The organism is Janthinobacterium sp. GL_088 (assembly GCF_057837845.1).
This window is the reverse complement of the sequence record NZ_CM174453.1, coordinates 5,877,561-5,933,948: the sequence shown is the minus strand read 5'-3', so window position 1 is coordinate 5,933,948 and position 56,388 is coordinate 5,877,561. Positions and strand designations below refer to the sequence as shown.

The 56,388-nt window shown below is 63.8% G+C and carries 50 protein-coding genes and 1 pseudogene (2 of these 51 running past the window's edge); 26 read left to right on the top strand and 25 right to left on the bottom strand.

Going from position 1 to position 56,388, the window contains the following annotated elements; all coding sequences use genetic code 11:
* The 6 genes from AC3IQ7_RS26495 to AC3IQ7_RS26470 all read left to right on the top strand — a co-directional run.
* Positions 1–163 carry the end of a DUF3141 domain-containing protein gene (locus AC3IQ7_RS26495; RefSeq protein WP_489207753.1) on the top strand. The gene continues 2,090 nt to the left of window position 1, outside the view, so 163 of the gene's 2,253 nt are visible here — the last part of the coding sequence; its start codon lies beyond the left edge, outside the window; it ends in the stop codon at positions 161–163.
* A gap of 9 nt (positions 164–172) precedes the next feature.
* Positions 173–1,588 (top strand): bifunctional enoyl-CoA hydratase/phosphate acetyltransferase, encoded by a 1,416-nt coding sequence (locus AC3IQ7_RS26490; protein WP_489207752.1) that lies wholly within the window; start codon positions 173–175, stop codon positions 1,586–1,588.
* On the top strand, positions 1,585–2,802 hold the full coding sequence (locus AC3IQ7_RS26485) for an acetate/propionate family kinase (protein ID WP_322426096.1): 1,218 nt from the start codon (positions 1,585–1,587) through the stop codon (positions 2,800–2,802). The genes AC3IQ7_RS26490 and AC3IQ7_RS26485 overlap by 4 nt, the downstream gene beginning before the upstream one ends.
* A gap of 215 nt (positions 2,803–3,017) precedes the next feature.
* Complete coding sequence (locus tag AC3IQ7_RS26480) at positions 3,018–3,491, top strand: hypothetical protein (protein WP_099376485.1); 474 nt, start codon at positions 3,018–3,020, stop codon at positions 3,489–3,491.
* A gap of 164 nt (positions 3,492–3,655) precedes the next feature.
* Positions 3,656–5,968: a DUF8189 domain-containing protein gene (locus AC3IQ7_RS26475; RefSeq protein WP_489207751.1), complete on the top strand. Its 2,313-nt coding sequence runs from the start codon at positions 3,656–3,658 to the stop codon at positions 5,966–5,968.
* Positions 5,969–5,993: 25 nt separating this feature from the next.
* On the top strand, positions 5,994–6,347 hold the full coding sequence (locus AC3IQ7_RS26470) for a hypothetical protein (RefSeq protein WP_158301078.1): 354 nt from the start codon (positions 5,994–5,996) through the stop codon (positions 6,345–6,347).
* Here the strand turns inward: AC3IQ7_RS26470 and AC3IQ7_RS26465 are convergent.
* The 5 genes from AC3IQ7_RS26465 to AC3IQ7_RS26445 form a co-directional block, all read right to left on the bottom strand.
* Positions 6,338–6,526, bottom strand: a complete 189-nt coding sequence (locus tag AC3IQ7_RS26465) for a helix-turn-helix domain-containing protein (RefSeq protein WP_099376487.1) — start codon at positions 6,524–6,526, stop codon at positions 6,338–6,340. The genes AC3IQ7_RS26470 and AC3IQ7_RS26465 overlap by 10 nt on opposite strands.
* A 189-nt stretch (positions 6,527–6,715) precedes the next feature.
* Positions 6,716–9,070, bottom strand: a complete 2,355-nt coding sequence (gene parC, locus AC3IQ7_RS26460) for a DNA topoisomerase IV subunit A (protein WP_489207750.1) — start codon at positions 9,068–9,070, stop codon at positions 6,716–6,718.
* Positions 9,071–9,118: 48 nt separating this feature from the next.
* Positions 9,119–10,924, bottom strand: coding sequence for a J domain-containing protein (locus tag AC3IQ7_RS26455; RefSeq protein WP_158301079.1), 1,806 nt, complete (start codon positions 10,922–10,924; stop codon positions 9,119–9,121).
* A gap of 12 nt (positions 10,925–10,936) precedes the next feature.
* Positions 10,937–12,646 (bottom strand): molecular chaperone HscC, encoded by a 1,710-nt coding sequence (locus AC3IQ7_RS26450; RefSeq protein ID WP_099376490.1) that lies wholly within the window; start codon positions 12,644–12,646, stop codon positions 10,937–10,939.
* The gene (locus AC3IQ7_RS26445) at positions 12,646–14,643 is read right to left on the bottom strand and encodes a DNA topoisomerase IV subunit B (RefSeq protein WP_099376491.1); all 1,998 of its coding nucleotides are present in this window, start codon (positions 14,641–14,643) and stop codon (positions 12,646–12,648) included. Before AC3IQ7_RS26445 ends, AC3IQ7_RS26450 begins: the two co-directional genes overlap by 1 nt.
* A 463-nt stretch (positions 14,644–15,106) precedes the next feature.
* Here AC3IQ7_RS26445 and kdpF point away from each other — a divergent pair, with 463 nt between their 5' ends.
* The 7 genes from kdpF to AC3IQ7_RS26410 all read left to right on the top strand — a co-directional run bounded on the left by kdpF (position 15,107) and on the right by AC3IQ7_RS26410 (position 24,066).
* Positions 15,107–15,196, top strand: a complete 90-nt coding sequence (gene kdpF, locus AC3IQ7_RS26440; protein WP_034746483.1) for a K(+)-transporting ATPase subunit F — start codon at positions 15,107–15,109, stop codon at positions 15,194–15,196.
* Positions 15,196–17,001 carry a potassium-transporting ATPase subunit KdpA gene (gene kdpA, locus AC3IQ7_RS26435; protein WP_099376492.1) on the top strand — a complete coding sequence of 602 codons (1,806 nt, stop codon included), beginning with the start codon at positions 15,196–15,198 and terminating at the stop codon, positions 16,999–17,001. Before kdpF ends, kdpA begins: the two co-directional genes overlap by 1 nt.
* A gap of 9 nt (positions 17,002–17,010) precedes the next feature.
* A complete protein-coding gene (gene kdpB, locus AC3IQ7_RS26430; protein ID WP_099376493.1) occupies positions 17,011–19,089 on the top strand; it encodes a potassium-transporting ATPase subunit KdpB in 2,079 nt (692 codons plus the stop codon).
* Positions 19,090–19,099: 10 nt separating this feature from the next.
* Positions 19,100–19,675: a potassium-transporting ATPase subunit KdpC gene (gene kdpC / locus AC3IQ7_RS26425; protein ID WP_489207749.1), complete on the top strand. Its 576-nt coding sequence runs from the start codon at positions 19,100–19,102 to the stop codon at positions 19,673–19,675.
* Between the two features lie 58 nt (positions 19,676–19,733).
* Entirely contained in the window at positions 19,734–22,475 is a 2,742-nt protein-coding gene (locus tag AC3IQ7_RS26420; RefSeq protein ID WP_489207748.1) for a DUF4118 domain-containing protein, read from the top strand.
* The gene (gene kdpE, locus AC3IQ7_RS26415) at positions 22,472–23,170 is read left to right on the top strand and encodes a two-component system response regulator KdpE (protein WP_034746496.1); all 699 of its coding nucleotides are present in this window, start codon (positions 22,472–22,474) and stop codon (positions 23,168–23,170) included. The genes AC3IQ7_RS26420 and kdpE overlap by 4 nt, the downstream gene beginning before the upstream one ends.
* Before the next feature lie 146 nt (positions 23,171–23,316).
* A complete protein-coding gene (locus tag AC3IQ7_RS26410; protein ID WP_099376698.1) occupies positions 23,317–24,066 on the top strand; it encodes a TorF family putative porin in 750 nt (249 codons plus the stop codon).
* Positions 24,067–24,123: 57 nt separating this feature from the next.
* On the opposite strand, the gene AC3IQ7_RS26405 is transcribed toward AC3IQ7_RS26410, so the two are convergent.
* The 3 genes from AC3IQ7_RS26405 to AC3IQ7_RS26395 are packed head-to-tail and all read right to left on the bottom strand — an operon-like array spanning position 24,124 to position 25,986.
* The gene (locus AC3IQ7_RS26405; RefSeq protein WP_489207747.1) at positions 24,124–24,633 is read right to left on the bottom strand and encodes a P-loop NTPase family protein; all 510 of its coding nucleotides are present in this window, start codon (positions 24,631–24,633) and stop codon (positions 24,124–24,126) included.
* Between the two features lie 10 nt (positions 24,634–24,643).
* Complete coding sequence (gene dapA, locus AC3IQ7_RS26400) at positions 24,644–25,681, bottom strand: 4-hydroxy-tetrahydrodipicolinate synthase (RefSeq protein WP_489207746.1); 1,038 nt, start codon at positions 25,679–25,681, stop codon at positions 24,644–24,646.
* Positions 25,678–25,986 (bottom strand): hypothetical protein, encoded by a 309-nt coding sequence (locus AC3IQ7_RS26395; RefSeq protein WP_233515995.1) that lies wholly within the window; start codon positions 25,984–25,986, stop codon positions 25,678–25,680. Before AC3IQ7_RS26395 ends, dapA begins: the two co-directional genes overlap by 4 nt.
* A gap of 219 nt (positions 25,987–26,205) precedes the next feature.
* Between AC3IQ7_RS26395 and AC3IQ7_RS26390 the strand changes: the two genes are divergently transcribed.
* Together AC3IQ7_RS26390 and AC3IQ7_RS26385 are read left to right on the top strand one after the other, a co-directional pair.
* Positions 26,206–27,207 carry a gamma-glutamyl-gamma-aminobutyrate hydrolase family protein gene (locus AC3IQ7_RS26390; protein ID WP_099376498.1) on the top strand — a complete coding sequence of 334 codons (1,002 nt, stop codon included), beginning with the start codon at positions 26,206–26,208 and terminating at the stop codon, positions 27,205–27,207.
* Positions 27,204–28,283, top strand: a complete 1,080-nt coding sequence (locus AC3IQ7_RS26385) for an alginate lyase family protein (RefSeq protein ID WP_489207745.1) — start codon at positions 27,204–27,206, stop codon at positions 28,281–28,283. Before AC3IQ7_RS26390 ends, AC3IQ7_RS26385 begins: the two co-directional genes overlap by 4 nt.
* Before the next feature lie 13 nt (positions 28,284–28,296).
* Here AC3IQ7_RS26385 and AC3IQ7_RS26380 read toward each other — a convergent pair whose 3' ends face one another.
* The 8 genes and pseudogenes from AC3IQ7_RS26380 to AC3IQ7_RS26345 form a co-directional block, all read right to left on the bottom strand.
* On the bottom strand, positions 28,297–30,765 hold the full coding sequence (locus AC3IQ7_RS26380; RefSeq protein WP_489207744.1) for a TonB-dependent siderophore receptor: 2,469 nt from the start codon (positions 30,763–30,765) through the stop codon (positions 28,297–28,299).
* Between the two features lie 95 nt (positions 30,766–30,860).
* Complete coding sequence (locus AC3IQ7_RS26375) at positions 30,861–31,505, bottom strand: FecR domain-containing protein (RefSeq protein ID WP_233516014.1); 645 nt, start codon at positions 31,503–31,505, stop codon at positions 30,861–30,863.
* Positions 31,506–31,694: 189 nt separating this feature from the next.
* A pseudogene (locus tag AC3IQ7_RS26370) lies at positions 31,695–32,177 on the bottom strand (sigma-70 family RNA polymerase sigma factor); the annotation flags it as partial.
* 258 nt (positions 32,178–32,435) lie between these two features.
* Positions 32,436–33,566 carry a YbdK family carboxylate-amine ligase gene (locus AC3IQ7_RS26365; protein WP_099376502.1) on the bottom strand — a complete coding sequence of 377 codons (1,131 nt, stop codon included), beginning with the start codon at positions 33,564–33,566 and terminating at the stop codon, positions 32,436–32,438.
* Complete coding sequence (locus AC3IQ7_RS26360; RefSeq protein ID WP_034780723.1) at positions 33,567–34,754, bottom strand: cation:proton antiporter; 1,188 nt, start codon at positions 34,752–34,754, stop codon at positions 33,567–33,569.
* Between the two features lie 312 nt (positions 34,755–35,066).
* On the bottom strand, positions 35,067–36,236 hold the full coding sequence (locus tag AC3IQ7_RS26355) for a vWA domain-containing protein (protein WP_099376503.1): 1,170 nt from the start codon (positions 36,234–36,236) through the stop codon (positions 35,067–35,069).
* Positions 36,230–36,868: a GNAT family N-acetyltransferase gene (locus tag AC3IQ7_RS26350; RefSeq protein ID WP_489207743.1), complete on the bottom strand. Its 639-nt coding sequence runs from the start codon at positions 36,866–36,868 to the stop codon at positions 36,230–36,232. The genes AC3IQ7_RS26355 and AC3IQ7_RS26350 overlap by 7 nt, the downstream gene beginning before the upstream one ends.
* A 9-nt stretch (positions 36,869–36,877) precedes the next feature.
* Complete coding sequence (locus AC3IQ7_RS26345; RefSeq protein ID WP_099376505.1) at positions 36,878–37,747, bottom strand: AAA family ATPase; 870 nt, start codon at positions 37,745–37,747, stop codon at positions 36,878–36,880.
* Positions 37,748–37,980: 233 nt separating this feature from the next.
* Here AC3IQ7_RS26345 and AC3IQ7_RS26340 point away from each other — a divergent pair, with 233 nt between their 5' ends.
* Both AC3IQ7_RS26340 and AC3IQ7_RS26335 read left to right on the top strand, forming a co-directional pair.
* Positions 37,981–38,310 carry a c-type cytochrome gene (locus AC3IQ7_RS26340; RefSeq protein ID WP_489210530.1) on the top strand — a complete coding sequence of 110 codons (330 nt, stop codon included), beginning with the start codon at positions 37,981–37,983 and terminating at the stop codon, positions 38,308–38,310.
* Positions 38,311–38,321: 11 nt separating this feature from the next.
* Entirely contained in the window at positions 38,322–38,663 is a 342-nt protein-coding gene (locus AC3IQ7_RS26335) for a c-type cytochrome (RefSeq protein ID WP_489207742.1), read from the top strand.
* Positions 38,664–38,676: 13 nt separating this feature from the next.
* Here the strand turns inward: AC3IQ7_RS26335 and norR are convergent, their stop codons facing one another.
* Complete coding sequence (gene norR, locus AC3IQ7_RS26330; RefSeq protein ID WP_489207741.1) at positions 38,677–40,233, bottom strand: nitric oxide reductase transcriptional regulator NorR; 1,557 nt, start codon at positions 40,231–40,233, stop codon at positions 38,677–38,679.
* Between the two features lie 150 nt (positions 40,234–40,383).
* On the opposite strand from norR, the gene nirK reads away from it, so the two are divergent.
* The 3 genes from nirK to AC3IQ7_RS26315 are packed head-to-tail and all read left to right on the top strand — an operon-like array spanning position 40,384 to position 44,846.
* Positions 40,384–41,850: a copper-containing nitrite reductase gene (gene nirK / locus AC3IQ7_RS26325; protein WP_489207740.1), complete on the top strand. Its 1,467-nt coding sequence runs from the start codon at positions 40,384–40,386 to the stop codon at positions 41,848–41,850.
* 30 nt (positions 41,851–41,880) lie between these two features.
* Positions 41,881–42,558 (top strand): iron-sulfur cluster repair protein YtfE, encoded by a 678-nt coding sequence (gene ytfE / locus AC3IQ7_RS26320; RefSeq protein WP_489207739.1) that lies wholly within the window; start codon positions 41,881–41,883, stop codon positions 42,556–42,558.
* A gap of 14 nt (positions 42,559–42,572) precedes the next feature.
* A complete protein-coding gene (locus AC3IQ7_RS26315; RefSeq protein ID WP_489207738.1) occupies positions 42,573–44,846 on the top strand; it encodes a nitric-oxide reductase large subunit in 2,274 nt (757 codons plus the stop codon).
* 48 nt (positions 44,847–44,894) lie between these two features.
* Here AC3IQ7_RS26315 and AC3IQ7_RS26310 read toward each other — a convergent pair whose 3' ends face one another.
* The 5 genes from AC3IQ7_RS26310 to AC3IQ7_RS26290 form a co-directional block, all read right to left on the bottom strand.
* Positions 44,895–45,278, bottom strand: a complete 384-nt coding sequence (locus tag AC3IQ7_RS26310; protein ID WP_099376510.1) for a DoxX-like family protein — start codon at positions 45,276–45,278, stop codon at positions 44,895–44,897.
* Positions 45,275–45,745, bottom strand: a complete 471-nt coding sequence (locus tag AC3IQ7_RS26305) for a DUF2269 family protein (RefSeq protein ID WP_489207737.1) — start codon at positions 45,743–45,745, stop codon at positions 45,275–45,277. Before AC3IQ7_RS26305 ends, AC3IQ7_RS26310 begins: the two co-directional genes overlap by 4 nt.
* A complete protein-coding gene (locus AC3IQ7_RS26300) occupies positions 45,742–46,860 on the bottom strand; it encodes a saccharopine dehydrogenase family protein (protein ID WP_489207735.1) in 1,119 nt (372 codons plus the stop codon). The genes AC3IQ7_RS26305 and AC3IQ7_RS26300 overlap by 4 nt, the downstream gene beginning before the upstream one ends.
* 46 nt (positions 46,861–46,906) lie before the next feature.
* A complete protein-coding gene (locus AC3IQ7_RS26295) occupies positions 46,907–47,377 on the bottom strand; it encodes a DUF1841 family protein (RefSeq protein WP_442778289.1) in 471 nt (156 codons plus the stop codon).
* A 178-nt stretch (positions 47,378–47,555) separates the two neighbouring features.
* Positions 47,556–47,732, bottom strand: a complete 177-nt coding sequence (locus AC3IQ7_RS26290; RefSeq protein ID WP_158301081.1) for a hypothetical protein — start codon at positions 47,730–47,732, stop codon at positions 47,556–47,558.
* Positions 47,733–47,767: 35 nt separating this feature from the next.
* On the opposite strand from AC3IQ7_RS26290, the gene mqo reads away from it, so the two are divergent.
* Entirely contained in the window at positions 47,768–49,366 is a 1,599-nt protein-coding gene (mqo, locus tag AC3IQ7_RS26285; protein ID WP_489207734.1) for a malate dehydrogenase (quinone), read from the top strand.
* A 102-nt stretch (positions 49,367–49,468) separates the two neighbouring features.
* Here mqo and AC3IQ7_RS26280 read toward each other — a convergent pair whose 3' ends face one another.
* Positions 49,469–50,101, bottom strand: coding sequence for an RNA pyrophosphohydrolase (locus AC3IQ7_RS26280; protein ID WP_034780273.1), 633 nt, complete (start codon positions 50,099–50,101; stop codon positions 49,469–49,471).
* A 204-nt stretch (positions 50,102–50,305) separates the two neighbouring features.
* On the opposite strand from AC3IQ7_RS26280, the gene AC3IQ7_RS26275 reads away from it, so the two are divergent.
* Together AC3IQ7_RS26275 and AC3IQ7_RS26270 are read left to right on the top strand one after the other, a co-directional pair.
* On the top strand, positions 50,306–52,045 hold the full coding sequence (locus tag AC3IQ7_RS26275; protein WP_489207733.1) for a proline--tRNA ligase: 1,740 nt from the start codon (positions 50,306–50,308) through the stop codon (positions 52,043–52,045).
* A complete protein-coding gene (locus tag AC3IQ7_RS26270) occupies positions 52,042–52,668 on the top strand; it encodes a lytic transglycosylase domain-containing protein (RefSeq protein WP_099376515.1) in 627 nt (208 codons plus the stop codon). The genes AC3IQ7_RS26275 and AC3IQ7_RS26270 overlap by 4 nt, the downstream gene beginning before the upstream one ends.
* Before the next feature lie 79 nt (positions 52,669–52,747).
* On the opposite strand, the gene AC3IQ7_RS26265 is transcribed toward AC3IQ7_RS26270, so the two are convergent.
* Complete coding sequence (locus AC3IQ7_RS26265; protein ID WP_071653383.1) at positions 52,748–53,143, bottom strand: SWIB/MDM2 domain-containing protein; 396 nt, start codon at positions 53,141–53,143, stop codon at positions 52,748–52,750.
* 77 nt (positions 53,144–53,220) lie between these two features.
* Here AC3IQ7_RS26265 and AC3IQ7_RS26260 point away from each other — a divergent pair, with 77 nt between their 5' ends.
* On the top strand, positions 53,221–53,418 hold the full coding sequence (locus tag AC3IQ7_RS26260; protein ID WP_489207732.1) for a hypothetical protein: 198 nt from the start codon (positions 53,221–53,223) through the stop codon (positions 53,416–53,418).
* A 161-nt stretch (positions 53,419–53,579) separates the two neighbouring features.
* On the opposite strand, the gene ffh is transcribed toward AC3IQ7_RS26260, so the two are convergent.
* Complete coding sequence (gene ffh / locus AC3IQ7_RS26255; protein WP_034780269.1) at positions 53,580–54,947, bottom strand: signal recognition particle protein; 1,368 nt, start codon at positions 54,945–54,947, stop codon at positions 53,580–53,582.
* 239 nt (positions 54,948–55,186) lie between these two features.
* Between ffh and AC3IQ7_RS26250 the strand changes: the two genes are divergently transcribed.
* Together AC3IQ7_RS26250 and AC3IQ7_RS26245 are read left to right on the top strand one after the other, a co-directional pair.
* Positions 55,187–55,696, top strand: a complete 510-nt coding sequence (locus tag AC3IQ7_RS26250) for a sigma-70 family RNA polymerase sigma factor (protein ID WP_099376517.1) — start codon at positions 55,187–55,189, stop codon at positions 55,694–55,696.
* Positions 55,693–56,388, top strand: partial view of a FecR domain-containing protein gene (locus tag AC3IQ7_RS26245; RefSeq protein WP_489207731.1) — the 5' portion only. 297 nt of this gene lie beyond the right edge of the window; 696 of the gene's 993 nt are visible here — the first part of the coding sequence; its start codon is at positions 55,693–55,695; the stop codon falls past the right edge of the window. The genes AC3IQ7_RS26250 and AC3IQ7_RS26245 overlap by 4 nt, the downstream gene beginning before the upstream one ends.

The window sequence follows — 56,388 nt, the reverse complement described above, 5'->3', positions numbered from 1 at the left end:
GCAAGTGCTGCAAGTGCCCGAGGCGCCGACGCCGGACGAGGAAGCGAGCCTGCAGCAGATGCTGGACGTCTTTGACCGGGCGGTCAAGGAGCAGCAATCGGTTGTGCGCGCATCCAGGACTGAACCGAAAGCCAAACCGGCCAAACACATTACCCCTGCCTAGAAGACCACGATGACTACTACCCAAGACGATGATCTGAATATCGTACGCAACCGCACCTTCGACCAGATCGCCATCGGCGACACCGCCAGCATCACGCGCACCCTGAGCATGGACGACATCGCCCTGTTCGCGGTGATGTCGGGCGACGACAACCCGCAGCACCTCGATACGGAATTTGCCGCCGCCACCCGTTACGAGGGCGTGATCGCGCACGGCATGTGGGGCGCGGCCCTCATTTCCGCCGTGCTGGGCACGCGCCTGCCCGGCGCAGGCACCGTCTACACGGGCCAGACCCTGCGCTTTTTGCAGCCAGTGCGCGTGGGCGATACCCTGGCCATCAGCGTCACCGTGACGGCGCTCGAGCCGCGCAGCCGCCACGTGACCCTGGTTTGCCGCTGCGTCAACCAGCACGGCGCCGTGGTGCTCGATGGCGAGGCGCAGGTGATCGCGCCCGCCGAGCAGATCGAACGCAAGCGCGCCACCCTCCCCGAAGTACGCCTGCATAACGGCGACGGCACGCGGCGCCTGCTGGAACACGCGCGCACCCTGGGTCCGATCAGGGTGGCCGTGATCCACCCCTGCGATGAACTGAGCCTGTCGGGCGCGCTCGACGCGCATGCGGCCGGCCTGATCACGCCCGTGCTGGTGGCGCCGCGCGCGCGCCTGGAAGCCGTGGCGCTGGAAGCGGGCCTGAGCCTGGAAGGCATCGCCATCGAGGACGTCGAGCATAGCCATGCCGCCGCCGCGCGCGGCGCCGAACTGGCGGGCAAGGGTGAAGTGGAAGCCTTGATGAAGGGCAGCCTGCACACGGATGAATTGATGTCGGCCGTGCTGGCCGCCAGCGCCGGCCTGCGCACCAAGCGCCGCATCAGCCACTGCTTCCTGATGCAGACGCCGGCGTATCCGCGCCCCTTCATCATCACGGATGCGGCCATCAATATCGCGCCCAACCTGGCCATGAAGGCCGACATCGTGCGCAACGCCATCGACCTGGCGCACGTGATCGGCGTGGCCTGCCCGCGCGTGGCCATCCTGGCCGCCGTGGAAACGGTGAACGCCGACATGCCGGCCACGCTGGACGCGGCCGCCCTGTGCAAGATGGCCGACCGCGGCCAGATCACGGGGGCGATTCTCGACGGCCCGCTGGCTTTTGACAATGCCGTGTCGATCGCCGCCGCTACCGTCAAGGGCATCGTCTCGGAAGTGGCGGGCCGCGCCGACATCTTGCTCGTGCCCGATCTGGAAAGCGGCAACATGCTGGCCAAGCAGCTCGAATACATGGGCGACGCGGACAGCGCCGGCATCGTGCTGGGCGCGAAAATCCCCGTCATCCTCACCAGCCGCGCGGACTCGCGCGCCAGCCGCATCGCCTCGTGCGCCATCGCCGTGATGCTGGCCAACCATTACCGGAGCACGCCGCCATGAACGCAGCAGTCCAACATGCCGATGGCACCCTGATCCTGGTGCTCAATTGCGGCTCGTCGAGCATCAAGTTCGCCCTGTTTGAGCAGGCGGGCGGCGTGCTGCCGCAGCAGGCGCAATGGAGCGGCAAGGTCGAAGGCATCGGCCGCGAAAACGCCACCTACCGCGCCGGCGGCCTGCCGGCAATCGCCTTGCAGCTCGATCCGGCGCAACCCCATCATGCGGCGCTCGAATACATCCGCGCGCAAGTGGTGGCGCAGCTGGCCGGGCGTCCGCTGCGCGCCGTGGCGCACCGCGTGGTCCATGGCGGCAGCAAGTATTTCGCCCCCGTACGCATCGATTTCAAGGTGCTGGCCGACCTGAAAAGTTATGTGCCGCTCGCGCCCCTGCACCAGCCGTTCGCGCTGGAAGCGATCGAGGTGCTGCTCGAATCGCGGCCCGACATCGCCCAGGTGGCGTGCTTCGACACGGCCTTCCACCACACGGTGCCGCAGGTCGAGCAGATGCTGGCCCTGCCTTACGATGCGTGGGAGCGGGGCTTGCGCCGCTACGGCTTCCACGGCCTGTCGTATGAATACCAGTCGCTGGTGCTGGAGCAGCGTTTTGGCGCGGTCGCGCGCGGCAAGGTCATCGTGGCTCACCTGGGTAGCGGCGCCAGCCTGTGCGCCATGGAGAATTTGCACAGCGTGGCCACCACCATGGGCTTTTCCGCGCTCGATGGCCTGATGATGGGCACGCGCTGCGGTTCGCTCGATCCGGGCGCCGTCATCTACCTGATGGAAATCGAAAAGCTGTCGCTGGAAAAAGTGGCGCATGTGCTGTACCACGAGTCGGGCTTACTGGGCGTGTCGGGCGTGTCGGCCGACCCACCCGTCTTGCTGGCGCAGCAGGACCGGCAGGACGCCACGGGTGAGCGCATCCGCGCCGCGCTGGCTTTATATATCCGCCGCATTGTGCGCGAGATCGGCGCCCTGACGGCCGTGCTGGGTGGACTGGACATGCTGGTGTTTACGGCCGGTATCGGCGAGCACAGCGCTGAGCTGCGCCAGCGCATCTGCGCCGAGCTGGGATTCATCGGCCCCGCGCTCGACGGGGAGGCGAATGCGCGCAATGCCAGCCGTATTTCCAGCGACAGCAGCCGTATCGTGGTGGGCGTGGAGCCGGCCAACGAGGAGTGGGTGGCTGCCCGCCATGCGGCGCTGGCCGTGGGTGCATGAGGTCCTGACGCTTACGGCAGCGCTCGATGGGAAGTTTGCCGAAATGCATATATTTCCCGTTGAGTGCGCTAACGCACTGTGTGGTTTGCCCGTTATCTTTACTATGAAGTCATGCCATTGCGCTACATCAAGAAACAGCGCGATGCCTGGCAAATTTTGAACATTTTGCCCGCCTTTAGTAAGAATAAAATTAAACCATATTGAAAGGTCTCATCATGAACAAATTACTCGCCGCCCTGATCGCTACCCTGTTTGCCACCGCTGCCATCGCGCAAACGCCAGTTACCCCAGCCGTTGCCAGCGCCCAGGCGTCTGCGCAGCATGACATCAACAAGGCTGCCAACAAGGAAGCCAAAGTCGATGCCAAGGCTGACGCCAATGTCGCCAAGGCTGAAATGAAGGCTGACGAAAAGAAAGCCGATGCCCAGCACAAGGCGAATAAAACCAAGGCCAAGGCCCACGACAAAGTGGTCGATGCCGATCCGGAAGACAAGATGAAGGCACAAGCCAAGGCTGACAAGGCTGCCGCCAAGGCCGATGCGAAAGCGGGCAAAACCGCCGTGAAAGCGGACGCCAAGGTCGCCAAGGAAAAAGTGGAAGCGAACGCCGATAAAGCCATCGCCGCCACCAAGACGGAAGAAGCCAAGGCCAAGGCCGACGCTGAAGTCAAGGCCGCCGCCGCCAAGTAATTCCCTGTTTGCGGGCCACGGCCTGCAAGCCCAAAAGACAGCTTCGGCTGTCTTTTTTTTCGTCCAGCACTTTTCCCTGGCGACGCTTGCCAGTCTTGATCTGGCGCAAATGCTCCTCTTTTCGCCGTGCCATAGTGAACTGGCAAACAGACGAAGGAGACATCATGAGCACCGCTAAAACGAAAAAAACACCGGCCACCGGTTCGGCGGAAGGCGCGCCAGCCATGTCCGCCACGCAGTCCATGCCGGTCGAGGGCGACATGCAGGCTGGCGCCGATGCGGCGGGCGGCGACGCGATGCCGGGACTGCGCCTGGGCGTGTCATATGCCGACCAGGCGGCGCTCACCCAGGGCGTGGCCGCCGCGGATACCGGCGCCATGCCGGGTGGTGGCGGCATGCAGCAGACGCCGCAAGGCATGGCGGGCGCCAGTTGCATGCAGATCGGTGGTGGCGGCATGGGCGGCGATGGTAGCGGAGGCAATGGCGGTGATGGGGGGCAGGGCGGCGGCACGCCGCGGACGCGCACCTGCGCCACGATGGACGTGCATCGGCGCCTGCTGACCGAAGACCCATCGTATGCGAACGTGCGCGTCGATATCGAAAACCTGGCCGGGTTGTACGAGGGCGATGCCAGCAGTGCCGGCCGTGCCGGCGTGACGCACATCCGGGTGGTCGTGCACATGGTGTGGAATACGGCTGCGCAGAATATTTCGGATGCGCAGATCGCCAGCCAGATCGATGTGCTGAACCGTGACTTCCGCCGCGTCAACCCGGACGTCAACAGCACGCCGGCGCCGTTCCTGCCGCTGACGGCCGATGCGCGCGTGGAGTTCGCGCTGGCCACGACCGATCCGCATGGCGCGGCCACCAGCGGCGTCGAGCGACGCCAGACGACGGTGACGTCCTTTGGTGCGGACGATGCCGTCAAGTCGCAGGCGACGGGCGGCATGGATGCCTGGCCGGCCGACAGCTACCTGAATATCTGGGTCTGCCAGCTCGGTGGCGGCTTGTTGGGTTATGCGCAGTTTCCCGGCGGCCCGGCCGCGACCGACGGCGTGGTGATCCTGCAATCGGCCTTTGGCACGACAGGCACGGCGGCGCCGCCGTTTCACCTGGGGCGCACGGCCACGCATGAAATTGGCCACTGGCTGAATCTGAACCATATCTGGGGCGACGACGGCACCGGGTGCTCGGGCACGGACAACGTGGCCGACACGCCGAACCAGGGCGGGCCGAACACGGGCCAGCCCTCGTTTCCCCAGGTGTCGTGCAATAACGGGCCGAATGGCGACATGTTCATGAACTACATGGATTACGTCGACGATCCCGCCATGTTCATGTTCACGGCCGGCCAGGTGGCGCGCATGCAGGCTTGCCTCGATGGCCCGCGCGCCAGCATCGGCACGGGAGGCACGGGCGCAGGCGCCACGCCGCGCCAGAGCTCCTCTCCCGTCGTGGCCTGGGGCGCGAACCGCCTCGACGTCTTCGTGGTGGGCACGGATCGCGCGCTGTACCACAAGGCATGGAATGGCACGGCCTGGGCGCCATCCGTCACCGGCTACGAGGGGCAGGGCGGCATCTGTACCAGCGCGCCACAAGTCGTGTCGTGGGCGCCGAACCGGCTCGACGTATTCGTCACGGGCACCGACAGCGGCTTGTTCCACAAATGGTGGAACGGCACGGCCTGGGGACCGTCCCTGACCGGTTACGAAGCCATGGGCGGCTTGTGCGTGGGCGACCCGCGCGCTGTGGCCTGGGGACCGAACCGCCTCGACGTGTTTGTCGTCGGCACGGACCGCGGCCTGTATCACAAGTGGTGGAACGGGGCCGCCTGGGGGCCGTCGCTGACGGGGTATGAAGCCATGGGCGGTATTTGCCTGGGCCAGCCGGAAGCCGTGGCGTGGGGACCGAACCGCCTCGATGTCTTCGTCGTCGGCACGGACCGGGCCCTGTACCACAAGTGGTGGAACGGCACGGCCTGGGGACCGTCGCTGACGGGCTACGAGCGTTTGGGCGGCATCTGCACCTCGTCTCCGAAAGCCGTGGCGTGGGGACCGAACCGGCTCGACGTCTTCGTCACGGGCACCGATGGCGCGCTGTACCACAAGTGGTGGGATGGCACGAAATGGGGGCCGTCCATCGACGGCTTCGAGCGTCTGGGCGGCGTTTGCGTGGGCGAGGTGGAAGCCGTGTCGTGGGGACCGAACCGGCTCGACCTGTTCGTCATTGGCACGGACAGCGCCCTGTACCATAAGGCGTGGAATGGATCTGCCTGGTCGCCCTCCGTGACGGGCTTTGAAAACCTGGGCGGTATCTGCACCTCGCGTCCGCGCGCCACGGCCTGGGCGCCGAACCGCCTCGACGTGTTTGTCACAGGCACGAATGGCGCCCTGTTCCACAAGGCGTGGAACGGCACGGCCTGGTCACCGTCCGTGACTGGCTATGAAAACCTGGGCGGCGTGGTATCGTGTTTCTGACGTCAATGGTTCAACGGGAGGCGGCATGCACGGCATGACAACGGCACTGCCCAGCGGCAGCTGGACGCACTCGTTCGAGGAGGATGCGGACGGTATCGAGGTGTACCGGCCCACGGCCACGTTCACCTTCCCGCCCAGCCGCAAGGGGCGCAAGGTGCTGGAGTTCGGCGCGCCCGCCGGCGCCACGGCGCAAGGGGAGGCGACCTTGACGTCCATGGCGCCCGGCCCCGACGACCGTCCCCGTGCCGGCCCCGTCACCCGGCTGCGGCCCCTGGGCATGGGCCGCTATGCGCTCGGTGATGGCGCAGGAGCGCAGGACGTGATCGATATCGTCGAAGCGACGCCCGACGTGCTGCGCCTGTCGCGGCATCAAGGGTGACCGCGCAGTTTGTATGCGAGCGCCGTGCGGTTGCCCACGCCCAGTTTCTGGTAAATCGCATGCAGCTGATTGCGTACGGTGGCCGGCGACTTGCCCAGTTCCCTGGCGATGCTTTTATACGGCAAGCCTTCGGCCGCCATGGCCGCCACCAGCCGCTCGGCCGGGGTCAGGCGCTGCATGGCAGCCTGCCTGAAACCTTGTTTGTCATCGTTGCTCTCCTGTCTGTGGGCGGCACGCCGGTGGCATGCCTGCAGGGATAACGAAAACGCGGCGCGTATCTGCAAAACTATCTGTAAAACTATTTTGTCCGCTGCGACAGGCGAAAAAAAAGACAGGCGAACCTGTCTTTTCGTGTGGCGCGATGCCGGTCAGCCAATGGCCGCCATCGACACCGGTTTCAGCTTGGCCGCCAGCGCCTTGCCCTTTTTCGCGCGCTTGCCGAAGTGCTCGGCCAGGGCCGTGGCGCCCAGCGACGCATCCTGCGGTTTCGAGGCCCGGCCGATGCCCGAGACCACCACGCCGCGCTGGGTGATCGGCTGCACGGCCAGCAGCTTGTCTTTCGCATCGAGGTCGATCAGCTTGACGCCGGTGCCGCCCTTGGACAGGGTTTTCATTTCATCGAGACCGAACACCAGCAGGCGCGCGCCTTCCGTCAGGCAGGCCAGGGCGCTGGTCGCCTCGGGGATGACTTTCGGCGCCAAAGGCACGTCGCCATCGTCCAGGGTGATGAAGGCCTTGCCGCCTTTCAGACGGCTCGTCATGTCGCCCGCCTTGGCGATGAAGCCGTAGCCTGCGCTCGACGCCAGCAGCAAATTGGTGGCGCCATTGCCCGCAAAGTAATGCAGGATGCGTACGGCGTTGCCGGGCGTACCGCCGCTCAGGTCGCACAAGGTCGTGATCGGCACGCCGTCGCCGCGCGCGTTGGGCAGCGCGGAGACGGGAACCGAGTAAATCTTGCCGTTGTTGCCAAAGCCCAGCAGGGTGTCGACCGTGCGGCACTCGAAGGCGCCATGCAGGGAGTCGCCCGCCTTGAACGTGAACTGCGCCGCATCGTGGCCGATGCCGGTACGTGCGCGCACCCAGCCTTTTTCCGAAATGATGACGGTGACCGGTTCATCGACCACCTTCTGTTCCGCCACGGCTTTTTGCGCTTCTTCGATCAGGGTGCGTCGCGCGTCGCCGAACTGCTTGGCATCCGCTTCGATTTCGCGGATGACGGCGCGCTTCATCGAGCCCGGGTTGTCGAGCAGGTCTTGCAAGGACTTTTCTTCCTTGCGCAGTTCGGCCAGCTCTTGCTGGATCTTGATCGTTTCCAGGCGCGCCAGCTGACGCAAGCGGATTTCCAGGATGTCGTCGGCCTGGCGTTCGGACAGTTTGAACGCTTCGATCAGGGCCGCTTTCGGCTCATCCGAATTGCGGATGATCTGGATCACCTTGTCGATATTGAGCAGGATCGCTTCGCGCCCTTCCAGGATATGGATGCGGTCCTTGACCTTGCCCAGTTTGTAGCCGGTGCGGCGCGTGACGGTCTCGAAGCGGAAGTCGATCCACTCGCGCAGGATGTCGCCTAGCCCTTTTTGGCGCGGACGGCCATCGCCGCCGATCATCACCAGGTTGATCGAGGTCGATGATTCCAGCGATGTATGCGCCAGCAGCATCAGCATGAATTCCGTCTGGTCCTGGTTCTTCGACTTCGGTTCGAATACGAGACGCACGGGTGCTGCACGGCCCGATTCGTCACGGATGGTGTCGAGCGAATTGAGGATCAGCGCCTTCAGGGCCACCTGGTCCGGCGACAGCGCCTTCTTGCCCAGCTTGATCTTCGGATTCGTCAGTTCCTCGATTTCTTCCAGCACTTTTTGCGATGAGGTGCCCGGCGGCAGTTCCGTCACGACGGCTTGCCACTGGCCGCGCGCCAGTTCCTCGATCTTCCAGCGTGCGCGTACCTTCATGCTGCCACGACCGCTCGCATACATGTCCTGGATTTGCGACGATGGGGTGATGATCTGGCCGCCGCCGGGGAAGTCGGGGCCGGGAATGATGGCCATCAGCTCCGCGTGCGTCATCTTCGGATCGCGGATCATGGCGACAGCCGCTTTCGCCACTTCCGCCAGGTTGTGCGACGGGATTTCCGTTGCCAGGCCCACGGCGATGCCGGAGGCGCCATTGAGCAGCACCATCGGCAGGCGCGCCGGCAGCAGCTTCGGTTCTTCCGTCGAACCGTCGTAGTTGGGCTGGAAGTCCACCGTGCCCATGCCGATTTCGTCCATCAGCAGCTTGGCGATCGGGGTTAGGCGCGCTTCCGTGTAACGCATGGCCGCCGCGCCATCGCCGTCGCGCGAGCCGAAGTTGCCCTGGCCATCGATCAGCGGGTAGCGCAGCGAGAAATCCTGCGCCATGCGCACCAGCGCGTCGTACACGGACTGGTCGCCGTGCGGATGCAATTTACCGAGCACGTCGCCGACCACGGCCGCCGATTTGCGGGGCTTCGCCGTGGAGTTGAGTCCCAGCTCGTTCATCGCATACAGGATGCGGCGCTGCACGGGTTTCTGGCCGTCGCACACGTCGGGCAGGGCGCGGCCCTTGACGACGGAGATGGCGTAATCGAGATAGGCGCGCTCGGCAAAGGTGGACAGGGTCAGCGCTTCGCCGTCGAATACCGGTTCATCCGGCTCGATCGGCTCAGGCTGGGCATCGTCAAATAAATTGGTTTGTGTGGACATGGCGCTTGTTTCGGTGTTAAGTGGTTGCGGTTGAATTCGTGGGGCTGATTATGACAGCCGTGATTTGGAAAAGGACTTGCCGTATGTCAGATACATATAGCGCAGGGTGAAATACAGCACAGCCAGGGCCAGCTCGACGCTGTGATGCATCATCGGCATGGCGCGGATGGCCGGGGCGTGGCCGGCCAGCACGACGCTGGCAAGGGACGGCACCAGCACCACCGGCCAGATCGTCTTCCATTTGAAATCGGTGGGGGAAAACAGCAAGCCGGCGCACGACCAGGCATACAGCGCGGCGCCGATGAGGGCGGCCGGCAGCTGCTGCACATACAGTAGCGACAGCAAGCCCGCGCAGCCGATCAGCCATGCCGCGCGCAGGCGGGGCAAGAGCGCCTCGGGGAAGCCGCCATCTCCATACAGGCCGGTGGCGCAGCGCAGAGCCAGCGCCGCCAGGCAAAATATCAATGGCATGGCCTCGCCGATGGCCAGCGCCGACGGGCCTTTGCCGCTCATGAACATGGCGGCGAACAGCGACAGGCCCAGACACAGGAGCAGCAGCATGCCATGCAGCAGCTGGCGGTTCATCGCATACGCGAGCAGGGCCGACGCGCACAAGCCGGCGGCGGTGACGAGGCGCATGGTCTCGCTGCGCTCGGGCAGGAACAGCAGCAGTGCCAGCACGAGGTAGGGTGCGATCCAGCCCAGTTGCCGCAAGCCGGGCCGCTGCCACAGAATGGGCAGGCGGTCCTGCAGCGCTTCTTGCAGCGATTCCAGGCGCGCGAACAGCGGCATTGGCCAGCGCAAGGCATGCATGGCCAGCAGGGAAAAGGCGAGGGCCTGAAAGCCCAGCAGGCTGGCATAGGCCGCTGTGTCGCCGAGCTTGAAGCCGGCAGCATCGAGCACGCCCGCGAGCATGAAGTGCAGCACGAAACCGAGGCCGCCCGAGGCCAGCGCCGTTTGCTTGAAGTAGCGCTTGGCATGGACGGCCTGTTCCCATCGTTCGAACAGGTCCGTATCGAGCTTCCAGGCCAGCATCTCGCCGTGCTGCCAGCGTATCGCGTGCAGCAGCTCGCGCAACTGCAGCGTGAATTTTTGGTCGAACAGCTGGCGCGCATAGGCCGATGGCGGTTGCTGCGACATGATGCAGTCCAGGCCCGGGTAGCTGTCGCGGTTGTCGCTGAAATGGGCGAACGAACGGTCGGCCCGGTAGCGCTGCACGGCAGTGCGCACCAGGTCCCCATGGCTGCGCGCCAGGTAGGAAAAATCACGGTCCCAGCCCAGCTGCTCGAACAGGGCCTGGCGCAGCACCAGGTCATACCCGGCGCTGGCACAGTAGCGCAGCGCGCACAAGTCGAATTCCTCGCGCACATCGAGGTTGAGCATGGCGTCGTCCTGCAGTATGCGGGCCAGCACGTCGCCGGCATCCGCGTGCCGCGTCAGCGCCAGGCAGCCTTGCCACAGGTTGGCCGCTTCCTGCGCCGGATCGATGGCGACCACGCCCCATAGTTCCGGTGGCGGTGCGGGTTCCCGGGCAATGATGCCCCACAGTTCCGCAGGCGGTTCCTGCGGTTCCTGCGCCTCCCGCGCGGGTTCGTCAATGACGCCCCACAGCTCGGCCGTTTCCATGGGCGGCGTTTCTACCGCTGCCGCTTGCGGTTCCGGAAATTCGGCGGCAAACAGGTGCGCATGGCGCAGCGCGTATTCATACGCTTCGCGCAGCTCCTGGAAGGCGGCCGGATCGTCTTCTGGACGCGTCACCTTCAGGCGCTTCGCGTACGCGCGCTTGAGGGCGCGCTCGTCGCCCGTCGGCTCCGTGCCCAGGATTGCCCACAGGCTGCGCTGTCCGTTGTCCATGCCGCCGTCCATCTACAGGAAGCTCTCGCTCTCGACCTGGCGCAGCACGTCATCCAATGCCTGGCGCGCCTTGCGGATGGTATTCGGGTCCTGCGTTTCCAGCGCGGCCTGGAAATTGGCCGTGTGCGCGGCCAGGTACTGGCGCACGTCGCCCAGCGACTGTTCGTACAGCCGGTCGGCGCGGGTGACCAGGGTACGATTTTCCATCTGCTCGCGCGGATGGATCTTCAGGTCGGCCAGTTCCGCAAAGCGCTGCTCGATCTGTTCCGGCGTCATCACGCCCGCGTTGTCGCTGATAATCATCTTGTGGCGTTCCTGCGTGGCCAGCACCGTCACTTCCGCTTCCAGCACGCCGCTGACGTCGTAGGTGAAGCGCACGTCGATGCCGATCTCGCCCGCCTTTTTCGCGGGGATCGGGAAGCTGATCTTGCCGAGGAAGACATTGTCGGCCACCAGGCGCGACTCGCCCTGGAAGATCGCCACGTTGATTTCCTTCTGGTTGTCGTGGATGGTGGTGATGTTTTCCGTGCGCGAGACGGGTACCACGGAATTGCGCTCGATGATGGGCAGGTAATGCCCGCCTTCATACTGGTTCGCGCCAACCTGGCGCGAAATCGAAATACCCAGCGAGTACGGCGCCACGTCCGTCATGACCACTTCGTCGAGGGCCGCGTCGCGCATCTTGAGGCCCGCCTGCACGGCGGCGCCCAGCGCCACGGCTTCATCCGGGTCGAGGTGGATGGCGGGGAAGCGGCCGAACATGCGCGAGACGAGTTTGCGCACCAGCGGCATGCGCGTGGCGCCGCCGGCCAGCACTACTTCATTGAGTTCCGCAGCGCGGATGGTGGCGTCGCGCAGTGCCCGCTCCACGGGCAGGCGCAAGCGGGCCAGCAGGGGCTCGCACAGCTGCGCCAGTTTGTCTTCGCTGATCTCCCAGCTGTATTCCTTGTCCTGGTAGCGCGTGGCCATGCGCACGGACGGCTGGTCCGACAGCAAGCGCTTGACGCGTTCGGCTTCATCGCGCAGCAACTGCTGCTGGCGTGGGTCGAACAGGCGGCTGCCGGCCGCATCGCGCAAGCCGCTGCCTTCCAGGAAGGCGTCGACCAGCACGGTGACGAAGTCTTCGCCGCCCAAAAAATTGTCGCCGGCCGAGGCGCGCACTTCCATCACGCCTTCGAACAATTCCAGGATCGACACGTCGAACGTGCCACCGCCCAGGTCGAAGACGAGGAATTTGCTTTCCTGTTCCTTGTCGCGGATGCCGTAGGCCAGCGCGGCGGCCGTCGGCTCGTTGAGCAGGCGCTCCACGCGCAAGCCCGCCAGCTGGCCGGCGATGCGCGTGGCCTTGCGCTGCGCATCGCTGAAATACGCGGGCACGGTGATGATGGCTTCCTCGACCTTGTGTCCGAGGAAGGCTTCGGCATCTTCCTTCAGCGCGCGCAGCACCATCGACGACAGCTCTTCCGGACGGAATTGCTGCGTGCCGAGGGTGATCTTCTTCTCGCTGCCCATGTAGCGTTTGAAGACGGCGGCCGTCAGCTGCGGGTGCGTCTGCAGGCGCTCGCGCGCGGCGCGGCCCACCAGCACGGTGCCGTCGTCATCGATGCTGACGCACGATGGCGTCAGGTGTTCACCGAGCGCATTCGGGATGATGGAAGCCTTGCCGTCGCGCCAGATGGCGACCAGGCTGTTGGTGGTGCCCAGGTCGATGCCGATGATCATCAGATATCCGCCTCCGCCTCATTGCCGTGTTCTTCGATCCAGGCGCGGCGTCCGGCCGCTTCGCCCTTGCCCATCAACATATTGAAGCGCGAGGCCGAGGCCATGTGGTCGATTTCCCCGAGCGTGACGGGCAGCAAACGGCGCGTGTCCGGGTTCATCGTCGTTTCCCACAGCTGCTCGGCGTTCATCTCGCCCAGACCCTTGAAGCGCGAGATCGACCAGGCGCCCTGTTTCACGCCTTCCTTGCGCAGCTTGTCCTCGATGGCGACCAGTTCGCCGTCGTCGAGCGCATAGATTTTCTGCATCGGCTTCTTGCCGCGCGCCGGTGCATCCACGCGGTACAAGGGCGGGCGGGCGATGCAGATGTGGCCCTTGTTGATCAGGACCGGGAAGTGCTTGAAGAATAAGGTCAGCAGCAGTACCTGGATGTGCGAGCCGTCCACGTCTGCATCGGACAGGATGCAGATTTTGCCGTAGCGTAGGCCCGACAGGTCGGGTGTATCGCCCACGCTGTGCGGATCGACGCCGATGGCCACTGCGATGTCGTGGATCTCGTTGTTGGCGAACAGGCGGTCGCGGTCCGTTTCCCACGAATTCAAGACCTTGCCGCGCAGGGGCAGGATCGCCTGGAATTCCTTGTCGCGGCCCATCTTGGCCGAACCGCCCGCCGAGTCACCCTCGACGAGGAACAGTTCATTGCGGGTAATGTCCGACGATTCGCAGTCGGTCAGCTTGCCGGGAAGGACGGCGACGCCCGAGGATTTTTTCTTTTCCACTTTTTGCAGCGAACGCTGGCGCGACTGCGCCTGCTTGATCACGAGATCGGCCAGCTTCTTGCCGTAATCGACGTGCTGGTTCAGCCACAGTTCCAGCGGCGGCTTGGTGAAGGTCGAAACGAGGCGCACGGCGTCGCGTGAGTTCAGGCGTTCCTTGATCTGGCCCTGGAATTGCGGGTCCAGCACCTTGGCCGACAGCACGAACGAGGCGCGCGCGAACACGTCTTCCGGCAGCAGCTTCACGCCTTTCGGCAGCAGCGAGTGCATTTCGACGAAGTTTTTCACGGCGCCGAACAGGCCGTCGCGCAAGCCCGATTCGTGCGTGCCGCCATTCGAGGTGGGGATCAGGTTGACATACGATTCGCGCACGATGGCGCCTTCTTCCGTCCACGCGACCACCCAGGCCGCGCCTTCGCCTTCGGCAAAGCCTTCCGAATCCGGGCCAGCGTACTGCGCGCCTTCGAACAGGGGAATCAGGGTTTCGCCATTCGATACCTGCGCCAGCGTTTCGGTCAGGTAGCCGCGCAAGCCTTCCGCATACTGCCACGTTTGCGTGTCGCCGGTTTTCGCGTTGGTGAGGGTGACGGTGACGCCTGGCAGCAGCACGGCTTTCGAGCGCAGCAGGCGTTGCAGCTCCGTTTGCGAGATATTCGGCGAATCAAAATATTTCGCATCGGGCCAGGCGGTGACGCGTGTGCCCGATTTCTTGCCGTCGCGCGGGGCAGGGCGGGAAGTCAAGGGCTCGATCACATCGCCATTCGCAAACACCATGTGGTGCAGGCCATTGCCGTCGCTTTCCTTGCGCCAGACGGTGATTTCCAGGCGCGTCGACAGCGCATTGGTGACGGATACGCCGACGCCATGCAAGCCGCCCGAGAATGCATAGGCGCCGCCAGAACCCTTGTCGAACTTGCCGCCCGCGTGCAGCCGTGTAAACACGATTTCCACCGTCGGCACGCCTTCTTCCGGGTGCAGGCCGACGGGAATGCCGCGGCCATTGTCTTCGACGGTGATGCTGCCATCCGTGTTTTGCGTGACGGCGATATGCGTGCAATGACCGCCCAGCGCCTCGTCGGAGGCATTGTCGATCACTTCCTGAATGATGTGCAGCGGATTTTCAGTGCGGGTATACATCCCCGGGCGCTGCTTGACGGGTTCCAGTCCTTTCAGGACACGGATGGATGATTCGCTGTAGTCGGATGCTGGTTTTTTAGTGGCCATACGTGTTCAAGCTAAGTAAAGACAGTGGTTGGAACGCCAGGCCAGGGCACTGCGGGGCGCAATGACAGCGGCGGCGATAACTGTATGAATATACAGTATATCCCGTCCAGCGTCACTGTGGGAGGGCAGTGCGGCAGGCTTGGCGTCCTTGTGCGGACGCTCGCGCATTCTATCTTGTCCCGCGAGCAATAGCGCTACTCCAAGGCAACAACAGTGCGCCGCGCGCGTAGTTTGGCGCCCATTGTGAAGGATTTTATGCGGTAAAGCGCCCGTTTTTACATCTTGTTTACAGCTGCCTCCCTAGTCTTTACGAATTTTTTAGACCCTTTTGGCTAATCTGCTCACTATCAAAACAAACCTGAATGAGGGTGGGAATGGATCTCGTGTATCTCGGCTTGATTGCCGTGTTTTTCGTCCTGGCGGCCGGCTTTGCCGTCGCCTGCGACAAATTAGGGAGCGTCAAATGAACGCGTTTTATGTGCTGGGCGCCGTCGTTTCGGCTGGCCTGCTCGTGTACCTGCTGGTGGCGCTGCTGAAGGCGGAGGAACTGTGATGACGACGCAATCGATACTGTTGTTGGTGGCCTTCCTGGCCGTGCTGCTGGCCGCCGGCTATCCGCTGGGCCTGTACATGGCCAAAGTGGCCGGCGATGCCCCCGTGCGCGGCCTGGGCTGGCTGCAAAAGCTGGAAAACCTGCTGTACCGCTGGTCCGGCCTGCCCGCCGACAAGGCCATGGGCTGGAAAAGCTATGCCATCGCCCTGATCGTCTTCAATACCGTGGGCGCCGTCTTCGTCTACGGCCTGCAGCGCCTGCAGGGCTTTTTACCGTTGAATCCACAGGGCCTGGGCGCCGTCAGCCCCGATTCCTCGTTCAATACCACCGTCAGCTTCGTCGCCAATACCAACTGGCAAGGCTATGGCGGCGAACAGACCATGAGCTATCTGACCCAGATGCTGGGCATGGCGTGCCAGAACTTCTTCTCGGCTGCCACCGGCATCGCCGTGATCTTCGCGCTGGTGCGCGGCTTTGCCTCGCGCTCGGGCAAATCGATCGGCAATTTCTGGGTCGACCTGGTGCGCTCCACCCTGTACATCCTGTTGCCGCTGTCCCTGGCCCTGTCCGTCGTCTTCATGGGCGAAGGCATGATCCAGAATTTTTCCGCCTACAAGGAAGTGACCCTGCTCGACCACGTGGCCTATGAAACGCCGAAGGTGACGGCCGACGGCCAGCCCGTGCTCGATACGGCCGGCAAGCCCGTGATGGAAGCGCAAGTGGCGACCACGCAGACGATCGCCATGGGTCCCGTCGCGTCGCAGGAATCGATCAAGCTGCTGGGCACGAATGGCGGCGGCTTCTTCAATGCCAATTCCTCGCACCCGTATGAAAATCCGACCGTGCTGTCGAACTTCCTGCAGATGCTGGCCATTTTCATCATTCCCGCCGGCCTGTGCTTCACGTTTGGCCGCATGGTGGGCGACCTGCGCCAGGGCTGGGCCGTACTGGCCGCCATGACCCTGATCTTCGTCGTCATGACGGCCGGCGTGATGAGCGCCGAGCAGCAAGCCAATCCCGCTTTGCAAGCACTGGGCGTGGACCAGCAGGCCAGCAGCCTGCAATCGGGCGGCAATATGGAAGGCAAGGAAACGCGTTTCGGCATCAGCTCCTCGACCCTGTTCGCGGCGGTGACGACGGCGGCATCGTGCGGCGCCGTCAATTCCATGCACGATTCCTACATGCCCCTGGGCGGCATGGTGCCGCTGCTGCTGATGCAGTTCGGCGAAGTGATCTTCGGCGGCGTGGGCACGGGTCTGTACGGCATGCTGATGTTCGCCATCCTGGCCGTCTTCATCGCCGGCCTGATGATAGGCCGCACACCCGAGTACCTGGGCAAGAAAATCCAGGCGTATGAAATGAAGATGGTCTCGCTGGCCATCCTGATTACGCCAGCCCTCGTATTGACGGGTACGGCGATCGCCGTGATGGTCGAACCGGGCAAGATCGGCGTGGCCAATCCGGGCGCGCACGGCTTCTCGGAAATCCTCTACGCCTTCACGTCGGCAGCCAACAACAACGGCAGCGCGTTTGCCGGCTTGTCCGCCAACACACCGTTCTACAACGTGATGCTGGCGATCGCCATGTGGTTCGGCCGCTTCGGCGTGATCGTGCCCGTGCTGGCGGTGGCCGGGTCGCTGGCGGCCAAGCAGCGCCTGTCGGCCAATGCCGGCACCATGCCCACGCACGGCCCCATGTTCATCGGCTTGCTGATCGGCGTTGTCGTGCTGGTCGGCGTATTGAATTACGTTCCCGCGCTGGCCCTGGGCCCGATCGTCGAACACCTGCAACTTTTCATCAAATAAGAGGCTACCATGTCACGCACAAGCCTGACTTTGTTCGATTCCGCACTGATCGGCCCCGCCGTCGTCGATGCGTTTAAAAAACTCGACCCCCGCACGCAGTGGCGCAGCCCCGTGATGTTCGTCGTCTATGTAGGCAGCATCATCACGACCCTGCTGGCCATTCAGGCCCTGAATGGCCAGGGTGAAGCGCCATTCGGCTTCATCGTCGCCGTCTCCGTGTGGCTGTGGTTTACCGTGCTGTTCGCGAACTTCGCCGAAGCGCTGGCCGAAGGCCGCAGCAAGGCGCAGGCGGCCTCGCTGCGCGCCCTCAAGCAAACGGTGATGGCAAAGAAAATGCAGACGCCGAAATACGGCACTTCCTGGTTGCCCACGCCGGCCACCGACCTGCGCAAGGGCATGACGGTGCTGGTCGAGGCGGGTGACGTGATTCCCGCCGATGGCGAAGTGACGGCCGGCGTGGCCTCCGTCGACGAAAGCGCCATCACGGGCGAATCGGCGCCCGTCATCCGCGAATCGGGCGGCGACTTTTCCGCCGTCACGGGCGGCACCCGCGTGCTGTCGGACTGGCTGCTGGTGCGCGTCTCCGTCAACCCCGGTGAAGCCTTCATCGACCGCATGATCGCCATGGTGGAAGGCGCCAAGCGCCAGAAGACGCCGAATGAGATCGCCCTGACGATTTTACTGGTGGCCCTGTCGATCGTGTTCCTGATCGTCACCGTGACCCTGCTGCCGTATTCGCTGTTTTCCGTGGCGGCGGCCGGCACTGGCACGCCGGTGACGATCACCGTGCTGATCGCGCTGCTCGTGTGTTTGATCCCGACCACCATCGGCGGTTTGTTGTCCGCCATCGGCGTGGCCGGCATGAGCCGCATGATGCAGGCGAATGTGATCGCCACGTCGGGCCGCGCCGTGGAAGCGGCAGGCGACGTGGACGTGCTGCTGCTCGATAAAACGGGCACCATTACCCTGGGCAATCGCCAGGCGTCGAGCTTCGTGCCGGCGCCCGGTGTGACGGAGCAGCAGTTGGCCGATGCGGCGCAGCTGGCCTCGCTGGCCGATGAAACGCCGGAAGGGCGCAGCATCGTCGTGCTGGCCAAGCAGAAGTTCAATATCCGCGAACGCGAAATGGCCAGCCTGCACGCCACCTTCGTGCCCTTCACGGCGCAAACGCGCATGAGCGGCGTGGATATCCCGGGCGAGCAGCAAGTGCGCCAGCTGCGCAAGGGCGCGGCCGACTCCATGAAAAAGTATGTGGAAGCGCTGGGCCAGCCGTATCCGGCCGAGGTGGGGCGCGCCGTCGACGACATCGCGCGCCGCGGCAGCACGCCGCTGGTGGTGGTCGACGATGGCCGCGTGATGGGCGCCGTGGAGCTGAAGGATATCGTCAAGGGCGGCATCAAGGAGCGCTTCGCGGAATTGCGCCGCATGGGCATCAAGACCGTCATGATCACGGGCGACAACAAGCTGACGGCTGCGGCGATTGCCGCCGAAGCGGGCGTGGACGATTTCCTCGCCGAAGCGACGCCGGAAGACAAGCTGAAACTGATCCGCAGCTACCAGGCCGAAGGCCGCCTGGTGGCGATGACGGGCGACGGCACCAACGATGCGCCGGCGCTGGCGCAGGCCGACGTAGCCGTGGCCATGAACTCGGGCACGCAGGCGGCAAAGGAGGCAGGCAACATGGTCGACCTGGATTCGAACCCGACCAAGCTGCTGGAGATCGTTGAAATCGGCAAGCAGATGCTGATGACGCGCGGCTCGCTGACGACGTTCTCGATTTCGAACGATATCGCCAAGTACTTTGCCATCATCCCGGCCGCCTTCGTGGGCACCTATCCGCAATTGAAGGCGCTCGACATCATGCACCTGGCCAGCCCTGCGTCGGCCATCATGTCGGCCGTGATCTTCAATGCCTTGATCATCGTCGTGCTGATTCCATTGGCGCTGAAAGGTGTGCAATACCGGGCCATCGGCGCGGCCAGCCTGTTGCGCCGCAACCTGCTGATCTACGGCCTGGGCGGCATCGTCCTGCCCTTCATCGGGATCAAGCTGATCGATATGCTGCTGTCCGCACTCAATTTAGTCTAAAGGAACCATCATGAGCACTATCGTACGTCCCGCCCTGGTCCTGTTTGCCGCGCTGACCGTGATCTGCGGCGTCGTCTATCCATTTGCCACGGCCGGCATCGGGCAGCTGGCTTTCAACGATGAAGTCAACGGCAGCATCGTCGAGCGTGGTGGAAAGCCCGTCGGCTCGACCCTGATCGGCCAGTCATTCACCTCGCCCAAGTATTTCTGGGGCCGTCCATCGGCCACCGCGCCGATGGCCAATAACGGTGCCGGCTCGGGCGGCTCGAACCAGGGGCCGACCAATCCAGCCCTGGTGGACGCCGTCAAGGCGCGCATCGCCGCCCTGAAGGAAGTTGACCCTGGCAATACGCGCGCCATCCCCGTTGACCTGGTGACGGCGTCGAGCAGCGGCCTGGATCCGGAAATCAGCCTGGCGGGCGCCCTGTACCAGGCGCCACGCGTGGCCCGCGTGCGCGCCGTGCCGCTGGCGCAGGTGGAAAACGCCATCGCCAAGGTGCAGAAAATCGCGTATATCGGCTTTTTCGGCGAACCACGCGTGAATGTGCTGGAACTGAATCTGGCGCTCGATGCGGCCGCGAAGTAAGATGATGCAGGGGCGGAGCCGCCGGTTTTGCCCCTGGTTTTGACATTAAAAGATGCCCATGCTCCCCAACGACAGCCAACGCCCCGACCCTGACACCCTGCTGGCGCAAGTGCAGGCGCAGGAAAAGAAAGCCGCGCGCGGCCGGCTGCGTATTTACTTTGGCGCCTCGGCCGGCGTCGGCAAGACTTATGCGATGCTGGCCGCCGCGCGCAAATTGCTGGCCGATGGACAGGACTTGCTGGTGGGCGTGGTGGAGACGCATGGGCGCCAGGATACGGCGGCCCAGCTGGACGGCTTGCCCGTGCTTCCGCTAAAAGCGATCGAGTACCGGGGCAAGACCCTGTTCGAGTTCGACCTTGACGAAGCGCTGCGGCGCGCGCCGCCGCTGATACTGATGGATGAACTGGCCCACTCGAACGTGGCCGGTTCGCGCCATCCGAAGCGCTGGCAGGATGTCGAGGAATTGCTGGCGGCCGGCATCGACGTGCTTTCCACCGTCAACGTGCAGCACCTGGAAAGCCTCAACGACGTGGTGGGGGGGATTACAGGCGTGCGCGTGGCCGAAACTCTGCCCGATACGGTGTTCGACCGCGCCGATGAAGTGGTGCTGGTCGATATTCCTGCCGATGAACTGCTGCGCCGCCTGAAGCAGGGCAAGGTGTATCAGCCGCTGCAGGCCGAGCGGGCGTCCCAGCATTTTTTCCGCAAGGGTAATTTGATCGCCCTGCGCGAACTGGCCTTGCGCCGCACGGCGGACCGGGTGCAGGATGACGTGCAAGCCTACCGCGTCGAGAAGTCCATCAATCCCGTGTGGAAGACGGGCGCCGCGCTGCTGGCCTGCGTGGGGCCGCATGCGGGTGGCGAACACGTGATCCGCAGCACGGCGCGCCTGGCCAGCCAGCTGAATGCGGAATGGCATGCGCTGTACGTGGAAACGCCGCGTTTGCAGCGCCTGCCGGCGAGCCAGCGCGAGCGCATTTTGAAAACCCTGAAACTGGCGCAGGACCTGGGCGCGCGCACGGCTGTTATGCCGTCCGCCGACATCGCCGGCGCCGTGGTCGAGTATGCGCGCAGCGCGAATATCTCGAAAGTCATCGTTGGCCGTGGTCGCGCCAATGCGCTGGCGCGCCTGTGGCAGGCACCGCCGGCGGCGCGCATGGCCAGCCTGGCGCCCGATATCGATTTGATCGAGGTGGGCTTGCCGCCAGCCGATGCGGCGCCGCGGCGCGCAGTCGGCGACGATGCGGAGGTGCCGCGCCGGACCTCGCGCCACTGGCGTTACATCCTGGCTGCCGGCGCCAGCCTGGCCACGGCCCTCGCCTCGGTACCGCTGCAGCCTTATCTTGACCTGGCCAATATCGCCATGCTGTCCTTGCTGACGGTGGTGCTGGTGGCCGTGCGCCTGGGACGCGGACCGGCGGCGCTGGCCAGCCTGGTGGGCGTGGCCTGCTTCGATTTCGTCTTCGTGCCGCCCCGCTTCTCGTTTGCCGTGGGCGATTTCCAGTATGTGATTACCTTTGGCGTGATGCTGGCCGTGGGTCTGATCACGGGCCACCTGACGGCCGGCCTGCGTTTCCAGGCGCGCGTGGCCTCGCACCGCGAAGCGCGCGCCCGCGCCCTGTATGAATTCTCGCGCGAGCTGTCCGGCGTGCTGCAGACGGAGCAGATTTTCGACATCACGAAAAGCGCCATCGAACGGGCTTTCCGCGCGCGCGCCACCCTGCTGCTGCCCGATGACGAGGGCAGCTTGCCGGCCCCGAATGGCGGCGAGCCGCTCGATATCGGCATCGCGCAGTGGGCCTTCGACCATGCGCAGGCGGCGGGAACGGGCACCGACACCTTGCCGGCGTCGCCCATTTTCTACCTGCCGCTGATCGCGCCGATGCGCACGCGCGGCGTGCTGGCGCTGCTGCCGCTCGAGGGCGCGCAGCGGGGGCGCTGGCTGCTGGTGCCGGAACAGCGCCAGCACCTCGATACCTTTGCCGCGCTGGCGGCCATCGCCCTCGAACGCGTGCATTACATCGACGTGGCCCAGGGCGCGCTGCTGCAGATGGAGTCAGAGCGGCTGCGCAATTCGCTGCTGGCGGCCCTGTCGCACGATTTGCGCACGCCCTTGACGTCGCTGGTGGGCCTGGCCGAATCGCTGGCCTTGTCCCGGCCTGCGCTGTCGCCCGCGCAGCTGGATATGGCGCGCTCGCTGCAGTCCGAAACCGTGCGTATGAGCGCCCTGGTGGCGAACTTGCTGGACATGGCGCGCATTGAAAGCGGCCAGGTGCGCCTGAACCTGCAATGGCAGGCGCTGGAAGAGGTGGTGGGCAGCGCGCTGCGCGCCAGCGGCCCGCAATTGCAGCAGCATGCCGTGCAGACGCAGCTGGCGCCGGACTTGCCGCTGGTGCGCTACGACGCCGTGCTGATCGAGCGGGTGCTGTGCAACCTGCTGGAAAACGCGGCCAAGTACACGCCGGCCGGCAGCACCATCACGGTCGCGGCCGGGGTGCACGGCCAGTTCCTGCAGGTGACGGTGTTTGATGATGGCCCAGGCTTGCCGCCCGGCCGCGAAGAAGCCATCTTTGAAAAATTTACGCGCGGCGAGCGCGAATCGAACAAGCCGGGCGTCGGGTTGGGGCTGGCCATTTGCCGCGCCATCGTCGAAGCGCACGGCGGCACCATCCACGCGCAGCCGCACACGCCGGGACAGGGCGCCGCCATCGTCTTCAGCCTGCCGCTGGGCACGCCCCCGGCGCCGCCGGAGATCGAGCTCGATGACGCCAACGACCATGAAACAGGAAAACCAACATGAACGAACCTTCCGCCACCGCCTTGCTGGTCGAGGATGAACCGCAAATCCGCCGCTTCGTACGCGCCGCGTTGGAAGATGAGGGCTGGCAGATTTTCGAATCCGCCACCATGCAGCGGGGCCTGATCGATGCCGGCACGCGCCGGCCCGACCTGATCGTGCTGGACCTGGGGCTGCCCGATGGTGATGGCATCGATTTCATCGCCGACATCCGCAAATGGTCGGCCGTGCCCATCATCGTGCTGTCGGCGCGGGTTGACGAGCAGGACAAGATCCGTGCGCTCGACGCGGGCGCCGACGACTATCTGACCAAGCCGTTTGGCGTGGGAGAACTGCTGGCCCGGGTGCGCGCCACCCTGCGCCGCCAGCGCCAGCCCGCCGCCAGCGACGATGGCGTGGTGCAGTTTGGCGATGTGCGCGTCGACCTGAAGGACCGCCTGGTGACGCGCAACAAGCAGCTGGTGCACATGACGCCGACGGAATTCCGCTTGTTGTCGGTGCTGGTAAAAAATGCGGGCAGGGTGGTCACCAATCCGCAACTGCTGCGTGAAGTGTGGGGGCCGTCGAACAGTGAAAACGGCCATTACCTGCGCATCTACATGGGCCATCTGCGCCAGAAGCTGGAAGCCGATCCGGCCCAGCCGCAGTACCTGTTGACGGAAACGGCCGTCGGCTACCGCTTGCTCTTGCCCCTTTAAATAGCTTTCTTTCCCCTGTTTGAAAATAGGCGCCGCGCGCGCCAGGGGGGCGCTTTACCTAAAATTTTTGCAGCGAATTTTTGCAGCGGCGGGCCAGCTGCGCCATGTTGGCAAAGGCCCATACCACCCATGAAGAAGAAAAAACCATGAATAAAATGCTACTTGCACTTGCCGTCGCCACAGCCTTTACGGGCAGCCTGGCCCACGCGGACGAGGCCAAGCCGGACAATGAAGTCAGTTTCAACGTGGCCGGCGTATCCGACTACCGCTACCGCGGCATTTCGCAGACGCGCTTGAAACCGGCGCTGCAGGGCGGCGCCGATTATGTCAATAATCCGACGGGCCTGTATGCGGGCGCCTGGGCCTCCACCATCAAGTGGACCAAGGATGCGGGCGGCAGCGGCGACGTGGAAGTGGACCTGTATGCGGGCAAGCGCGGCCAGTTGACCAGCGACGTTGGCTATGACGTCGGCGTGCTCGCCTATGTGTACGCGGACAATGGCTTGAAGCACATCGCCGGCCTGGCCGATGCGGATACGCAGGAAGTCTACGGCCAGCTGTCGTATGGTCCCGCCTACATCAAATATTCGCACGCTGTCTCGAACCTGTTCGGCATCGTCAACAGCAAGAACAGCGGCTACCTGGACATCGGCGCGACGATCGACCTGACGAGCGGCTGGACCGGCAACCTGCACGCGGGCCACCAGAAGGTCAAGAACAATGATGCATCGAGCTACACGGACTGGAAAGTGGGCGTCACGCGCGACTTCGGCTTTGTTTCGGGCGCGCTGGCCGTGATCGGCACGAACGCGGGCAAGTCGGCCTATGCCTCGCCCGTGAATGGCAAATTCATGGGCAAGACGGCGCTGCAGCTGACGGTCAGCAAGACGTTTTAATGGATTGAATTGACTGAAAGGAGAGGCGGCGCATGCGCCGCCTTTTTTTTTGCGTACTTACGCTGGCAGGTTGAAAACGGCGCAGTACAGCTGGCCCAGGCTGACCACGCGGGCGGCCGGAATCTGCGCGGCCAGGGCATGGGCGGGCGCCGTTTGCGCGTCCGCTGTCAGCAGCACGCGCAAGCCCGGATTGACGCTGCGCGCGTGTGCGATGCGGCGTGCCAGGCCTGCCTGCGCTGCGTCGTTGAGGACACCGTCGAGCGGTACTACCAGCACGCGCGCGGCGATCAGGGCCGAACGGCTGCCCATGGAGTCGCGGCCTTCGCTGTCGATGACGATGTCGTGGTAACAGTGCACCAGGTGCTCAAGCTCCGGTTGCAAGCCCTTCGCGCTGATGGCGCGCGCCATCAGGCGCGGCCGCGTCAGGCTGCCGTGCATGGCGCCGTCGTGCATGTTCCGGGCCTGCGCCATGGCGCCCTGGCGCGGATCGGCATCAAGCAGCAATACCTTGCGTCCGGCCAGCGCGCGGGAGGCGGCCAGCCGCCCGGCCAGGATGGATTTCTCCATCCCCCCGCGTTCATCCGTGATAGCGATGATCATCTTGGCGCACGGCTGGCATGATGTTGGCAGGGGAGACCAGCTGCAGCAGACAGCCTTCGCGTGGGGCGTCCCTGTCGCTGGCTGTCCATACGGGCAGTGCCATCAGGGGCTCGAGTGCCGCGGCCAGGGCGGCATGGCCGGCGCAAGACATCGACGTCATCGGCAGGCGCAATATGTCGCGCACCTTGCCCTGCATGGCCAGCGCCGCCTTGACGGGAGCGGGATTCGGTTCCGCAAACAGCAGGCGAATGACGGGCAGCATGGTCTTGAACAGGGCGCCGGCAGCGCCGTGGCGCCCCTGTTTGACCAGATGATATAGCTGCGCATACAGGTCGGGACGCACCTGGGCGGCGGCCGACATGGCGCCGTGGCCGCCCATGGACAGGCTGGCCAGCAGCAGGGCATCGTCGCCGCACAGCACGTCCAGGCGCGTGTCGAGCAGCAGTTCGCCCAGCTGCTGCAGCTTGCCGCCCGCTTCCTTGATGGCGACGAAGTGCGAGTCGCGCGCCAGCAGGGCGGCCGTCTGCGGTTCGATATTGACTCCCGTGCGGGCCGGCACGTTGTACAGCACGATGGACTGGTCGGTGGCGGCGGCGATGGCCTGGAAGTGGCGCACGATGCCGTCCTGCGAAGGGCGCACATACGCGGGGGCCGAGACCAGCAGGCCGGCCAGCGGATGGTCGTTGTAGCGCTGCACGGCGGAGACGACGCTGCGCGTATCGCTGCCGCCTATCCCCATCACGACGGGAAAGCGGGAACCGACGGCTTCGAGTACGCTGTCGAGCAGCATGGTCTGTTCGGCGGCGCTCAGCATGGCCGCTTCGCCCGTGGTGCCGCACACCACCAGGCCATCGATGCCGCTGGCGGCCAGTTCGCACGCCAGTTGCTGGGCGGCGTCGAAGTCGATGTCGCCATCGCCATCAAGGAAGGGCGTGACCATCGGCACCCAGATGCCCTGGAAGTGCGCGGTGATGCGCGAGGAAGACATCGCCTGGTCGCAGGCATACTGGTTCATAGCGATTTCCCCTGGCTGATGCGGCCAAATTCCGCGGCCGGCAGCAGGCGCATGACGGCATCCATGGTCAGGCGCAGGGCCGGTTCCGTCACGCACAGCCAGACTTTCATGCGTTCGGCATGGTCGACCGCCTCGACGCGCATGAACGACAGCATGCCGCCGCACGTCCTGACGACCAGTTGGCGCAGCTCGGCCAGGCAGGCTTTGTCGACCGTGATATGCATGAGGAAGGTGGGCAGGCGGGGATGGCGATGGGGCAGTGCTTGATGTGCTTGATGCGTTTGCAGGCGTGAATGGGGTTCCATGGTGGCTTTGCAGCGGTGGTTGAGGTACGTTCAAGATTAGCAGCGGGGGCGTAAAGATTCTCTAAAAAGCGGGGCCGCCGGCGTAAACGGGCCGTATGCGTCGGGCGCCCGCCTGTTGCGTGGACGCCCCGCGGGTATGCTTTTGTTACAAAATTGAATCGTGCTTTCGGAAGCAGGGGTTTATATTGAAACCGTTCTCCGCTTTCAGTCAGCCCCGCCATGTCAGACGAAAAAGATCCCCAGCTTCCCCCTTCCACCGATGCCGCAGCGTCGGCGCCGTCGCGGCCCGACCGGGTGGGCCGCCGGGCACCCGATGAGGAGCACCGTGCGCGCGACGCCGCTCCCCGCTACCTGAAGGATAACGACACGCCCCTGGCGCTGGCCTGGCGGGTGATCTCGTCGCGCTACCGCTCCATGCGCGACAAGGCCAGCCGCGATTTCATGCGACGCACCCTGCGCATCGGCATCTCGGCGCGTATTTTCCACCCGGAGCCGGGCGCCACTGGCCTGCGCAGCAAGAACCTGCAATACCTGGAAGAGTCGATCGCCCAATGGGTCATGTCGCGCGACGTGCTGGTGTTCATGATCCCGACCGTCAATACCAGTGGCCAGCTACATCCGAGTAACATCACCCTGCGCCACTATGCGCGCCACCTCGATGGCCTGGTGCTGCAGGGCGGCGCCGACGTCTCGCCGCAGACGTATTCCGAGGCGGCCACGCGGCCGGAATGGAACGGCGACCGCGCGCGCGACCTGTACGAGCTGGAATTGCTGCACGAATTCGTCGATGCGGGGAAACCCGTGCTGGGTATATGCCGCGGCTGCCAACTGATCAACGTGGGCTTTGGCGGCACGCTGTATCAGGACATCGCCTCGGACGTGGAAGGGGCCACCTCGCACGTCAACGACCTGTATGACCGCCACCGCCACACCATCGTCTTCCCGAAAGGCTCGTCCTTGGCGGGCATGTTTCCGAAGACGGGCGAGGCGCTCGTCAATTCCATCCACCACCAGTCGGTCAAGGACCTGGGACGCGACGTCACCGTGGAAGCATATTCGCAAGGCGACAATATCGTCGAAGCCATCCGCTACCAGCGGGCGCGCTTCGTCATGGGCTTGCAGTGGCACCCGGAATTCCATTCGGCGGGCGGCGTCGAACTGCTCGATTGCACGCCCATCCTCGATAACTTTTTGCGCGCGGCGCGGGAGACGCGGTTTTGAGTACGTATCTGATCCGCCGGCGCGCTGTGCTGGCCAGCCTGCTGGCGCTGCCCCTGGCGGGCTTGCGCGCGGCGCCGCGCCCGCATGAAGGCGCGCTGCCGTTTGCGCTGAGCTCCGCCGCGCGCGCCCGCACGCTCAAGGTGCGGGTGGCGCCGGCCATTGCGGAACAGGTGGTCAAGGCGGCGCGCAAGGATGCGGCGCGGCCCGTGCACCTGATGGCCGAAGTGCGCACCGGTGGCTTGCTGAAGGGAGAAGGCGGGCGCGAGACCAGCCAGCAGGCGCAGGAAGACTGGCGCCAGGCACGCTTGCAGGCGCTGGCCTGGCGGCTGTCGGGCGAGATGGGGCATTTCGAGGCGGCGCGCCAGCTGCTGCTGGCCTGGAGCGGCAGCTACCAGCCGTCGTTCAGTCCCGTCGACGAGACGGAGCTGGCCAGCCTGCTGATGGGTTTTGACCTGGTGCAGGAACGTTTGACCGGCGTCGAGCGCGAGCAGGTGCAGGCGTTTTGCCGCACCCTGGCGCACGGGTATCTGAGTGATCCCATCAAGGTGGGCGGCCCGTCCACGGCGCGCAACAACTGGCACAGCCACCGCATCAAGATCGGCACGGCCGCCGCGTATGTCACGGGCGAGACCTTGCTGATCGCGAGGGCGAAAGAGCGTTTCCTGGCGCACGTGCCGCGCAATATCGGCGCCGGCGGCGTGCCCTTCGACTTCGAGCAGCGCGACGCCCTGCATTACACCACCTACAGTCTGGAGCCACTGCTGACGACGGCCCTGATGGCGCAGGCGCATGGCGACGACTGGTATGGCGCGCCGGAAGCGAAGCGCCTGGCCGAGGCGCTGGCCTGGCTGGCGCCGTATGCGCAGGGCAAAAAGACGCACGAGGAATTCGCCAAAAGCGCCGTGCCCTTCGACCGCAAGCGCGTGGCGGCCGGCGAAAAGGGTTTTACGGGTAATTGGGAGCCGAAGGGCGCCGCCAATGTGTACCTGCTGGCGGCGCGCTTCGATCCCGCTTACCTGTCGCTGGCGCTGGATTTACGCCCGCCAGCGTGGGCGCTGGCGCTGTACTGCGCTTAGCTGGAACTTCGCGTTAAAACTTCGTGCGCACGGTGAACATCACATTGCGCGGTTCGCCATAAAAACCTGTTCCGAACAGGCCCAGACCCGTCAGGTATTTTTTGTTCATCAGGTTGTTGACGTTCAGGCTGGCCGTGACGTTCTTGCTGATGTCATAGCGGCCCAGCAGGTTGACCAATGCATAGCTGCCCTGCTTCAGGCGCGCATTGTCGTTGACGGCAGGATTCCAGACCTCGCCGTGGAAACTGCTTTGCCAGGTCAGGCCGCCGCCCACCGTCACTTTGTCCAGGCTGGCCGGCAGGCGCCAGCTGCCTTGCATTCTTGCCAGGTGGGCCGGCTGCGTGGTTTTCATCGTTTCTGCGAACACTGCCTTGCCATCCTTGTCGCGCACATGTGCATACGTGTAGCCGGCGCTCAGTTTCACATCCTTCAGCACCTCGCCCGTCACTTCCATTTCCACGCCGCGGCTGGTGACGCCATCGATGGCTGTATACGCTACTTCGCCGTTGACTTCACCCACGGAACTGGCCACATTGCTTTGACGGATATGGAACAGGGACGCGCTGGCATTGACCTTGCCATCGAGATACTCTGCCTTCACACCCGCTTCCACACCCTTGCCGCGCACGGGTGCGAGGAAGTTGCGCTTCACGTCGCGGCTGCTTTGCGGCGCAAAGATGCTCGTGTAGCTGCCGAACACGGAATAGGTCTTGTCGAGGTCATACACGATGCCCGCATACGGCGTGATGACGCCGCTTTCGTCCATGCGCGTATGGCTGGGCGTGGCATTGTCGAATAAGCTGCGCTTCTGGTCCATCTTGTAGTTGCTGATCCGCGTGCCGACGATTACCGATAGTGCATCGCTCGGGCGCAGGCGCACGGCGCCATACAGGCCGCTCTGGCGCGTGCTGTCGTTGTCGTTGCCCTGGTGTTCGAACGCCGGCTCCGCATACTGGCCGCGCCAGTCGAAGTAGCTGCCGTCCAGGGGCGGATAGACCGATTTGTAGACGGGGCCGTCCTGCTTGGCCGTCGATGAAGAATAACCCAGCATGGCTTCATGCTGGCGACCGAACAGGGTAAACGGGCCGCTGGCGTCCACGTTGAAGGTAGTCTGGCGGCGGTCGCCCGCGTATTTGCCCATGTAGAAGCTGGCGCCTTCCCCTGTGACGGGGTCAGGATAGCCGCCGCTGACCGAGCTCAACACGCTGTCATGCTTGCTGCGCAACTGGTTGGCGCTCAATTTCACTTTCCACGCGTTGGCGAAGCTGTGTTCCAGCGACGTGAATAGGGTGGTGTTCTGCATGTCGCGGCGGCTCCAGTCGGTGGCAGGATTCCACGAGGTGGGAAAGTTCGTGCGCGTGCCGTCGGAAAACATCAGGGGAAAGCCCGTCCAGGTGGAGCCGCGCGGTTTGTAATCCTGGTGCGTGAAGCCGGCCGTCAGCAGAGTGACGGGTGTCAGGTCCGCCTCGATGATGCCGTAGGCGACCGATTTCTGCTGCTTGTAGCGGTCCAGGTAGGAGTGTTTGTCCTGGTAGGCGCCCACCAGGCGGCCGCGCACCGAGCGGTTTTCATTGAGGGGGCCGGAGACATCGGCTTCGCCGCGGTAGTTATCCCACGATCCCGCGCCCAGGGTGGCCGAACCTTCGAAGCTGGCGGTGGGGCGCTTGCGCACCATGTTGACGGTGGCCGACGGGTCGCCCGAACCGCTCATCAGGCCCGTCGCGCCTTTCAGCACTTCGATGCGGTCGTAGATGGCCATGTCACTGTTCGTCGTGCCCCAGTCGTAGACGCCGTCATAGATGGCCGACACGCCGTCGTACTGGAAATTGGTGACGGCAAAGCCGCGCGCCTGGAAGCTCCAGCGATCGCTGTCGTAGTTTTGCACGCTCACGCCATTGACGTTTTTCATGACGTCGGAGACGGCGCTGCTGTTCTGGTCATCCATCTGCTGGCGCGTGACGATGGTCAGCGACTGCGGCGTTTCACGCTGCGTCAAGGCCAGGCCCGTGGCGCCGTTGGCGGGGCCGCCCGTATAGCTGCCCGTGCCGCTGGTGGCGGCGCTGCGCTCGGCCGTCGCCACCACGGTGACGCCGCCCATGACGGCCACGCCGCGGCTGTCCGCCGAAGGTGTGCCGCCGCTGGCGGGAATTTTTTGCAGCAGGTAGCCGCCGTTCGATTGCGGCACGGCTTGCAGGCCGCTGCCGGCCAGCAGCACGCGGAAACCATCGTGCACGCCATAGCTGCCTTGCAGGCCGGCGCTGCGCAAGCCCTGCGTGGTGTCGCTGGAGAACGACAATAAAATGGCGCTGTCGCTGCCGAAGCGCGTCAGCACGTCGCCCAGCGCGCCGGCCGGAATGCTGTAGACGCGCACTTGCTGGCTTTGCGCCTGGGCGAATGCCGGCAGGGCCAGGACCATGCCGATCTGCGACAGGGCGCAGGCCAGGACGGTGCGGGTGAGGAGGGAACGCGAAGCGTGGTGCATGGAATAAAACCTTTCGTGGATGCGCAAGATGGAGACTGCCTATCTTCCAAGTCACGCGAGCACGGCGAAACAGCTCACTTTGCAGAAAATATTTTTCAGTGGGCCGCCAGTTCGATGCGCACCACCTGATGGCCCCAGAAGCGCGTGACGGTATTGCGCCGCAGTTGCAGGCTGGCGCTGACGGCATCGAGGATGGCGCCGACATCGGCCAGCGGGTAGGAACCGGACACGCGCAAGCCGGCGATGGCGGGCGCGCAGCCCAGCGGATGGTCGCTGTAGCGCGACAGCTCGGCGAGGAAATCGGCCAGGCGCATGTCGCGCGCCACCAGCATGCCATTGAGCCACGCGCCGCCATACGGCGCCAGCGCCTGGCGGTGCAAGCCGGTGCCGTCGAAATGGGCGCCTTCGCCGGGACGCAGCACCAGGCGCTGGGCGCCATCATCGGCCAGCACGGCGACGGCGCCTTCGAGCACGCCGGCGCTGGCATAGCCTTCGTGCAGGCGCACGGTGAAGCGCGTACCCAGCGCCTGCAGGCTGCCGTGCGGCGTGCCGACGAAGAAGGGGCGCTGCTCACCATCCTTGCCGGTGGCGATGAAGATTTCCCCGGCCAGCAGTTCGATGCGGCGCTGCGCGCCGTCGTAAACGATATTCACGGCGCTGCTGGTGTTGAGCGTGAGTTGCGTGCCGTCGGCCAGGGTGACCACGCGGCGCTGGTTGACAGCCGTGCGATAGTCGGCCATCCAGCCGCGCCATGGGCTGCGGCGCTCAAACGCATACAGCGAGGCGCCGCAGGCCAGCAGCAGTGCCAGCGTCTTGACGGCGTGGCGGCGCGGCGCATTCGCCTGCACGCAGGCGCGCAGCAGGGTCGCGTGCATGGCGGGCGGCAGGTGTTCATGCTGCGTTTGCAGCTGCTGCCACGCCTGCGTGGCGCTGCCGGCCCGCTGCAAATGGCGTTTGACTGTCGCCAGCGAGATGCCGAGCTGGCGCGCGATGTCTTCCTGCGGCAGTTCGTCGAGCTGGCGTAGCAAAAAAGCCCGTTTCACGGGAGGCGGCAAGCCGTCGAGCATGCGGTCGAGTTCAAACACGGTGGCCAGCAGCAGCGCCCGTTCCTCGGGCGATGGCGCATGCCGGGGCGGCAGTTGCGCCAGCACGTCGAGGTAAGCCTGTTCCAGTTTCTGACGGCGGTAATGGTTGAACAGCACACGCTGCGCGACGGTGGCGAGCAAGGCACGCGGCTCGCGCGCGGCGACGGCGTCTTCGCGGTCGAGCAGGCGCACGAAGGTGTCATGCGCCACATCGGCCGCGCACGCCGTGCTGCCCAGCTTCTTGCGCAGCCAGCCCTGCAGCCAGCCATGGTGGTCGGCATACAGTGTCGCGATGTCCTGGCGTTGTAGCGGCTCTGCCAGCGGCATCGCGTTCCCCTTGCATGGCCGGTCCGGGTGGACTGGTATTTTTAAACAATAATAAGAATCATTCTCACTTATTGTAACAAGCGGGGGAGGTGGATGTAAATGACGGGGAGATGGGGTGTGGTTTTTTTGGGTTGAGGGGCGGGTAGGTCGGATTAGCGCGCAAGCGCGTAATCCGACGCCACCACCGGCGCTAACGATGTTGTCGGATTACGCGGCGTGCCGCCGCTAATCCGACCTACGTTACCAGGCAGAGCAACGTCAGTAGTTCATCGGCTCGCCGCGAAAACATCGAATCGCCGAATCGACCATCCCCTCGGCGCTGCCCTGCACATTGCGCTGCTTGCGCAGGTATTGTGCGTCGCTCCATTGCTTGGCCACGTCCGACAGGTGTTTCAGGGCCGGCGTGCTGCCCAGCGCCTCGGCGTGCGGTTCCATCTTGCGCAGGGTGGTCATGATGTCTTCGCGCAGCGACATCGTTTCGTAGGTTTTCGGATGCGTGATGGCGCCATCGAGGCCGAAGCGGCAAGCCTGGAAGCGGTTGTAGTTATATACGAGGTAATCGTCTTCCACCGGTGGGGTTTCGCGGCGTTCGAGCAGGTAGCGGCACAGGGCCTGCAGGTAGGCGGCCAGCGCGGCGGCCCGTTCCACCGTCAGCGGCGTGTCGCACACGCGCAGTTCGATGGTGCCGAATTCCGGCTTGGGACGGATATCCCAGTAAAAATCCTTCATGCTCTTGATGATGCCCGTGTTCTCCATCTTGGCGAAATACTCGTTGGAGAACTGGTCCCAACTGAGGGTGAACGGCGCCCGCCCGCTCATGGGAAACGCGAACACGGAGTTCAGGCGGGCCGAATCGAACAGGGTATCGCGCCCCTGCACGTAGGGCGAGGACGCCGACAGGGCGATGAAGTGGGGGATGTAGCGGTTCAGCGAATGCAGCAGGAACATGGCGTCGTCGCCTGAGGCGCAGCCGATGTGCACGTGCTGGCCGAAGATGGTGAACTGCTTGGCCAGGTAGCCGTACAGTTCCGAGATTTCCTGGAAGCGGGGCTTGGAAAAGATCTTTTGCGATGACCATTGCTGGAATGGGTGCGTGCCGCCGCCCGCGATGCCGATATTGAGCTTGTCGCCGGCCGTGATCAGGGTGTCGCGGATCTCCTGCAACTGCGCCAGCAGCGGGCCGTGATGCGTATGCACGCTCGAGTTAATCTCGATCATGCTCTCGGTGATTTCCGGCGTGACGTTGCCGGGGAACGGTTTTTTGTTCAGCAGATGCAGCAGGTCGGGGCTGGCGGCCGTCAAATCATAGTCCGACAGGTTTACCAGCTGCAGTTCGAGTTCGACGCCGAAGGTCAGCGCGGCCGATTGGCCAAAGGGTTCCAGCGGCATTTAGCGCTCCTTGATTTCGTGGGTTTCTTTGGCCAGCATCAGCACGCGCTGCACCAGCACGGGGCCGACCAGTTCCAGGCCCAGGGTGATGGCGGCCAGGGCGTTCAATTCATCGCCGAAGTTCACGCCATGCTGGCGCGCGTGTTCCAGCAGCAGGATGATGAAGACGGAGACGGGCGTCAGCGCCACGCCCGTCAGCACGCCCTTGCGCCAGGAAATGCCGCTCACATGCGAAAACGCGGCCACGCCGACGACCTTTGTCAGCAATCGTCCGCCGACGACGGCCAGGGCCAGGCCCGCGCCGGCCGCCACGCTGGCCCATTCCAGGGTCGAGGCGGCATACACGAACAGCAGCACCGTCAGCAGCTCGCCCAGCGCGCCGAAATTGCGCTGCGCCTGGCTGAAGGCGACCCTGCGGTGGCGCGCGACCAGGCCGAAGGTGAGCGTGGCCAGGAGCGGCGACAGGCTGGTGGTGTAGGTCAGGGCGACGAGCAGCATCACCGATAGCGCGAAGGCCACGGTGGCATCCTGCGCCATGTTGCCCAGTCGGCGCAGCATGGCCGGCACGACGATGCCGAAGACGGTGCCGGCGGCCACGGAAGCGGCCAGCACGGCGGCGCTGCTGCTGCTTGCCTCAATCAGGTCGGTGGAACTCTGGAACATCCAGAAGCCGACGATGATGTTGAACGTGAAGACGGCCAGCACGCAATTCAATGCGGTGAGGTGGACGATGCGTTCCGTGACCTGGCCCGAGCTGCGTTCCTCGTTGATGACGCGCATGATGGTGGCCGGCGAAGTGGACATGGCGAGCGATGCCAGCAGCAGCGCCGTCATCGAGGTGCTGCCGAATTCGATGCCGATGAAGTAGACGACGGCAAAGGTCAGCAAGGATTCGACCAAGCCTGTGACGGCGATCCACGGATTGTTCTTCAGCCAGCGCAGGTTGATGCGGTAGCCGACTTCGAACAGGATCAGGCCGAAGGCCACGTCGGCCAGCACCAGCATGGGGCCGGCGTCCGTCTGCGGCAGGATGCCCACCTGCGTCTGCGCGAGGACGAAACCGATCACGCCGTAAAAACTGATGCGCGGCAGGCCAGTCCAGCGGTGGCCGAATTCGCCCACCACCCAGGCCAGGGTGATGGCGAACGGCCAGGACAGGTCGGCGGCGATCGAGATCAGACTTTGCATGCTCATTCCTTTGAAAATGGCGCTGGCACCGGCCGGCAGCACGGGGGCTGGCGCGGCAATGTCGTGGTGCAGCGGTGGTGCATGGTTTGCGCAGAGCGATGCGCCGATTCTACCGGAGCAGAAGGCGCGCACGATGTGCGCAATCGAACAGTGTCGCGGCCATGGCGGCCGCGCACAGGATGCAGCAGGTTGGGCAGGGCTGGTATCAGCGTATGGTACCCGCCCGCAGCGGAGATGCTCCGCACGGTAGTGCCGTGTCGCAGTGTACGGCATGGCGGCCCCCTGCCGCCATGGACTTTTTGTTGCGCGTTTTTATTTACTGAGCAGACGCATGCCCCGTTCCAGCCCGTCGATCGACAGGGGGAACATACGGTTGTTCATCAACTGCCGCATCACGCCGATCGACTGGCGGTACTGCCACAAGCCTTCCGATTCGGGATTGAGCCAGATGAATTTCGGGAACGCCTGGGTAAAGCGCGCCAGCCACGTCGATCCCGCTTCCTCGTTGTTGTATTCGACGCTGCCGCCCGGCTGCAGGATTTCGTAGGGACTCATGGTGGCGTCACCGACAAAAATCAGCTTGGTGTCGGGCGGGTATTTGCGCAGCACGTCCCAGGTGGGAAAACGCTCGGCGTTGCGGCGCCGGTTGTTCTTCCACAGGTAGTCGTAGACGCAGTTATGGAAGTAAAAGAACTCCATGTTCTTGAATTCCGTCTTCGCCGCCGAAAATAGTTCTTCGGTGCGCTCGATATGGTCGTCCATGCTGCCGCCCACGTCAAACAACATCAGCACCTTGATGCGGTTCTTGCGTTCGGGCCGCATCCTGATGTCGAGGTAGCCCGCATTGTTCGCTGTCGCGGCGATGGTGGCGTCCAGCGCCAGTTCGTCTTCCGCGCCTTCGCGCGCGAACTTGCGCAGGCGGCGCAAGGCCACCTTGATATTACGCGTGCCCAGTTCGCGCTCGCCGTCATAATCCTTGTAGCTGCGCGCTTCCCATACCTTGACGGCCGTGCGGTTGCCGCCCTTGCCGCCGATGCGGATGCCTTCCGGGTTCGTACCGCCATTGCCGAATGGCGAGGTGCCGCCCGTGCCGATCCACTTGCTGCCGCCTTCGTGGCGCTCCTTTTGTTCCTTCAGCAGTTCATTGAGGCGGTCCATCAGCTTGTCGTAGCCGAACTTTTCCAGTTGCGCCTTCTGTTCCTCGGACAGCTCGCGCTGCATGCGTTTCAACAGCCAGTCGAGGGGAATCGCCGCGTTCGTGTCGAAGGCCGCGTTGACGCCCTTGAAGTACTGCGCAAACGCGCGGTCGAACTTGTCGAAATGGGCTTCATCCTTGACCAGGGTCAGGCGCGCCAGATAGTAAAAATCGTCCATCGAGGCGCCGATGACGTTCTTTTGCAGCGCTTCAAGCAAGGTCAGAAATTCCTTGATCGAGACGGGAATCTTCGCATCCTTGAGCGTGAAGAAGAAGTCGATCAGCATGGCGCGGGCTCTCCCGCGCGGGGCAGTGCGGCGATGGGGCGCTGCGCCAGCTTGTAGCGCAGATGGGCGGCAATCTCCGGCCACTCGCCGCGCGCGATGCTGTACATGACGGTGTCGCGCACGGTGCCGTCGCGGCGCAGCGCATGGTGACGCAGCACGCCGTCCTTTTTTGCGCCCAGACGTTCGATGGCCGCCTGCGAGGCGTGATTGAAATTATCGGTGCGCAGGCCCACCAGCGCGCAGCCGAGCGTGTCGAAGGCGTGCGCCAAAAGCAGCAATTTGCAGGTGGTGTTGACGTGGCTGCGCTGGCAGCGCTTGGCGTACCAGGTGTAGCCGATTTCCAGGCGTTTGATCTCCGGCACCACGTCGTGGTAGCTGGTGGTGCCGAGCACCTCGCCGCTGGCTACATCGATGACGGCAAAGGCGAAGCGCGAAGGGCGCATCTCGATGCCCTTGAAAATGTACTGATCCACCTGGTCCGGCTCGGGCACGGAGGTGACGCGCAGGTTCCACAGTTCGCCATCCATGGCCGCCGCGCGCAAGCCAGCCGCATGGTGCGGCGCCAGCGCTTCGAGGCGGATGCCGTGCAATTCCAGGGGGACGAAGACCTTGTCGGGGCTGATGTCGTTCACCGGCGCTCCTTAACGGTTGGTGCGCGACATGAACATCAGGCGCTCGAACAGGTGCACGTCCTGCTCGTTTTTCAGCAGCGCGCCGTGCAGCGGCGGCACGACGGCCTTGTTGTCCTTGCTGCGCAGCGCTTCGACCGGGATGTCTTCGGCCAGCAGGAGCTTGAGCCAGTCGAGGAATTCCGACGTCGACGGTTTTTTCTTCAGGCCCGGCACGTCGCGCACTTCATAGAAGGTTTGCAGCGCCTGCGCCAGCAATTCCTGTTTCAGGTGCGGGTAATGGACGGCGACGATCTGCTCCATCGTGTCCTTGTCCGGGAATTTGATGTAGTGGAAGAAGCAGCGGCGCAAAAAGGCGTCCGGCAATTCCTTTTCGTTGTTCGAGGTGATGATGACGAGCGGACGGTGGCGCGCCGTGACCATTTCGCGCGTTTCGTAGACATAGAATTCCATGCGGTCCAGTTCGCGCAGCAGGTCGTTCGGGAATTCGATGTCGGCCTTGTCGATTTCATCGATCAGCAGCACCACCGGTTCGGGCGCCGTGAAGGCCTGCCACAGCACGCCCTTGACGATGTAGTTCTGGATGTCGCGCACGCGCTCGTCGCCCAGCTGCGAATCGCGCAGGCGTGAGACGGCATCATATTCGTACAGGCCCTGCTGCGCCTTGGTGGTCGATTTGATATGCCATTGCATCAGCGGCATGTTCAGCGCGGCGGCTACTTCCTCGGCCAGCATGGTCTTGCCCGTGCCCGGTTCGCCCTTGATCAGCAGCGGGCGTTGCAGGGTCAGCGCCGCATTCACGGCCAGTTTCAGGTCGGCGGTGGCGACATAGCTGTCGGAACCTTCGAAGCGTTGGCCTTGCTGGGTGTGCTGTGCTTGCATGAGCGGTCTGCCAAAGTAGGGAAATGGTGAGTATAAACAGAACTGTGGCGCACCGCCACGCAGACGGCCTGTGCCTGCCTGCCTACAATGCGGGTTTTATAGGTGGACTTGCAAGAATATCTTGGCTAGAATCGGCAAGCAGCAGATTAATTGTCAACCTTAATTGTCAATACATAAAATCAATAAAAACCAGCTCTGGCGTTTCTCCGATTACCTTTGTTCACATTGCCACTATGAAAAAAATATTTGCACTTCTCGTGCTTGCCGGCATAGCAAATGCCGTCACAGCGGCTGACATTGTAGGAAACGCCAAGGCAGCCCCTGCCAAGGTGGAAATGTGTATCGGCTGCCACGGCATCCCCGGTTATAAGGCGACCTTCCCCGAAGTATTCCAGGTGCCGATGATCGGCGGCCAGCCGGCAAAATATATCGAGAATGCGCTGCAAGCCTACAAGAAAGGCGACCGCAAGCACCCCAGCATGAAGGGTATCGCCAGCAGCCTGTCGGAGCAGGATATCGCCGATGTCGCCGCGTATTATGCGCAACAAGCCAAGCCGAACTGAGGACCAGCCAGATGAAAAAATTACTCGCCGCCCTCGTTTGCGCCACCGTCTCGCTTGGTGCCAGCGCCGCCGGCAATATCAATACAGGTAAAGCCCTGGCCGAAAAATACAGCTGCGCCACCTGCCACGGCAAGGATTACGGCTCACCCATCGACCCGTCGTACCCGAAACTGGCGGGCCAGCACAAGGATTACCTGGAACACGCGTTGACGGCATATAAACGGGGCGACAAGGCCAACGGCCGCAACAACGCCATCATGACGGGCCAGGTAAAACCGCTGAGCAACCAGGACATCAAGGATCTGGCCGCCTACCTTCACAGCCTGCCGACCACCCTGGTGATCCACCGCTGAGTTTGAGTTCGGCTCAGGCCTTCAGCCCCACCCGGCGCGCCAGCTTGTGCAGATTGCTGGCGTCGAGTCCCAATTGCCGTGCCGCGGCGGCCCAGTTATCCTGATGCAGCACCAGCGCTTGGCGGATGGCCTGGCGCTGGCTCGCTTCCACGATCTGATGCATCGATAGCAGCGGCGCCGCCGGCGCCCCACATGCGGCCGACATTGGTGGCAGCGCGTCCGCGCCGGCCGGCGCTTCCAGCGCATCGAGGTCGAGCATATCCGTTTCCAGCGTTACTATCTCTTTGCGGTCCGCGCCGCGGATCACGGCTTTCAGCGCGGCCCGGCTGATCACATGTTCCAGTTCGCGTACATTGCCCGGCCAGCGGTAATGGCATAAGGCGTTTTCCGCCGCAGCGGACAGGCGCAGGCTGCGCAAGCCCAGGCGCGCGCGGTTCAGTTCCAGGAAGCCGCCGGCAAGCAGCAGCACGTCATTGCCCCGCTCGCGCAGCGGCGGAATCGGCACGGGATACACGGATAGACGGTGATACAGGTCGGCGCGGAACGAGCCGTCGCGCACATGCTCGCGCAGGCTGCGGTTTGTGGCGGCGATCACGCGCACGTTGACCCTGCGCGGCCGGTCCGCGCCCAGGCGCTGGATTTCGCCATTTTGCAAGGTGCGCAGCAGCTTGGCCTGTATCGACAATGGCAATTCCCCCACTTCATCGAGAAACAGGGTGCCCCCTTCGGCCGCCTCGAAGCGTCCGGGCCGGTCGCTGACGGCGCCGGAAAACGCGCCGCGTACATGGCCGAACAATTCGCTTTCGGCCAGGGACTCGGGCAAGGCCGCGCAATTGACGTGGATCAGGGGCTTGCCGGCGCGGCGCGACAGCCGGTGCAGGCGGTGCGCGCACAGTTCCTTGCCCACGCCCGTTTCTCCCAGCAGCAGCACGGGCAGTTCCGAATCGGCCACCACCTGCAATTCGTGCAGCAAGTGCGTGATGGCGCTGCTCTGGCCGACGAAGTCATGTTCCTCGCGCGGCGCCTGTGCATCGGCCAGCATGGCGCCGCCCGACAGGCGCAGGGCGCGGATTTCCGTCTCCAGGCGCGTCACGCGCACGGCCGCCTCGATGGCGCAGGCCAGTTCGCCCAGGTCGCGCTGCGCCTGCGTATCGAAGGTACCGACCTGCAGCGCGTCGAGCGTGATCACGCCCCAGCGTTCGCCTTCCAGGTCCAGCGCCATGCCCATGCAGTCGTGCACGGGCAGCGGCTCGCCGGCCCGCTCGGCGATCAGGCCATCGTAGGGATCGGGCAGGGAGCTGTCGTGATGGAAGCACAGCACGCCGCGCCGCTGCAGGATGGCGGCCAGGCGCGGGTGGTCGGCGACGGCGAAGCGGCGTCCCAGCGCGTCGCTGGCCAGGCCGGCCATTGCCACGGGGCGCAAGTGTTCGCCATCGAGCTTGAGCAAGGCCACGGCTTCGCAGCCGAAGTGCGCGCGCAGGCTACCGACGAGGCGCTGCAGGCGCACGGCCACGGGCAGGTCGGCGACCAGGTCGGTCAGTAACAGCAGGTGGATGGCAGTGGTGGTCATAAGTACCATGCAGGGTACAACGGACCACGTCCAAAGAGGGTCATACCGACCCTGCATTTTTCAAATCGTTGATTTAAAACAAGTTTTTCCTGGCACACGGATTGCCTAGGTAAGGGTGCCGAACCGGCATACAAGACCAAGGAAAGCTTGATGAAAACGACTCCCTCCCTCCGCGCCATCGCCGCCGCCGTCTGCGTACTGGCCATGCCCCTGTCCGTGCAAGCCCAGGCGAGCCTGCCTGCCAGCGCCGCCGCCACTGCGGCCAAACCTGTAGCCGCAACGCTCAAGCGCTATGAACTGCAAACCAATATCGTCGACGGCAAGATGGTGTTCATCGACGCCAAGGGCCAGGTCAACCCCGTGCTGGCGGCCAAGGTGGGCGACACGGTGGAACTCGTGCTGAAAAGCGGCGAAGGCGCCGAGCACGATTTGCTGATCCCGGAACTGAACGTCGCATCGGCCAAGTTCAGCGCCAATAGCGGCAGCACCACCGTGCGCTTCAAGGTCACGCGCGCCGGCACGTTCACCTATTACTGCTCGATTCCCGGCCACCGCCAGATCGGCATGGAAGGCAAGCTGGAAGTAAGCGGCACGTCGCTGGCCGAGACGGCGGCCCCGAAGGCCGCCAGCGAATCGAGCCAGGCCGCCGCGCTGGCCCTGTACACGCCGGCGCCGTCGCCGATGCGTGGCCCCGACCCATCTGCCGTCAACGTGGCGGCGAATCCGGCCTCCGTGCCGACCGCCATCGGCGCGCGCGCGCCGCAAACCCTGAAATACCGGATGGAGACGGTGGAACTGCCGGGCAAGCTCGATGACGGCACCAGTTTTACGTATTGGACCTTCAACCGGCAAGTGCCGGGCCCCATGCTGCGCGCGAAGGTGGGCGACACGGTGGAACTGACCCTGTTCAACGCCAAGGACAGCAAGATGATCCACTCGATCGACCTGCATGCGGTGACGGGCGGCCATGGCGGCGGACAGCACACGCAGGTGGCGCCGGGGCAGGAAAAAACCGTCACCTTCAAGGCGCTCAATCCGGGCCTGTTCGTGTACCACTGCGCCACGCCGCTGGTGCCGCAGCATATCGCGGCCGGCATGTACGGCATGATCCTCGTCGAACCGGAAGGCGGCCTGTCGAAAGTCGACCGCGAGTACTACGTGATGCAGGGCGAGATGTACACGGGCCGTCCGCACGGCGCCCCCGTGCACCAGGAGCCGAACCTGGAAAAAATGGCGAATGAGCTGCCCGACTACTACGTCTTCAATGGCGAAGTGGGCGCCCTGAGCAAGACGCACAAACTGCAGGCGAAAGTCGGCGAGACGGTGCGCATCTATTTCGGTGTCGGTGGCCCGAACAAGATTTCATCGTTCCACATCATCGGCGAGATCTTCGACAAGGTGTACAGCGAAGGCTCGATCAGCAGCCCGAAACACGACGTGCAAACGACGCTCGTGGCGCCGGGCGGCGCGACCATCGTCGAACTCAAGGTACAGCACCCTGGCAGCTATCTGCTGGTCGACCATGCGCTGTCGCGCGCCGGCAAGGGCGCCGTGGGCGTGCTGGAAGTGACTGGCGAAGCCGTGCCCGGCGTCTACCACGCGGGCGCCGTTCAATAACACCACCACATTCATCATCAAGGAGTATCTATGGAACTGATCGAACAATCCCTGGGCCAGCTGGCCCGCCGCATCCCCGGCGCCACGCGCCTGTTCGATGCGCACCGCCTGGATTTCTGCTGCGGCGGCAACAAGACATTGCGCGCGGCGGCCGAAGCGGCCGGCGTGGACACGGCGCCCATCGTCGAGGAACTGAAACTGCTGGCAGGACGGACTGACGCCAGCGGCGAGCTTGACTGGCAGGAGGCCTCGGCCACCGAACTGGTGGAGCACATCCTGGCGCGCTACCACGCCGTGCACCGCGAGCAGCTGCCCGAGCTGATACGCCTGGCACGCAAGGTCGAGCAGGTGCATGGCGACCGCGCCGACTGTCCGCACGGGTTGGCGGGACACCTGTCGGCCATGGCGCAGGAGCTGGAAAGCCACATGCGCAAGGAAGAAGACGTGCTGTTTCCGATGATCGTGCGCGGCCAGGGGCCCCGGGCCGGCGCGCCCATCAACGTGATGCGCATGGAGCATGACGACCATGGCGTGGCCTTGCGCGCCATGGAGGCAATGACGAACGATATCACCGCGCCGGCCGGCGCCTGCACCACCTGGCGCGCGCTGTACACGGGCTTGCGCACCTTCCGTGCAGACCTGATGGCGCACATCCATACCGAAAACAATATCCTGTTCGAGCGCTTTGCGCCGGCCGTGGTGCACTGACAAAGGAAAGACCCATGGGTCCCTACAAAAAACTCTGGTTCACCCTGATCGGTGTGCTGATCGTGACGTTTTCGCTGCTCGGCTACTACGGCACGGAAGTCTACCGGCAGGCGCCGCCCATTCCCGCGCAAGTGCTGGCGCAGGATGGCCGGCAGCTGTTCGACCGCGAGGGCATCCTCGATGGCCAGACGGCCTGGCAATCGGTGGGCGGCATGCAGCTCGGTTCCATCTGGGGCCACGGCGCCTACCAGGCGCCCGACTGGACGGCCGACTGGCTGCACCGCGAATTGACGGCCTGGCTGGAACTGGCCGCGCAAGAACAGCATGGCAAGGCGTACGCGGCGCTCGACGGCCCCGCGCAGGCGGCGCTACGCGAAGCGCTCAAGCTCGAATACCGGGGCAACCGCACCGATGATGCGCAAGTGCTGCGCCTGTCGCCGCGCCGCGTGCAAGCGATCGCCAACACGGCCCATTACTACGACCAGCTGTTCTCCGACGCGCCGGCGCTGCACGCCAGCCGCGAGCATTTCGCCATGAAGGAAAACACCCTGCCCAGCGCCGAGCGGCGCGCGCAGATGACGCAGTTCTTCTTCTGGACGGCGTGGGCCGCCGCCACCGAGCGTCCTGGCCAGAAAGTAACCTACACGAACAACTGGCCGCATGAACCGCTGATCGGCAACCAGCCCAGCGGCGAAAACCTCGTCTGGTCGGTCGCCAGCGTGGTGGTGCTGCTGGCCGGCGTGGGCTTCCTCGTCTGGGGCTGGGCTTTCTTGCGCGACCACGACGAAGCGCTGCCGGCCGCCGGTCCGCGCGATCCGCTCACCACGTTCGCCCTGACGCCTTCGCAGCGGGGACTGGGAAAATACCTGTTCCTGGTGGTGGCGCTGTTTACCTTCCAGGTCTTCATCGGCGGCTTTACGGCGCACTACACGGTGGAAGGGCAGCAGTTCTACGGCGTCGACGTGTCGCGCTGGTTCCCTTATGCGCTCACGCGCACCTGGCATATCCAGGCCGCGCTGTTCTGGATCGCCACGGGCTTCCTGGCCGCCGGCCTGTTCCTCGCGCCCCTGATCAATGGCGGCAAGGACCCCAAGTGGCAGCGCCTCGGTGTCGACGTGCTGTTCTGGGCCCTCGTCGCAGTCGTCGTCGGTTCGTTCATCGGCAACTACCTGGCCATTGCGCAAGTGATGCCGCCCGAGTGGAATTTCTGGCTGGGTCACCAGGGTTATGAATATGTGGACCTGGGACGCTTGTGGCAAATCGGTAAATATATCGGCATCCTGCTGTGGCTTGTGCTGATGCTGCGCGGCGTCGTGCCGGCCCTGCGCAAGCCGGGCGGCGACAAGAACCTGCTGGCGCTGCTGACCGCATCCGTCGGCGCCATCGGCCTGTTTTACGGCGCCGGCCTGTTCTACGGCGAACGCACGCACCTGTCCGTGATGGAATACTGGCGCTGGTGGGTGGTGCACCTGTGGGTGGAAGGCTTCTTCGAAGTGTTCGCCACGACGGCGCTGGCCTTCATCTTTTCGACCCTGGGCCTGGTGTCGGTGCGCATGGCCACGACGGCCAGCCTGGCGTCGGCCTCGCTGTTCATGTTGGGCGGGATACCCGGCACCTTCCACCACCTGTACTTCGCCGGCACCACCACGCCCGTGATGGCCATCGGCGCGAGCTTCAGTGCGCTGGAAGTGGTGCCGCTGATCGTGCTGGGGCATGAAGCGTGGGAAAACTGGCGCTTGAAGGAGCGCGCGCCGTGGATGGAGCAGTTGCGCTGGCCCATGATGTGCTTTGTCGCCGTCGCCTTCTGGAACATGCTGGGCGCCGGCGTGCTGGGTTTCATGATCAATCCGCCCGTGGCGCTGTACTACATCCAGGGTCTCAACACGACCCCCGTGCATGCGCATGCGGCGCTGTTCGGCGTGTACGGCTTCCTGGCGCTGGGCTTTACCTTGCTGGTGCTGCGCTATTTGCGGCCCGACTACCGCTTCAGCCCTGCCTTGATGAAGACGGCGTTCTGGGGCTTGAATGCGGGCCTGGTGCTGATGATCTTTACCAGCTTGCTGCCGATAGGCATCATCCAGTTCCACGCCAGCGTGACGGAAGGCCTGTGGTATGCGCGCAGCGAAGCGTTCATGCAGCAGCCGCTGTTGCAGAACCTGCGCTGGATACGCACCTTCGGCGACGTGGTCTTCATCGTTGGCGCCATCGCCATGGCATTGCAGGTGGTGCTGGGATTGATGGACAAGGTGAAGGCACCCGCGCTGCCACAGGCGGTACGGCCAGCCTGATCGGTTGCTGCGCCGTCGAGTGTTGTTGATCGATCTCCCGAAGCCGTGCTAGCCACGGCTTTTTTCATATAGGGCCAGGAAGACGAGACCGGCGACCAGCGGGATATTTTTCGTCAGCGGGCCGAAAGGGTGTATCAGGAATTCCGGCAGGAAGACGGCGATCACCAGTGTATAGCCGGCCACCAGCGCGCACTGCGTCCACCATAGCAACGGCCTGGCATGGAGCAGTGAGGCGATGCCCATGGCCAGGTCGGCCAGGCAGGAGGCGGCAAACACGTGTTCCGTATGCAGCGTGATGCCGCTACGGCGCAGCCATGCGAGCGATTCGGCATGCGGATACAGATACCAGGACACAAACGCCGTCCATAGCCAGATAAAGGCCATGCCGAGGCGCATGGCCCAGTACAGCCCTTGCAGCTTTGCTGGCGTCATGGCGCGGGCTTGGCAACCATCAGCCAGTAGACCAGCATGAGCGCGGCAAATGCGGGCACGCCGAGCCAGAACCAGTAGCGCGCATAGAGCCAGTACAGGCGCGGCAGCGGTGTTCCCATGTCGTCAGCCAGGCGGGCCAGGCTGCGCATGCGGATCTGCAGCCATACCACGGGTAGCCAGCAGGCGCCGGCCAGCGCATACAGCAGCATCGAGGCGAGGACCCAGCCGGACAGGATCGGATAGCCGGCCAGGTGCGCCAGTGCCAGTCCGGACAGCGGCTGGACAATGACGGCCGGCGTGGTGAACAGCCAGTCGGCCAGCACGGTCTTTTCGGCCGATAGGCGGATCGCACGCACCTCGCCGCCCCTGTCGTTGATCCACTTGAAGAAAGCGATGCCGATGCCGGTGCCAAACAGGATGGTGGCGCTGATGATGTGCAGCCATTTGACGAACAGGTACCAGCTCATGCCGGTACCTCGGTCACATCATGGCCTTGCAGCGCGGCCAGGTAATTTTCCACCGTGAGCAGGCCGATGCAGGGCATCGCGCCGCGCGGTAGCGGCGCGCCACCGCTGTTGGCGCTGGCCAACCGGTTCGCCAGCGCGATCGACGCGCCGCACGGGATATGCGGGCCGTGGTTTTGCGCCGCCAGCAATTGCCAGGTCAGCGTCAGTGGCAGGCCATCGAGTCCCGTGCCTTGCAGCGTCACGAACATCGCGCCTTTGTCGCTGACCAGCGGTTCCACCCATTGGCTAATGGCGTGCAATGGCCTGACCAGCGGCAGCAGGCTGCGCAACAGGCCCAGGCGCACCAGTTGCGCGGCGGCCCAGACGAACAGATGGCCGGGCGCACCGGCAAAACCGGCGTGAAAAGTGACGGTGTCGAGGCCCGGATAGCGTTGCGGGAACAGCGCCAGGTCGGGCACGTCGCAGCTGCCCAGCAAGCGCCGTCCCACGGGCGCGGCAAAGCGGTGGCGCTTCAGGTCGAGCCAGCCGTGTGTGGTCTGCTGGCTGCCGGCAACCAGGCGCTGGAACGGTTTGCCACAGTACGAGAAGATGCCGGCCATGGTGGCGATGCCCGGCGCGCGGGCGCCGGAGGCGATGCCGTGGCAGATCGATGTGAGCTGGCGAAAGCGCGGCAGGTAGCGGTCCACCACGGCCGAGGACAGCGCTGGCAGCGAGCTGGCGCCGCTGGTGATGAACACGCCGCGCTGGCGTGCCAGGTCGTCGAGGCTGACGATACCGGCGACAAAATCGCGACCGTCGGCCAGGTCGATATAGTTGGCACCGGCCTCGATCGCCGCACGGGCGACACGGTAATCCTGGCCCTGGAACGGGCCGGCGGTATGGATCAGCGTATCGACGCCCAGTTCGGTCAGGCGCCGCGCCAGATCAGGTGCAACGGCATCGAGCGCCAGTGCTTGCCGCGGCGGCAAGCCCAATTGCGCCACCAGTGCCCTGGCCCTGGCGGCGTCGCGCCCGGCCACCAGCAGATGGATATCCCGTTTGCCGGCTAGCGCCTGGCAAATGCGCGTGCCGAAAAAACCGTAACCGCCGAGTACTAGAATGGTGTGATGGGCCAAGATATCCTTCAGTGGCTGAGTTTCTTGGCAACATGATACTACCTGATCAGCGGCGCCGCACGCAGTCGATATACGCATCCGTGTCCGGCGGCAAACCCGAGCGTTGCGAAGCCCAGATCATCTGGCCCAGGCATTCCATCACTTCGTGCTGGGCTGCATGGGCCGAATCGAGGCGCTGGGTCAGCTGCTGGACGGCCGGGCGGATGCCGCGCGGCTGGTCCACCTGCACCTGCTCCGTGATCGACAGATGCATGGACAGGTGCAAGAACGGATTGGCTTGCCCCCCTTCGACGGAATAATCGCGCGCCAGCGCCGCTTCGACGTCGCTCAGCTCGTTTTCATACTCGGGGTGTTCGAGGATCCAGTCGAGCGCGATGGCTTCCATCGGCGTGAGGATGTCATGGGCGCGGTGCTTGCGCAAAGTGTCGCAAAAGAAACGGCGCACATCGTCGGAAGAGGGGTTGAACATGGCTGAAGGACTATGGCTAAAGGGCAGCCGGCATTGTACCGCGTACATAAATAAAGGGCATCGAGGATGCCCTTTTTGCCGTCTGGCGACCGCTGGCATGACCCGAGAGTCACTGTCATTTAATACCCTGCAGTAAGTATTATCCACTACCGCCACGGCCCGGCGGCGCCAAATAACGGTGATAAAATCGCCGCTCTTGATATTTGCACTGGACATGACGGCGATTTTATTGCCATTCCCCTGTTTCCATTGCCCGCACCTTTGCCACCAGATATTGCTCCAGGGATATCCCGGAGCGCGGCAGCATGCCTATCACCATCGACTTGACCTGTCCGGCCGCCCTGGCGTTCCGGCTGGCTGTTTGCATTTCATACAGCGATGGTGCCGCCACGGTGGCGCGCAAGAATCATCCTTCAGTATTCATAAACGGAGTTACGTATGCGTAAATCGCTATTACTTTTGATGTCGTGCCTGATCCTGGCGGCATGTAACAAGACCCCTCCGGCCTCGTCCGAAAAACCGGTCGACGTGCTGCTGATCGGCGCTGGCACCATGAGCGCCACCCTGGGCAGCATGCTCAAGGAACTCGATCCGTCGCTGACGATGGAAATGGTCGAGCGCCTCGATTCCGTGGCCGCCGAAAGTTCGGACGCGATGAATAACGCAGGCACGGGCCACTCGGCGTTTGCCGAGCTGAACTACACGCCTGAAGCGGCCGATGGCAGCATCGAGACCAAGAAAGCCGTTGCCATCAACGAGCAATTCGAAATTTCCAAGCAATTCTGGGCTTATCAGGTAGCCAACAAGCATCTGGGCGCACCGCAAACCTTCATCAACAATGTGCCGCACATGGCCTTTGTGTGGGGCGACGACAATATTGCCTTTTTGAAGAAGCGCTATGCTGCGCTGCAAAAGGAAAACCTGTTCAAGGGCATGCTGTTCTCGGAAGACCAGGCGCAGATCGAGCAATGGGCGCCGCTCGTCATGCAAGGCCGCGACAAGGGCCAGAAAGTGGCCGCGACGCGCATGGAAATCGGTACCGACGTCAATTTCGGCAACCTCACGCGCGGCCTCGTGAAATACCTGACGGACAGCCATGGCATGGTTCTGCACCTGCGCCACCAGGTGGAAGACATCCAGCGCGGCGCCGACGGTGTGTGGAACGTGACGGTGAAAGATTTGAACGCTGGCAAGGAAAAGACCATGCGCGCCAAGTTCGTCTTCATCGGCGCCGGCGGCGGTTCGCTGCCGCTGCTGGAAAAATCGGGCATTCCTGAAGCCAAGGGTTACGGCGGCGTGCCGGTCGGTGGCCAATGGCTGGTGACCACGAATCCGGAACTGGTGGCGGCGCATGCAGCCAAGGTCTACGGCAAGGCATCCGTCGGTTCGCCGCCGATGTCCGTGCCGCATCTTGATACGCGCATCATCGATGGCAAGAAAGCCCTGCTGTTTGGCCCGTTTGCCACCTTCTCGACCAAGTTCCTGAAAAACGGTTCGTGGATCGATTTGCCTGCCTCGATCGGCACGGGCAATGTGAAACCCATGCTGCAAGCCGGCTATGACAATATTCCGCTGACGAAATACCTGGTCGAACAGGTCATGAACACGCCGGAAGACCGTTTGAACACCCTGCGTGAGTATTTGCCGAACGCCAAGATGGAAGACTGGACCCTGCAAAACGCGGGCCAGCGCGTGCAGATCGTCAAGGATGATCCTGTCAAAGGCGGCTTGCTGCAGTTCGGTACGGAAGTCGTCGGCGCCGCCGATGGCAGCATCGTTGCCCTGCTGGGTGCATCGCCAGGCGCCTCGACCGCGCCGCCGATCATGATCAAGGTGCTGCAAACGGCATTCAAGAGCCGCCTGGCTACGCCGGAATGGCAAGCAAAGATGGTGGAAATGGTGCCGTCGTACGGTCAAAAGCTGAACAATGATCCGGCTCTGGCCAACAAGATTCGCCACTACAGCAGCAATATCCTGGGTCTCAAAGCGATTACCCTGGACGTTCCCGCCGCTGCGCCAGCGCCGGCAGCAAACTAAGTCAGCCTGACCGGCAGGGGAGTTTCCTGCCGGCATGAAAAAAGGGGCAGCCTGTTCAGGCTGCCCCTTTTGCGTGGGAGAGTGCGTTCATGGTGCGGCGGACTACTCCTTGCCTGGCAAAATCAGCTCCGGCGTACACCCTTCGGCGGCAATGCCGTCGCAAGGCTTGGCCAGTGCCGTACCATCCTGTGCCCGTGGCGCATGGGGCTGGCGCAGGTAGCGCGACGTGTGGCGGTGCGCTTGCTGTGCGTTGCCATGCACGGGCCAGGTCAGGAAGCGGGACAGCTCCTGCAAGGCGCGCTGGTAAACATCGCGTTTAAATTCAATGACGACATCGAGCGGGACCCAGTATTCATGCCAGCGCCAGGCGTCGAACTCGGGATGGTCGGTCAGGCGCAGATTGACGTCGTTATCGCGCGCGCACATTCTCAGCAGAAACCAAATCTGCTTCTGGCCACGGTAATGGCCGCGAATCTCGCGCTTGATGAAGTGGTCTGGCACTTCATAGCGCAGCCAGTCGCGGGTGCGGCCGACAATTTTGACGTGTTCCTGTCTGAGTCCGATTTCCTCTTCAAGTTCGCGAAACATGGCTTGTTCCGGTGTTTCGCCATATTTGATACCGCCTTGCGGAAACTGCCATGAGTGCTCGCGCACCCGCTTGCCCCACCACACCTCGTTCTGGGCGTTTAGCAGGATGATGCCGACGTTGGGCCGAAACCCTTCACGGTCGAGCATAATGCACCTCAAACTTTCTGCGACAGTGCGTCTTTTTTTACATAATTACCCACAACTTCGCAAGCCGGTGACCTTTTCGGGGTGCGAAAAGCGCCGGAATCGCACCAATTGAGCGCATTTGTGTAAAGTATGGACGCATCAGCCAGCTAATCCTTTAAAATTAGGTTGATTATAACCCTCTCTTTTTAAAAAGAATTCACCGTTATGCGCGCCTCCCGTTTTTTTATTTCCACACTTAAAGATGCACCTTCTGACGCGGAAATCGTCAGCCACCAATTGATGATGCGTGCAGGCATGATCAAACGCCTCGGTTCCGGCATCTATACCTACATGCCGATGGGCTTGCGCGTGATCCGCAAGGTGGAAGCCATCATCCGTGACGAGATGAACAAAGCCGCCGGCATCGAACTGCTGATGCCGCTCGTGCAGCCAGCCGAACTGTGGCAAGAGACGGGCCGCTGGACCAAGATGGGCGACGAACTGATGCGCGTGAAAGACCGCCACGGCCGCGAATACGCGATCCAGCCGACATCGGAAGAAGTCATCACCGACGTCGTGCGCACGGAAATCAAGTCCTACCGCCAGTTGCCGTTGAACTTTTATCACATCCAGACCAAGTTCCGCGACGAGCGCCGCCCACGCTTCGGCCTGATGCGCGGCCGCGAATTCACCATGAAGGACGCCTACTCGTTCGACCGCGACCTGGCCGGCATGCAAGCGTCGTACAAGGTCATGTTTGACGCCTACACGCGCATCTTCACGCGCTTCGGCCTGCAATTCCGCGCCGTGGCCGCCGACAACGGCGCCATCGGCGGTTCCGGTTCGCATGAATTCCACGTCATCGCCCACACGGGTGAAGACGCGCTCGTGTACTGCCCGACGTCCGACTACGCCGCCAACATGGAAGCGGCCGAAGCGCTGCCGCCAGCCGGTGAGCGCCCGGCCGCCGCCCAGGCGCTGACGAAAACGGCTACGCCGGACACCGTCAAGTGCGAAACCGTGGCCGCCTTGCTGGGCCTGGAACTGTCGCGCACCGTGAAAACCATCGCCCTGACGGTGGAAACGACGGGCAAGGATGAAAAAGTCACGAAACAGCATTTCATGCTGCTGCTGCGCGGCGACCATGAATTGAACGAGATCAAGGTGGGCAAGGTTGCCGGCCTGGCCGGTCACCGTTTCTCCACGGAAGCGGAAATCCTGGAAGTCTACGGCACGATTCCTGGCTACCTGGGCCCGATCGGCACGAAGGCACCCGTCACCGTGGTGGCGGACCGCACGGTCGCCCACATGAGCGACTTCGTGTGCGGCGCGAATGAGGCCGGTTTCCACTACACGGGCGCCAATTGGGGCCGTGACGTGGCCGAGCCTGCCATCGTGGCCGATTTGCGCAATGTCGTCGCCGGCGACGCTTCGCCGGACGGCCAGGGTGCACTCGCCATCGAGCGCGGCATCGAAGTGGGCCACGTGTTCCAGCTGGGTACGGCGTACTCGGAAAGCATGAAAGCCACCTTCCTCGACGAAAACGGCAAGCCTGCGCCGTTGCAGATGGGTTGCTATGGCATCGGCGTGACGCGCATCCTGGGCGCCGCCATCGAGCAGAACTTCGACGACAAGGGCATCATCTGGCCGGCGTCGATCGCGCCATTCGAGGTCGTGCTGTGCCCGATGGGCATGGACCGTAGCGAACTGGTCAAGGAAGAGACGGAGAAGCTGTACGCGGCCCTGCAAGGCGCTGGCGTGGACGTCATCGTCGACGACCGCGGTTTGCGCCCTGGCGCCATGTTTGCTGACTGGGAACTGATTGGCGTGCCGCACCGCATCGTCATCGGCGAGCGCGGCCTGAAAGAAGGCAAGCTGGAATACCAGGGCCGCCGCGACGCGGAAGCAACTGGCGTGGCACCGGACGAGATCGTCGCCTTCATCCAGGGCAAAATGGCGCAGTGAAGCGTCTATCAGTAAGCAAGACGGCTGGCGCGCTCGCGCTGGCCGCCTGCCTGGCCTGCGTCGCTCCGGCGCAGGCTGGCAACCAGAAGGAGGAGGCGCTGGCCGACTCCGTCCGCCTGGCCCTGTCGCACGCGATCCGCGACGAACGCCCGCCGCAGCCCAAATTTGCCACGCCCGCCGACTTGCAGCGCTACCAGCAATGGCTGGCGCAGATGTCGTCGCGCCTGCAGCGCAAGCTGCCGGACGCCCAGCTGCGCACGGAATTTCTGGAAACCGTCTGGTACGAAGCGCGCCGCGCGGGTCTGGAACCGGCCCTCGTGCTGGGCCTGATCCAGGTGGAATCCGCCTACCGCAAATATGCCGTCTCGCTGGCTGGCGCGCGTGGCTACATGCAGGTGATGCCGTTCTGGACGGGCGTCATCGGCGACAGCGACCGCAGCAAGTTGTTCCACATGCAGACGAATCTGCGCTACGGCTGCGCGATTTTGCGCATGTACCTGGATATGGAAAAGGGCGATTTGTACCTGGCGCTGGGGCGGTATAACGGCAGCCGGGGACGGGCCGAGTATCCGAATGCCGTGCGGGCGGCGTGGCGGCAGTGGGAATTCAAGCCGGCCGCTTGAACGGCAGGCAAAAAAATGCCCCGCTCGCAGTAAAGCGGCGGGGCACTCACACGGCGCGAAACGCCCTGTGCGTATCTGATTATTTCAAATGATCGGAGATCAGTTTCGTCATTTCAAACATGGAGACTTGGGCTTTGCCGCCGAAAACTGCTTTCAGCTTGTCGTCCGCATTGATCATGCGGCGGTTGGCCGGATCTTGCAGATCGAGTTTTTTGATGTAATCCCATACCTTTTTGGTCACTTCCGTGCGCGGCAGTGGTGCTGCGCCAACAACGGCGGCCAGCTCTTTCGATGGCGTCATTGCTTTCATGAATGCTGCGTTTGGCTTGCGTGGTGTTGCCGGTGCTGCCGCTTTCTTCGCCGCTGCTGGTTTAGCTGCTGCTTTGGCTGCGGGTGCTGCTTTCTTGGCGGCTGCAGGCTTGGCTGCTGCTGCTTTGGCTGGCGCTGCTACTGGGGTTTTTTTGGCTGTTGCCATCTTCGAGCCTCCTTAACAAACACATGGGAAATTGCGCAATTAATCGCACGGCTAATATTGGTGTGGATTTACCTTGTATGCAAGTGTTTTTCACGTTTTCACGAGGAAAAAGCAGGGAAATGGCAATGCTGTCGCCCGGGCGCACCGCTTGGGAGCGCAGAACGGCGTTTTTGCCCGTAAATGGCATGGTTGCTGGCTATGCGGGGAGGGGTACTGCGGGGAGGGCGGAAATGATGCCGGACGCCATGAAAATGCAATCCGGCATGATTTTATAACGGTGTTTCTTGACTTGAACTACGTCTCACGCGGCGTAAAAAAGGCCTTCAAAATCACAGCGAGCGGATGGTATTTGTGGCTGAGAAGCGCAACCGTACTTTAGTACGGTGAGCATCGCCGGCCGCAAAGACCACCGCGCAGTGGATTTTGAAGCCTTCCACTACCTCATGCCGGGCATCATACCCTTCATGGAACGCATCATCTTCATCATGCCGCCGCCCGACAATTTCTTCATCATCGTCTGCATTTGCTCGAATTGCGTCAGCATGCGGTTCACTTCCTGCACTTGCACGCCGGCGCCGGCGGCGATGCGGCGCTTGCGCGTGGCCTTGATCAGTTCAGGCTTGGCGCGTTCCTGCGGCGTCATCGAGTCGATGATGCCGCACATGCGGCGCACCTGCTTGTCGGCTTGATCCATGTTCTTGCCGCCTGCCGCCTGCTGGAACTGGGCCGGCAGCTTGTCCATCAGGTTGGCCATGCCGCCCATTTTCTTCATTTGGCCCAATTGCGCCTTGAAGTCGTTCATGTCGAACTTGCCGCCGACCTTGATTTTTTGCGCCAGGTCGGCCGCCGCCTTGCTGTCGACGCCCTTGCGCGCTTCTTCCACCAGGGCGAGGATGTCGCCCATGCCCAGGATACGGTTGGCCATGCGGGTCGGGTCGAACGCTTCCAGGCCGTCGAGTTTTTCCGAGACACCGGCAAACTTGATCGGCTTGCCCGTGATGTGGCGCACGGACAGGGCCGCACCGCCGCGCGCGTCACCGTCAAGCTTGGTCAGCACGATACCCGTCAGCGGCAGCGCATCATTGAAGGCCTTGGCCGTGTTGATGGCGTCCTGGCCCAGCATGGCGTCAACGACAAACAGGGTTTCGATCGGTTTCACGGCGCCGTGGACGGCGGCGATTTCGCGCATCATCTCTTCGTCGATACCGAGGCGACCGGCCGTATCGATGATCAGCACGTCGTGGTAATGCTTTTTCGCCCAGTCCAGCGCGGCCAGGGCGATATCGACCGGCTTGTCCGTGCTGCTGGACGGGAAGAAGTCGGCGCCCACCTGGGCGGTGACCGATTGCAGCTGGGCGATCGCGGCGGGACGGTACACGTCGGCCGAGACGGTCAGCACTTTCTTCTTCTTTTCTTCCTTCAGGTACTTCGCCAGCTTGCCGACGGTGGTGGTTTTACCCACACCCTGCAAACCGGCCATCAGGATGATGGCGGGCGGCTGTTGCGCAAAGCTGATCTGCGACGCTTCCGGGCCCAGGTCGGCGCCCATCAGGGCGGCCAGCTCGCGCTGCACCACGCCAACCAGGGCCTGGCCTGGCGTCAGCGAGGAAATGACATCCTCGCCCATGGCTTTTTCTTTGACTTTGGCGATGAATTCGCGCACGGCGGGCAGGGCGACGTCGGCTTCGAGCAGCGCCAGGCGCACTTCGCGCAGCATGTCGGCGGTGTTCGCTTCGGTCAGGCGCGCCTCGCCGCGCATGGTCTTGACGACTTTGGCAAGCCGTTGGGTGAGATTATCTAGCATGATGAACCTGCAATGAAAAGCTTGGGAGTGGGCGGCGAAAGCCGGACGATGGCCGTCATTTTACCTTATCGCGGTTGGCTGGCGGTCCTGCGCTGCATCGCCTGGCGGTTGGCCTGCTTTTGAATTAGTTGGTATTTCTGGCAATGCCGCGATTGCATGAAAGTCAAAAACACGGTTAAAATGAGAATAATTCTTATTTACATTCTCGGGTGCCGCACGCCTGAGCGGAAAGGGATGCCATGTCGGCCGCCGATTTTGCACAGCAACAAGACCTGCACGCGCTCTACAGCAGCCATCACGGCTGGCTGCAGGGCTGGCTGCGGCATAAGCTGGGCAATGCGGGCGACGCGGCGGACCTGGCGCAAGACACCTTCATCAGCGTGCTGACGGCCGATTCCGCGCCGCAGATCCGCGAAGCGCGGCCGTTTCTCGCTACCATCGCGCGCCGTCTGGTGGCGCACCGCTACCGCCGGCAAGTGCTGGAAGACGCGTATCTGGAGGCGCTCGCTTGCCTGCCGCCCGAGGTGGCGCCCGCGCCCGAAGAACGGCTGTTGGCGCTGGAAGCCTTGCAGGAAATCGACCAGGCCCTCGACGGCTTGCCGGCGCCCGTGCGCACGGCGTTCCTGCTGGCGCAACTGGAGGGCCTCAGCTATGCCGAGATCGCCGCGCGTCTGAACGTGTCGGCCAGCTCGGTCAAGCAATACCTGACGCGTGCCAACCGCCAGGTGTTTTTCTCCCTGCCGGCATGAGCACGGTGGCAGAACCCGCAGCCCCGGCAGCCATCCGCGAGGACGTGCAGCAGCAGGCGGCCGAGTGGCTGACCGTGCTGATGTCGAGCGAGGCCAGCAAAGCGGAACACGCCGCCTGGCAGCGCTGGCGCGAGGCCGACCCGGAACACGAACGGGCCTGGCAGCATATCGACGCTGTCACGCAACGGATCAACGGCTTGCACCGCGGTGCGGCCGCACAGGCGCTGGCCGGCACGCAGCAGCAAGCCGTCAACGGCAAGCGGCGCCAGTTGCTGGCGTGGCTGGGCGTGGCGGCCGGCGGCGGCATGCTGGCCGCGCAGACGGATGCCTGGGATGGCGTGCGCGCCCTGCGCGCCGACTACCGCACGGCCAAGGGCGAGCGGCGCGAGGTGGTGCTGGACGATGGCAGCGTGCTCAGCCTGAATACGGCTTCGGCCGTGAACGTGCGTTTCGACGCCAGCCGGCGCCTGATCGAGCTGCTGGCTGGCGAGATCCTCGTCACCAGCGGCCATGGCGCCGGCAGCGACGCGCCTTTGGTGGTGGCCACGCGCGAAGGCCGTGTGCGTGCACTGGGCACTCGCTTTGCCGTGCGCCAGCAGGATGGCTACAGCACCGTGGACGTGTTGGAAAGCGCCGTTGAAATCCTGCCCCGCGACGGCAGCGGCGCGCCCTTGCTGCTGGCGGCCGGCCAC

Excerpts from the sequence above, each read along its gene's own strand:
- AC3IQ7_RS26490 (WP_489207752.1), top strand. The coding sequence starts at position 173 with ATGACTACTACCCAAGACGATGATCTGAATATCGTACGCAACCGCACC.
- AC3IQ7_RS26485 (WP_322426096.1), top strand. The coding sequence starts at position 1,585 with ATGAACGCAGCAGTCCAACATGCCGATGGCACCCTGATCCTGGTGCTC.
- AC3IQ7_RS26480 (WP_099376485.1), top strand. The coding sequence starts at position 3,018 with ATGAACAAATTACTCGCCGCCCTGATCGCTACCCTGTTTGCCACCGCT.
- AC3IQ7_RS26475 (WP_489207751.1), top strand. The coding sequence starts at position 3,656 with ATGAGCACCGCTAAAACGAAAAAAACACCGGCCACCGGTTCGGCGGAA.
- AC3IQ7_RS26470 (WP_158301078.1), top strand. The coding sequence starts at position 5,994 with ATGCACGGCATGACAACGGCACTGCCCAGCGGCAGCTGGACGCACTCG.
- AC3IQ7_RS26465 (WP_099376487.1), bottom strand. The coding sequence starts at position 6,526 with ATGCAGCGCCTGACCCCGGCCGAGCGGCTGGTGGCGGCCATGGCGGCC.
- parC (WP_489207750.1), bottom strand. The coding sequence starts at position 9,070 with ATGTCCACACAAACCAATTTATTTGACGATGCCCAGCCTGAGCCGATC.
- AC3IQ7_RS26455 (WP_158301079.1), bottom strand. The coding sequence starts at position 10,924 with ATGGACAACGGACAGCGCAGCCTGTGGGCAATCCTGGGCACGGAGCCG.
- AC3IQ7_RS26450 (WP_099376490.1), bottom strand. The coding sequence starts at position 12,646 with ATGATCATCGGCATCGACCTGGGCACCACCAACAGCCTGGTCGCCATC.
- AC3IQ7_RS26445 (WP_099376491.1), bottom strand. The coding sequence starts at position 14,643 with ATGGCCACTAAAAAACCAGCATCCGACTACAGCGAATCATCCATCCGT.
- kdpF (WP_034746483.1), top strand. The coding sequence starts at position 15,107 with ATGAACGCGTTTTATGTGCTGGGCGCCGTCGTTTCGGCTGGCCTGCTC.
- kdpA (WP_099376492.1), top strand. The coding sequence starts at position 15,196 with ATGACGACGCAATCGATACTGTTGTTGGTGGCCTTCCTGGCCGTGCTG.
- kdpB (WP_099376493.1), top strand. The coding sequence starts at position 17,011 with ATGTCACGCACAAGCCTGACTTTGTTCGATTCCGCACTGATCGGCCCC.
- kdpC (WP_489207749.1), top strand. The coding sequence starts at position 19,100 with ATGAGCACTATCGTACGTCCCGCCCTGGTCCTGTTTGCCGCGCTGACC.
- AC3IQ7_RS26420 (WP_489207748.1), top strand. The coding sequence starts at position 19,734 with ATGCTCCCCAACGACAGCCAACGCCCCGACCCTGACACCCTGCTGGCG.
- kdpE (WP_034746496.1), top strand. The coding sequence starts at position 22,472 with ATGAACGAACCTTCCGCCACCGCCTTGCTGGTCGAGGATGAACCGCAA.
- AC3IQ7_RS26410 (WP_099376698.1), top strand. The coding sequence starts at position 23,317 with ATGAATAAAATGCTACTTGCACTTGCCGTCGCCACAGCCTTTACGGGC.
- AC3IQ7_RS26405 (WP_489207747.1), bottom strand. The coding sequence starts at position 24,633 with ATGGAGAAATCCATCCTGGCCGGGCGGCTGGCCGCCTCCCGCGCGCTG.
- dapA (WP_489207746.1), bottom strand. The coding sequence starts at position 25,681 with ATGAACCAGTATGCCTGCGACCAGGCGATGTCTTCCTCGCGCATCACC.
- AC3IQ7_RS26395 (WP_233515995.1), bottom strand. The coding sequence starts at position 25,986 with ATGGAACCCCATTCACGCCTGCAAACGCATCAAGCACATCAAGCACTG.
- AC3IQ7_RS26390 (WP_099376498.1), top strand. The coding sequence starts at position 26,206 with ATGTCAGACGAAAAAGATCCCCAGCTTCCCCCTTCCACCGATGCCGCA.
- AC3IQ7_RS26380 (WP_489207744.1), bottom strand. The coding sequence starts at position 30,765 with ATGCACCACGCTTCGCGTTCCCTCCTCACCCGCACCGTCCTGGCCTGC.
- AC3IQ7_RS26375 (WP_233516014.1), bottom strand. The coding sequence starts at position 31,505 with ATGGCCGACTATCGCACGGCTGTCAACCAGCGCCGCGTGGTCACCCTG.
- AC3IQ7_RS26365 (WP_099376502.1), bottom strand. The coding sequence starts at position 33,566 with ATGCCGCTGGAACCCTTTGGCCAATCGGCCGCGCTGACCTTCGGCGTC.
- AC3IQ7_RS26360 (WP_034780723.1), bottom strand. The coding sequence starts at position 34,754 with ATGCAAAGTCTGATCTCGATCGCCGCCGACCTGTCCTGGCCGTTCGCC.
- AC3IQ7_RS26355 (WP_099376503.1), bottom strand. The coding sequence starts at position 36,236 with ATGCTGATCGACTTCTTCTTCACGCTCAAGGATGCGAAGATTCCCGTC.
- AC3IQ7_RS26345 (WP_099376505.1), bottom strand. The coding sequence starts at position 37,747 with ATGCAAGCACAGCACACCCAGCAAGGCCAACGCTTCGAAGGTTCCGAC.
- AC3IQ7_RS26340 (WP_489210530.1), top strand. The coding sequence starts at position 37,981 with ATGAAAAAAATATTTGCACTTCTCGTGCTTGCCGGCATAGCAAATGCC.
- AC3IQ7_RS26335 (WP_489207742.1), top strand. The coding sequence starts at position 38,322 with ATGAAAAAATTACTCGCCGCCCTCGTTTGCGCCACCGTCTCGCTTGGT.
- norR (WP_489207741.1), bottom strand. The coding sequence starts at position 40,233 with ATGACCACCACTGCCATCCACCTGCTGTTACTGACCGACCTGGTCGCC.
- nirK (WP_489207740.1), top strand. The coding sequence starts at position 40,384 with ATGAAAACGACTCCCTCCCTCCGCGCCATCGCCGCCGCCGTCTGCGTA.
- ytfE (WP_489207739.1), top strand. The coding sequence starts at position 41,881 with ATGGAACTGATCGAACAATCCCTGGGCCAGCTGGCCCGCCGCATCCCC.
- AC3IQ7_RS26315 (WP_489207738.1), top strand. The coding sequence starts at position 42,573 with ATGGGTCCCTACAAAAAACTCTGGTTCACCCTGATCGGTGTGCTGATC.
- AC3IQ7_RS26310 (WP_099376510.1), bottom strand. The coding sequence starts at position 45,278 with ATGACGCCAGCAAAGCTGCAAGGGCTGTACTGGGCCATGCGCCTCGGC.
- AC3IQ7_RS26305 (WP_489207737.1), bottom strand. The coding sequence starts at position 45,745 with ATGAGCTGGTACCTGTTCGTCAAATGGCTGCACATCATCAGCGCCACC.
- AC3IQ7_RS26295 (WP_442778289.1), bottom strand. The coding sequence starts at position 47,377 with ATGTACGCGGTACAATGCCGGCTGCCCTTTAGCCATAGTCCTTCAGCC.
- mqo (WP_489207734.1), top strand. The coding sequence starts at position 47,768 with ATGCGTAAATCGCTATTACTTTTGATGTCGTGCCTGATCCTGGCGGCA.
- AC3IQ7_RS26280 (WP_034780273.1), bottom strand. The coding sequence starts at position 50,101 with ATGCTCGACCGTGAAGGGTTTCGGCCCAACGTCGGCATCATCCTGCTA.
- AC3IQ7_RS26275 (WP_489207733.1), top strand. The coding sequence starts at position 50,306 with ATGCGCGCCTCCCGTTTTTTTATTTCCACACTTAAAGATGCACCTTCT.
- AC3IQ7_RS26265 (WP_071653383.1), bottom strand. The coding sequence starts at position 53,143 with ATGGCAACAGCCAAAAAAACCCCAGTAGCAGCGCCAGCCAAAGCAGCA.
- AC3IQ7_RS26260 (WP_489207732.1), top strand. The coding sequence starts at position 53,221 with ATGCAAGTGTTTTTCACGTTTTCACGAGGAAAAAGCAGGGAAATGGCA.
- ffh (WP_034780269.1), bottom strand. The coding sequence starts at position 54,947 with ATGCTAGATAATCTCACCCAACGGCTTGCCAAAGTCGTCAAGACCATG.
- AC3IQ7_RS26250 (WP_099376517.1), top strand. The coding sequence starts at position 55,187 with ATGTCGGCCGCCGATTTTGCACAGCAACAAGACCTGCACGCGCTCTAC.